Source organism: Aurantibacter sp. (assembly GCF_042094015.1).
Classification (GTDB): Bacteria; Bacteroidota; Bacteroidia; order Flavobacteriales; family Flavobacteriaceae; genus Aurantibacter.
On record NZ_JBELDZ010000011.1, the window covers coordinates 1 to 44086 of the forward strand.

The following is a 44086-nucleotide window of genomic DNA, read 5'->3' on the forward strand; positions in this document are numbered from 1 at the left end:
AAAATATTATGATTTTCAACTTGATCTAATTGATATTTAGAAAAAGTTAAACCAGATATTGTTAATGCAACTAAACCAATTGCTGCATATTTTAAATAAGTTTTGTAACCATTAGTTTTTTTAAGTATTGGTATAACAGGACTTTCAACAATAGTTGTTTCTTTATTAGAAACAACAACTCTATTTACGTTTGTTGATGTAAATTGAGACAATCCAAAAGATTCTGTTAAGTAATTTATACTATAATTAGGTGTAAAATCTATTTTAGATAAAGTATTAAGAGTTAACTCTCCTATATTCTCAAAGTAAAGTACATCACCTTCAATTAAAGCAGATTTAAACCGTTGTACTTGCTTGCTAATTTTTTGGTTAGCAGCCTCAAATGGAATTTGCTCTACATCAGCAATATATCGAGCTAATAAACCATCATTGTTTTTTATTTGCTCGTTGAATAATAACGCCTTTTTAGGCGCAAAGAATGTGTTGTTGGTTGTATTAATTTCCGCTGAAACTCGTTGTGTTATAAAAGCACCAAATTCTGGTACTATTACGCAGTCGTATCTATATAATAAATCAGCTATGTAGTTCTGTAATTGCATCTATACAAAGTTAGACTTTTTTAAAAAAGATTAAAATTTCTTGTATATTAGTTATCAACACAAGGCCTTATTTTTTGCTTTGCGCTTCAAAATCAATCACCTATCTATGAAAAAAAATGAGCTTTTACATGCTTTAGCCTTACAACACGTATCTAAAATAGGAGATATTACCTCTAAAAAACTCATTTCACATTGTGGTTCTGCTGAAGCTGTGTTTAAAGAAAAGACTTCAAATCTTTTAAAAATTGATGGTATAGGTTCTGTCACTATAAGTGATTTGCATAAATCAAACCATATAGAAGCTGCTGAAAAAGAACTGCGTTTTATTGAAGAAAATAGTATTGCAGCTTTTTATTTTACAGATGAAGCTTATCCAGATAAGTTAAAGCATTGTATTGATGCACCATTAGTGTTATTTCAAAGAGGAAATGTAAACCTAAAACAACAACGCATTATCAGTATTGTTGGCGCAAGAAAAATTACCACAGCAGGAATAGCTTTTTGTGAGCGTTTAGTTGAAGAATTAGCGATTTACAATCCTGTAATTATTTCTGGTTTTGCTTATGGAACGGATATTACAGCACATAAGTCTGCTATAAAACATAACCTACAGACTGTAGGTTGCTTAGCGCATGGTTTAAATCAAATCTATCCTAAAGTACATAAAAAGTATATGGTAGATGTTGAGAAAAATGGTGGATTCTTAACCGATTTTTGGAGTAGTGCTACTTTTGATAGAAATAATTTTTTAAAACGAAATCGAATTATTGCAGGTATAAGCGAAACAACTATTGTTATAGAATCTGCAGAAAAAGGCGGAAGCCTTGTAACTGCAGATATTGCTAATTCTTATAATATAGATGTATTTGCAGTTCCTGGACGCGTTACAGATTCCCAAAGTGTAGGTTGTAATAATTTAATAAAACAGAATAAAGCGCATTTATTATCTACACCATTAGATGTGCCTTATATTTTGAATTGGCAGTTAGAGGAGCTACAAAAGCCCGTAATACAAAAACAACTTTTTGTAGAATTAACTAAAGAAGAGCAAGTCGTTTACAACTTTTTAAAAACGAAGAACAAAGAATTATTAGATGTAATTGCTATAGAATGCAAAATGCTAACCTATAAATTAGCTGGCATTTTAATTACTATGGAACTAAAAGGTGTGGTTAGACCTTTACCCGGTAAATTGTTTGAGGTGATTTAATAACCTAATTTCTTTCTAACACGTTTAATTACACCATTACACACTAAACTTGCTTTGTTAGCTCCAATACTTAAAGCATCGTCAATTTCATTAAGATTATCCATATAATGATTATAGCGTTCGCGTTGAGTTTCAAACTTAGTTAAAATTAGCTCATATAAAGCTTGTTTTGCATGTCCGTACCCGTAATTTCCATTTTCGTAATTGGCTTTCATACCTGTAACTTCTGCTTCAGAAGCTAATAAACTATATAAAGCAAAACAGTTACATGTTTTCCATTCTTTCGGATCTTCTAATGGTGTGCTATCTGTAGCAATACCCATTATTTGTTTACGTAATTTTTTCTCCGGTAAAAATATGTCAATAAAATTATTTTTACTCTTACTCATTTTAGAACCATCGGTTCCAGGAATTAATTTTGTTTCTTCTTGTATTTTAGCATCTGGCAACACAAAAGTATCGCCTAATTTTGCGTGAAAACGAGAAGCCACATCACGTGTCATCTCTATATGCTGTAATTGATCTTTACCTACAGGAATAATTTCAGCATCGTAAGCTAAAATATCTGCCGCCATAAGCATTGGATAAGAAAATAAACCACAATTTACATCTTCTAACCTATCTGCTTTATCTTTAAAACTATGTGCTAATGTTAAACGCTGGTATGGGAAGAAACAGCTTAAATACCAAGTTAATTCTGTTACTTGGGGAATATCACTTTGCCTATAAAAAACAGTTTTATCAATATCTAAACCAAAAGCAAGCCAAACTGCAGCCGTAGAATACGTGTTTTGTCTTAACGTTTCCGCATCTTTTATCTGAGTTAAAGAATGCATATCTGCAATAAACAAGAACGATTCGTTTGCTGGATTATTTGCCATATCTATGGCTGGAATTAATGCACCTAAAATGTTTCCTAAATGTGGTGTTCCTGTACTTTGTATTCCGGTAAGTATTCTTGACATAATATTTATTTATACCTAGCAAAGGTAAATGAAAACAATAAAAAGATTAAAATTAATTGTCGATAAAATTAATTAGATTTGAAACTTATGAAAGTACTTAAATATCCGTTTTGGCTTCTTTATCGTATTTGGTTTTATGTGGTTATGGCAATTCCAATTTTAGTAATGTTTCCTTTGCTATTTATCTCTATACTTAAAGAAGCTTGGTATCCATTCTTTTTTAAATTAGCACAAATTTGGGCGCGATTTATCCTGGTTTTTATGGGCTTTAAAACTAAAATAACTAAAGAGGAAACTACAGATATTTCTAAGAGTTATATGTTTATTGCAAACCATACTTCTATGACGGATATTATGCTAATGCTAATAGCTGTTAAAAACCCTTTTGTATTTGTTGGTAAAGCTGAGTTGGCTAAAATTCCGCTTTTTGGTTTTTTCTATAAAAGAACGTGTATTTTAGTAGATCGGAATAATTCTAAAAGCCGACAAGCTGTTTTTTCTAGAGCACAAGAACGTTTAAAACAAGGCTTAAGTATTTGTATTTTCCCAGAAGGTTTAGTTCCTGAAGAACATATAGATTTAGCTGAATTTAAAGATGGTGCATTTAGGTTAGCAATAAATCATCAAATACCAATTGTGCCTTTAACATTTTATGACAACAAAAAACGTTTTTCTTATACTTTTTTTAGTGGTTCACCAGGAAGAATGAAAGTAAAAATGCATAGGTTTATCTCTACAGTAAGTTTAGAGTCTAAAGAAGATATTATTACTCTTCGAGAACAATCTAGAAGCGTTATTTATAATGAATTAATTAAAAAAAAAGCCCAATAAAAAATTAGTTTTTTATTGGGCTTTTTTTAAATGATTAATCTTCTTTTTGAATTACAAAATCTTCCATAAATTTAGTAGTGTAATTTCCAGAAATATAATCAGGATGTTCCATTAATTGTCTATGGAAAGGAATAGTAGTTTTAATTCCTTCGATAACGAACTCATCTAAAGCACGTTTCATTTTACTAATAGCCTCTTCTCTAGATTGTGCTGTAGTGATTAACTTAGCAATCATAGAATCGTAATTAGGAGGAATAGAATAACCTGCATAAACATGTGTATCTAAACGAACACCATGTCCGCCTGGTGCGTGTAATGTTGTGATTTTCCCTGGTGAAGGTCTAAAATCGTTAAAAGGATCTTCAGCATTTATTCTACACTCTATAGAGTGTAATTGTGGTAAATAGTTTTTACCTGTAATTTTAACACCTGCGGCAACTAAAATCTGTTCACGGATTAAGTCAAAGTCTATAACTTGTTCTGTAATTGGATGTTCTACCTGAATACGTGTATTCATTTCCATAAAGTAGAAATTTCTATGCTTATCTACTAGAAATTCCACTGTACCAGCACCTTCATATTTAATAAATTCTGATGCTTTGACTGCAGCTTCCCCCATTCTTTTACGTAAATCATCAGTCATAAATGGTGAAGGCACCTCTTCTGTTAATTTTTGATGACGACGTTGTACTGAACAATCTCGTTCAGATAAATGACATGCTTTTCCAGATGAATCTCCGACAATTTGTATTTCTATATGTCGTGGCTCCTCAATTAGCTTTTCCATATACATATCATCATTTCCAAAAGCAGCTTTAGATTCTGCACGAGCAGATTCCCAAGCGTTTTGTAAATCTTCTTCTTTCCAAACCGCACGCATTCCTTTTCCACCACCACCAGCAGAAGCTTTTAGCATAACTGGATAACCGGTTTCTAAAGCAACTTTTTTACAATCTTCAAAAGTTTCAATAACTCCTTCACTTCCTGGTACACAAGGTACTCCGGCAGAAATCATTGTAGACTTGGCATTTGCTTTATCTCCCATGCGGTCTATCATCTCTGCTGAAGCACCAATAAATTTTATATCGTGTTCAGTACAAATTTTAGAAAACTTTGCATTTTCTGATAAAAAGCCATAGCCTGGGTGAATCGCATCCGCATTAGTAATTTCTGCTGCTGCAATAATATTAGGTATTTTTAGGTAAGATTCATTACTTGGCGCTGGTCCAATGCAAACTGCTTCATCAGCAAATTTCACATGTAAGCTTTCTGCGTCCGCTGTTGAATAAACCGCGACAGTTTTGATTCCCATTTCTTTACATGTACGAATTACACGTAAAGCAATTTCACCTCTATTTGCAATTAATATTTTTTTAAACATAGCTCTAAGTTTAAGGTTTTAAAAGTTTAAAGTGAAATTCACATCAAATTTAAGAGATTATAAATTTCAAAAAAGATTAAACTTTAACCTAAGATGGGTCTACTAAAAATAATGGTTGGTCAAATTCTACTGGAGAAGAATCATCTACTAATATTTTAACAACTTTACCTGAAACTTCAGATTCAATTTCGTTAAATAATTTCATAGCTTCAATAATACAAAGAACATCTCCTTCTGCTATAGTTTGACCAACTTCAACAAATAATGGCTTATCTGGAGATGGTTTTCTATAAAAAGTTCCAATAATTGGAGATTTTACTGTAATAAATTTTGAATCTTCATTTTCTTCAGTTTTTACACCATCAGTTGCTGGTGGTGCAGCTGCAGGCATTGCTGCAGGAACTCCTGTTTGCGGCATTGCCATTTGTGGCATACTCATTGGCATTTGCTGCACAAAAGTAGTTTCAGTTTCTGAACCAGTTTTAATGGTTATTTTAACATCGTCTGTTTCAAGTTTAACTTCACTTGCACCAGATTTTGCAACGAATTTAATTAAGTTTTGAATGTCTTTTAAATCCATAATATTTATTTGTTAGTTTTTTGTTAGTTAGAATTATAAGCCCACTTTAAATAAATTGAGCCCCATGTGAAACCGCCTCCAAAAGCAGCAAATATTAAGTTGTCTCCTTTTTTAAGGTTTTTTTCAAAATCAAATAATAGCAAAGGTAAGGTAGCTGAAGTTGTATTTCCATATCTATGTATGTTTTTTAACACTTTTTCTTCAGGTAATTTCATTCTGTTGGATGCAGCATCTATAATCCTTAGATTTGCTTGGTGAGGAACTAGCCAGTCAACATCTTCACCGGTAAGGTTGTTTCTTTCTAATATTTTAGAGCAAGCATCTGACATTTTTGACACGGCATATTTAAATACTGTTTTGCCCTCTTGATGAACGAAATGTTTTCCTTCATCTATAGTTTTATGAGAAGCTGGTAATATTGATCCTCCAGCATCAATCTTTAAGAATTCTCTTCCAACTCCATCACTTCTTAAGTATTCATCTTGTAATCCTAAACCTTCTTGATTGGGTTCCAATAATACAGCTCCTGCTCCATCGCCAAAAATAATACAAGTAGCTCTATCTGTATAGTCTATAATAGAAGACATTTTATCTGCACCGATAACTAGAATTTTTTTATAACGCTTCGATTCTATAAAACTTGCTGCGGTTGATAACGCATATAAAAAACTTGAGCAAGCAGCTTGTAAATCATAAGAAAAAGCATTTACTGCACCTATTTTGGTTGCTGTATATGCAGCTGTTGAAGCTACTGGAATATCAGGAGTGGTTGTAGCTACAATTACTAATTCTATCTCTTTTGGATTAATATTTTTTTTCGCTATTAAATCTTCTGCAGCTTTAATAGCCATATAAGAAGTTCCTTCGTTTTCGTTTTTAAGAATACGTCGTTCTTTAATACCAGTTCTGGATGTAATCCATTCATCATTAGTATCAACCATACCTTCTAACACTTTATTAGAAAGTATAAAATCTGGAACATAACCGCCAACAGCAGTAATTGCTGCGCTAATTTTACTCATAATTAAGGTTGTTTAATCTTATAAAGATTGTAATTTGTTTTAGATTGTAAAACAATGCAAAATAAGGTGTTTTTAACGTACATAAAAATTAATAACAAAAAAAACGCTCACAATGGAGCGTTTTTGTATGCGCGCATAATAGTTATGCTACGTTTTCTTCTGTAACAGAGTTGTCAATTAAAACTTGACCTCTGTGGTATAATTTACCTTCGAACCAGTGAGCTCTGTGATAAAGGTGAGCTTCTCCTGTTGTTGGGCAAGTTGCAACTTGTGGCGCTGTTGCTTTGTAATGTGTTCTTCTTTTATCTCTTCTTGTTCTTGAGATTTTTCTTTTAGGATGTGCCATTTTATATTTTTATTTATCCGTTAATAGTTTTTTTAAAGAGTCCCATCTTGGGTCTGTACTTTCTTCTTCTTCCTTAATGTCTTTTAATTTAGGGCTAAGTTCTTCTAATTTAATTAATATTTCTGATTTTAAACTTCCATCTTCTATTCCTGGGTGTACTCGCTTTGTTGGTAATGCTAAAACAATTAATTCGTAAACATATTGTTTTATATCAATTTCGTATTCTCCATGTGGTAGAATTAAAATATCGATATTTTCGTCATTAAATTCTTCACCAAAGTTAACCACTAAATCAAATTCGTTTTCAATTTCTTGATTAAATGGTTCGTTTGTAACGTCACAATTCAAATTTACAAGACCTTGAGCTTTAAAATTTAATTCTAAAAAAGTGGATTTCTTTTCTAAAAGTAAATCTACTTTTACTCTAGCGTTATTAAAATCATCATATTCAAAAAAATGTAAGAACGTATTGTCTATTTCAAAATCAAAAAGATGCTTTCCAGCTTTTAATCCCACAAATGGAATAGTAAATTCTTTTAAATGCTTCATTATCACATCTATTTTGAGCCTGCAAATATATACTTATTATCTTTTAATAAAAAGATTTATAAACAATTTTTTGTTTATATCTTTCTCTTGTTACTTTTTAAAGGGTTTTGACTAAGCTCTGAATATAATTTTCTGTTTTTAAATAACTTAATACCTTCAAAAATGGCTTCATTAAACGAATTTATGTTTGCTATACCTTTTCCAGCTATTTCATATGCTGTTCCATGGTCTGGAGATGTTCTTATTTTACTTAAACCTGCTGTAAAATTAACGCCTTCACCAAATGAAAGTGTTTTAAATGGAATTAAACCTTGATCATGGTAAGTTGCAATTATTGCATCGAAAGTTTTATATGTGTCTGAACCAAAAAAACTGTCTGCAGAATAAGGCCCATAAACTAATTTCCCACTATCTTTAATTTTAATTAAGGTTGGCCTAAGAATTACATCATCTTCTTCTCCAATCACACCGTTGTCACCTGTATGAGGGTTTAATCCTAATACAGCAATTTTAGGTTTTGAAATTCCAAAATCTTGAACTAAAGTTTTATGAATGGTATCTATTTTTGAAATAATTAAATCAGGAGTGATTTTTGTTGCTACATTTTTAATTGCTACGTGATCAGTTAAAAGCCCTACTCTTAAATTTCCTGCCGTTAAAAGCATTAAACTATCTCCTTCTAGCTCTTGGTTTAAATAATCTGTATGACCTGGAAAATTAAATTCTTCAGATTGAATATTATGTTTGTTTATTGGAGCTGTAACTAAAACATCTATTAAGTCATCCTTCAAGGCTTTAGTGGCTTTTGTGAATGATTCAATCGCTATTTTACCAATTTTAGGGTTTTCTTCTCCAAAACTGATAGTAAAATCGTTGGAGTAGGTTTCGAATACATTAACCTTGTTTGGTGCTAATTTCTCTAAATCTTTTGTAAAATTAAAATGGGTATTTAAGTTTAAATGGTTTTTTACATAATTTACTGATTTTTGAGAGCCAAAAATCACAGGAGTACAAAAATCAAACATTCTTGCGTCTTGAAAAATACGTAAAATAATTTCTAACCCGATCCCATTTAAATCCCCAACAGATAATCCTAAAACAACTTTTTTTATGTTATTCATTCCTCTTCTAACTAATGTTTGTAAATTTACCAAAGCAAATTTAACGAATTAAAATAGCAAAATAGATGTTTACAGGTATAATTGAAACTCTTGGGGAAGTAACAGCTTTAAATGTTGAAGAATCTAACTTGCATATTGATGTAAAATCTAACATTACCAGCCAATTAAAAATTGACCAAAGTGTTTCTCATAATGGAGTTTGTTTGACAGTTGTGGCTATTAATGAAGATGTTTATACCGTTACAGCAATTAATGAGACTTTACAAAAAACAAACATTAGTAGTTTAAAAGTAGGTGATATTGTTAATTTAGAACGCGCTATGAAATTAGGCGCAAGATTAGATGGACATATTGTTCAAGGTCACGTGGATCAAACAGCTATTTGTGAAGAAATATTAAAGCAGAATGGTAGTTGGATTTACACATTTAAATATAATGAAGATTTAAAGAACTTAACTATAGAAAAAGGATCTATTACAGTAAACGGAACAAGTTTAACGGTAGTAAACTCTTTAAAAAATAAATTTAGTGTAGCAATAATTCCTTATACTTATCAAAACACAGTTTTTAAAACTCTTAAAACCGGAACAATAGTAAATTTGGAATTTGATGTTATTGGGAAATATGTAAAAAGATTAACGGAAGTATATTAAGAATTACTTTTTTTAATCTTTTTATAGATAAAATGACTTCCAAAGGCCAATCCAACAGCTAATAGTATTAAAATATTATTATCAATTGGAACTCCTGGCAACACAATAGGTAATGGCGGCGGCGGTGGTGTAACTTGCGCCATTGCTGTACTACTTATAAAAATAAGTAGGATAAAAGTAATGTATTTTAATCTTCCCATAGTTCGGACTAATTGAAACGTAAAATTAAAAAAAAATACCTAGTATCAAAGTAATACAACAAAAAATATAATTTTTTCTTAAAAAAGAGATAAATAATACCATAAAGTCACTAAAAACCATTCTTGTGACTTTATGGTGTTATTAACTTAATTTAAACGTGTTTTCCAACTTCAAAACCATGTTTGCCTAAGAATTGATTACCACTTTCTATTGCGTCATCTTCTAAAGTTGTCCCCATAGAGTCATTCCAACGGTTTAAATAACCAAATAAAGAAATTACCCCTAACATTTCTACAATTTCACCTTCAGTCCAATGTTCGTGTAAACGTTTTTGAATATTTGTATCTACTGCATTAGGAACCTGGCTTGCTGCCAAGCTAAAATCTAAGGCGGCACGTTCTGCTTCATTAAAAGCAGAATGCGTTCTGTATTCCCAAATATTATCTAATTGTTCTTGTTCAGCGCCATAACGTTCTGCAGCTCTAATTGCATGAGCTTGACAATACCTACAACCTGTTGCGTTACTGCTAACCCAAGCAATCATTCTTTTTAAAGCAGAAGTTACTTTGCCTTCATTTACCATTACCGCTTTATTTAAGTTTATAAAGGCTTTACTAATAGCTGGTCTACGTTGCATTGTTAAAACCGAATTTGGACAAAACCCTAAAGTCTCATTAAAAAAGTCCGCTAATTCTTTAGTTTCTGGATCATGTTCTGCGCTTAATGGTGTTACTAATGGCATTTTGTTATATTTTTAAAGTTATAAATAGTATTTTTGATATGATAAGTCGAAACTATTTAAGTTTCCTTAACGTTTCAACTAAATAATACGCACAAGTAACAAAATATTTTATAAAATATGACAAATAAAATTACAACAACCTGGTTAGGTAATATGAAATTTGAAAGTACTAATCCATCTGGACAAAATCTTTTTATTGATGCAGGCGAAGAAAATGGAGGAAATAACGAAGGTTATAGACCTAAGGCTTTAATGCTTTCTGGTTTAGCTGGTTGTGCAGGTTTAGATGTGGCGTCATTAATTAAGAAAATGAAATTAGATGTAAATTCTTTTAAAATTGAAATTGAAGCGGATTTAACAGAAGAACATCCAAAATATTACGATAAAGTTTCTATGGATTTTCATTTTTATGGAGATAATTTAGATGAAAAGAAGCTACAAAAAACAGTTGATTTATCTGCTGAAAAATACTGTGGTGTTTTAGAAATGTTTCGTCAGTTTGCAGAAGTTAGTATTAATTCGTTTCTTCATAAGAAATAATTTTAATTTACTTAATTAGATATAATGCGTTGGACGCTAAGACCTAAACCTGAACAAAAAAAAATTAATCATTTAAAAGATACCTTAAATGTAGACAGTACTATTGCATCGCTTTTAATACAAAGAGGTATTGAAGATTTTGATACTGCTAAAGATTTTTTTAGACCAAGTTTAGATCATCTACATAATCCTTTTTTAATGAAGGATATGCAAAAAGCAGTAGATAGAATAGGAACTGCTTTAAAAAACAACGAACGGATTTTAGTGTTTGGAGATTACGATGTAGATGGAACCACATCTGTGGCGTTAATGTCAAGTTATTTAAAAACGCATTCCGAAAATATTTCAAGCTATATTCCAGATCGTTACTTAGAAGGCTATGGCGTTTCTTACAAAGGAATTGATTTTGCTCATGATAACGATTTCTCCTTGATTATAGCTTTAGATTGTGGTGTAAAAGCAGTAGATAAAGTATTGTATGCTAAAGAAAAAGGTGTAGATTTTATTATATGTGATCATCATAGACCTGGAAATATAATTCCAAATGCAGTTGCTGTTTTAGACCCAAAACAAGAAGACTGTAATTACCCTTATAATGAGCTTTGTGGTTGTGGTGTTGGTTTTAAATTAATCCAAGCTATAGCATCTACTAAAGGAGAAACAATAGAAGATTTAACTCCATATTTAGATTTAGTTGCCACAGCAATAGGTGCAGATATTGTTCCTATTACAGGGGAAAATAGAGTTTTGGCTTATTTTGGAATGCAGGTTATTAATCAGAATCCCAGAGCTGGTTTTAAAGCTATAATAAATCAGATTAAAAAAGAAGCTTTAACAATTACAGATGTAGTTTTTGTTATTGCTCCAAGAATTAATGCAGCAGGTAGAATGAAACACGGCATTTATGCTGTGGATTTATTAACACAAACCAATGTAGAATTAGCAGAGCAATACGCGCAAGAAATAGAAACTTTTAATACAGATAGACGTGAGGCAGACAAACAAATTACTATTGAAGCTTTACAGCAAATTGAAGAACAAAAAGAACAGAAACATTTTACTTCTGTTGTTTATAACCAAAACTGGCATAAAGGTGTTATTGGCATTGTCGCTTCTAGATTAATAGAAACCTATTATAGACCAACTTTAGTTTTTACTAAAAGTGGCGATTATTTAGCGGCATCAGCGCGATCGGTTTCTGGGTTCGATGTTTATAATGCTCTGGAAGCTTGTAGTGAATATATTGAACAGTTTGGAGGACATAAATATGCTGCAGGTTTGACCTTGAAAGAAGAAAATTATCAAGTATTTAAAGATGCTTTTGAAGCCGAAGTTGGAAAAACAATTCCGAAAAATTTATTGTTACCAGAAATTAAAGTCGATGCTAATTTACAGTTAGACCAAGTCAACGATAAATTAATGCGCATCTTAAAACAATTTTCGCCATTTGGACCAGGAAATATGTCGCCAATATTTATGAGCGAAAATTTACAGGATACTGGTTATGGAAAATGCGTTGGCGAAGATGACAAACATCTTAGAATTACCGTGAAACAGCAAAACAACAATAACAAGTTGGTTTGTATAGGTTTTGGTTTAGGCGACAAATTACCATTAATTAAAAATAAAAATACATTTAAAAGTGTTTTTTCAGTCGATGAAAACGAATGGAAAGGAAATATAAGTTTACAATTAAAACTTAGAGACATTAAAGAATAAATCAATCTTTTAAGCTTTACTATATTTTATATGAAATATTTATTAGTCATTATTTTATTATTTATTAATCTAGTTAGTGCTCAAAACTTAGTAAAAAATGGAAGTTTTGAATCTAGTAAAAAAGGACCTTGGACCTATGGAGATTTTCATAATAATGTTCTTTTTTGGAACAGTCCAAGTTTAGGTACTCCTGATTTATTTAGTTCGGATAGTAAAAAAATGAATACTGTAAATTACCGTGGTAAACAAAAACCAAAAAATGGAAGTATGTATGCTGGAATTTATACATATACAATTAAAGATAATAGTGATTATAGAGAATATATTCAAAATGAATTAAAACAAACACTTAAAGAAAAGCATATCTATAAAATTTCGTTTTACTTAAGCTTAGCCGAAACATCAACACATATTTCCAAAGATATTCAGCTTGTTTTTTCGAATAAAAAAGTTGGAAATACAGTAAAAGCATCTGCCATATTTACGCAACCTACAACACCTAAAAAAATGACTCACGGTTGTATTAATTTAAAAGACGAAGAAGAAACTCAAACCATTTTAATACCATTTTTTGAACAAACATTACTAAGTTACGATTGGATAAAAGTAGAACTAGAATACGAAGCACTGGGTTTTGAATCCTTTTTTACCATTGGTAATTTTAAAACTAATGTAAATACTACTATAAAACCATTAAAAACTGTAGATGTAAATCCATTTACTTATTTTTATTTAGACGATTTTTCAATAACTGAAATTGGAGTTGTACCAGAAAATATTTTTCAACCCGAAAAAACCTACACTTTTAGTAATGTGCTGTTCGATTTTGATAAAGCCATTTTATTAGATTCTTCTATTGAGGAATTGGACAAATTAGCATTTCATTTAAAAACAAATAACAATCTTAATATAGAAATTTACGGACATACAGATAATGATGGTTTGGAAACTAGAAATAAACAATTATCCTTACAACGCGCAAAAGCAGTATCAGATTACTTAATTTATAAAGGCTTAGATAAAACTAGAATAAAATGGTTTGGATTTGGAGCAGAGCAACCTGTGGTAGAAAATAACACAGAAGAAAACAAAGCTATTAATAGACGTGTGAATTTTAAACTAATTAATAATTAATACTTTAGTATTGTGTAGTTTAATGTAGTCGAAATCTAATTAGTTTAATGAAAGTAACTACAGTTTTAAAAGAATTCTATAAGTTAAAACCATTATTTTTGTAGGAAAGTAAATTTTTAAATGCAAAAAAACGATCCATATCAAGCGCTTCGGTTTAAAGAATTTAATACGTTTTTAATTGTTAGGTTTGCTTTAGTTTTAGCTTGGTCTATGCAGTTTGTAGCTATAGAATGGCAAGTGTATAGTTTAACCAAAAACCCGTGGTCTTTAGGTTTAATTGGTTTAATGGAAGTTATTCCAGCAGTTTGTTTAGCTTTATTTGCAGGACATATTGTAGATCAAAAAGAAAAACGTAATCTTCTAATTAAATGTATTCTGGCTTTTTTTGTAATAAGTACAGGTTTGTTTTTAGTAACATTACCACAATACGCTAATAAAAGTAGTTTATATGTTATTTACATTTTAGTGTTTTGTGGCGGTTTGGTTAGAGCATTTATTAGTCCAACTATTTTTTCTTTATTGGCATTAGTAATCCCTAAAAAAGCGTATAGCAATGGTGCTACTTGGAGTAGTTCTACATGGCAAATGGCTTCGGTTTTAGGTCCGGCAATTGCTGGGTTTTCAATTTATAAAATTGGCGTGCATTGGTCTTTATGTTTAGTTGTTGGATTTTCAGTTTTAGCATTAATCGCTTTATTAAATATTAAAAAGAAACCTATACATAATCCTAAAATTGGTGAACCAATTTTTAAGAGTTTAAAAGAAGGTATTCGTTTTGTTAAAAATGAAAAAATTATTTTAGGTGCCATTACTTTAGATATGATTGCGGTACTTTTTGGTGGTGCAGTTGCGTTGCTACCAGTTTTTGCACAAGATATTTTAAAAGTAGGACCAGAAGGTTTTGGTGTTTTAAGAGCTGCTCCTGCAGTAGGCGCTTTTTTAACTATGATCTTTTCTGCCTATTTCCCTTTAAATAAAAACGCAGGTTATAAATTATTATCAGCTATTTTTGGATTTGGTGTTTGTATTATAGTTTTTGGAATGTCAAATATCTATTGGATTTCGGTATTAGCCTTATTTTTTAGTGGAGTAACCGATGGTGTTTCTATGGTAATAAGACAAACTATTATGCAATTAAAAACACCAGATGCTATGCGTGGTCGTGTTTCTTCTGTAGAAAGTATATTTACAGGTTCTTCTAACGAGCTTGGTGCTTTTGAAAGTGGTTTAACAGCTAAATTAATGGGAACAGTTTCTGCAGTAATTTTTGGAGGTTGTATGACTTTAGCTACTGTAGTAACAACTGGAATTGCTTTTCCAACATTAAGAAAGTTAGATTTAACGGATGAAGAATAACCTCTTCTTTTGAATTAAGACATAAAAAAACTCAAAACTTATGTTTTGAGTTTTTTAATTTTTATAAAAACAACTAATTATTTAGTTGCTTCAGCGTAGCGTCTTTCAACTTCATTCCAGTTAATTACATTAAAGAAAGCTTCAATATAATCTGGTCTTCTGTTTTGGTAGTTTAAATAATAAGCATGTTCCCAAACATCTAATCCTAAAATTGGAGTTCCTTCACAAGCAACACCTGGCATTAATGGATTATCTTGATTTGGTGTAGAGCAAACAGAAACAGATCCATCTTTGTGTGCGCACAACCAAGCCCATCCAGAACCAAATTGTGTAGCTGCAGCTTTACTAAAGTCATCTTTAAAAGCATCAAAAGTTTTAAATTTAGATTCAATAGCATCTTTTAAAGCTCCAGATAAACGTCCTTTACCTTCAGGATTCATTACTGTCCAAAATAATGAATGGTTATAAAAACCACCACCATTATTTCTAACCGCTTTATTATTCATATCTAAGTTTCCTAAAATATCTTCAATAGGTTTTCCATCTAAATCTGTACCTTCAATAGCACCATTTAATTTAGTTGTATATCCATTATGATGCTTAGAATGGTGTATTTCCATTGTTTTTGCATCAATATTTGGTTCTAATGCGTTGTATGCGTATCCTAATTCTGGTAATTTAAAAGCCATAATTATATATTTTTTAGTTTAAAATCTAAAAACAAAATTAACTATTATTAATTGGATTAAAATAATTTTTTAATATTCTTTAACAAGTTAAATAGAGTTAAGGTCTATTTTAAGTACTTTTATAGTTGAAAATTAAGCCCTAAATGGAAACCAAAACGCCTTCAAGCTTTAAAATATATGATGCATCTGCAGGAAGCGGAAAAACATTTACTTTAGTAAAAGCATATTTAGGTCTTTTGTTAGCATCGAATAGTGATTTTACATATCAAAACATTTTAGCAATAACCTTTACCAATAAGGCAGTTGGAGAGATGAAAAAACGAATTATTGATACTTTAAAAAAGTTTTCTAATAACGTTATTTTAAATTCTGAAGATGTTATGTTTCTCTCACTTTGTAAAGAGTTAGAGCTGCCTAAAGAGCAAATCCAGAATCGGTCTAAAAGAATTCTAAATACTATTTTGCATAATTATGCTAGCTTTAATATTTCTACTATAGATGGTTTCAACCATAATTTAATTAGAACATTTGCACACGATTTAAAATTACCAGTCAATTTTCAGGTAGAATTGGATACTAAATTATTACTTCAAAAGGCAGTAGATGAGGTGATTTCTAAAGCAGGAATTAATCAAAGTTTAACCAAAACATTAATAGAATTTGCCTTAGAAAAAACCGACGATGATAAAAGCTGGGACATTTCTAAGGATTTATATGCTGTTGCAGATTTATTAACTAAAGAAAACCATTTAGAGCATTTAAAATCTTTAAAAGAAACTACTTTAGAAGATTTTTCTGCCTTTAAAAAAGAAACATTCACTAAAATAAAAGCTTATAAAACCACTATTGAAAACGAAGCTAAAACTGTTTTAAGTTTATTTAAATCTAAAGGGTTAACTGTTACAGATTTTACAAGAGGAACTGTTTTTAATCATTTTGTTAATGCTTTAGAACTAAAACAAGGAAGTGCTTATAGTGTAAAATCTAAATTAGAAGAGAATTTAATAGAAAGAAAAAATATTTATAAAGTTACAACTGCTCAAGATAAAAAAGATGTAATAGAACAAATTTTACCAAAACTATATGCATCGTTTTTAACGATTAAAACCAATTATTTTCAATATAAATTTCACAAAGCTATTTATAAAAATATAACACCATTATCGTTATTAAACGAGATTAATTTGGCATTAAATCTTATAAAATCGGAAGATAATAAAATGTTGATTTCGGAATTTAACACCATTATAAGTAACGAAATTAAGCATCAGCCAACACCATATATTTATGAGCGAATAGGTGAGAAATTCAAGCATTATTTTATAGACGAATTTCAAGATACATCTGAGTTGCAATGGGAAAACATTAAGCCTTTAATGGAAAACACATTAAGTGGCGAGAATCTTAACCAGGAAAAAGGAACCGCAATGATTGTTGGCGATGCTAAACAAGCCATTTACCGTTGGCGTGGTGGAAGAGCAGAGCAATTTTTAGGTTTAATTAACGAAGAGGAACCTTTTACAACACCAAAAGAAGTAATTAGGTTGGAGTCTAATTATAGAAGTCACGAAGCAATTATTAACTTTAATAATAATCTGTTTCAGTTTTTAGCCTCGCAAAGTGTCAATTTTAAAACATATTCTGATTTATATCAAAATGCTGCTCAGAAAATTATCTCTAAGCAAAAAGGTTCCGTTTCCGTGTCCTTTTTAGAATATAAGAATAAAGAAGAATCAAATACACTATATCCACTAGCTATTTTGGACTGTATAAAACAGAGTTTGTCTTTAAATTACAAGCTTCAGGATATTTGTATTTTAGTTAGAAAAAAGGATCAAGCAAAAACGATTGCTTCTTTCTTAGGCGAAAATGGAGTGAGGTTTACATCTTCGGACTCTTTATTGTTGACTAATGCAGATGAGGTTAATTTTATAAACGAATTACTTTGTTTTATCATTAAGCCAGACGACAGAAAAAACCTTTTAAAAGCGCTTCATTTTTTGGCCGAAAAATGGAATATAACAGATAAGCACGATTTTTTTGCAAGTTTTATTCATTTAGATGTTGAAGCATTTTTTAGCGCTCTTGTAGAATTTGGGATTCATTTCAACATTAAAAAAGAATTACAATTACCACTTTTCGATTTAGCAGAAAGTATAGTGAGACACTTTAAATTGGTAGATAAGAGTAATGCTTATATTCAATTTTATTTAGAATCTATTTTAGATTTCACTCAGAAAAAATCAAGTTCTATTTTAGAATATTTAGAATGGTTTGAGTTGAATAAAAAAAGCTTAAAAGTATCAACATCTGAAGATGCTGATGCGGTAAAAATAATGACGATTCATTCTTCTAAAGGTTTAGAGTTTCCAATTGTAATTTATCCCTATGTAGAAATGGATGTGTATAAGGACATAAAACCTCAAGAATGGGTAAATATGCCTCAAAATGAAGTAAATATTTCAGAATCGCTTTTAGATTACTCTAAAGATTTTGAAAATTATAACGGAGAAACTGCCCGTATTTATTCAGAACACAGAGCAAAACAAGAATTAGATCAGTTTAATGTGTTTTACGTAGCTTTAACAAGACCTGTAGAAAAGTTATTTATACTAACAAAAAAGAAAAAACCTACTAAATCTGATACATTTGAAGGTGTGCTGGCTCTGTATTTAGAATCCATTGGAGAAAACATAACAACTCAAGATGAATTTGTATTTGGAGATATTAATCAAGTTAATAAAGAAGTAGCAAAGTCAAAAACAGAAGAAGAACTCAATTTTGCAAGTAGTCCAAAAGAAGATCATCAAATCAATATAGTAACTAAGTCAGGTCAACTTTGGGACTCTACCCAAGAAGAAGCTATAGAAAAAGGGAATATTGTACATTTAATTTTGTCCAAAATAAATGTACCAGAAGATATTGATTCAGCTTTAAAATATTTTGTTCTTAAAAACGAAATTACTCTAGAGCAAGTAACAGAATTAAAACCTAATTTAATAAACGTTGTAAATCATCCAGAATTAAAACATTATTTTTCAAAAGATGTAAAAGGTTATAATGAAACAGATATTTTAATAAAAGGGAAATCAATTTTAAGACCTGACCGTTTTGTTGTTGAAAATGATAATGTAACAATATTGGATTATAAATCAGGTTTAAAGAATCCAAAATATAAAGAGCAGTTGTACGATTATAAAGACGCATTAGAAGAGTTAAATTACAAGGTCATTAAAATGCTACTTATTTATATAAACGAAACAATAACGATTGAAGAAGTCTAACAAAACACTTATTTTTACAAAAAATAAAACCTATGTATTCAAATATAAAAGAACACCTACAGAAAGAAATAGCCGAAATTAAAGACAGTGGTTTATTTAAAGAAGAACGTATTATTATATCGCCACAAGGTGCGGAAATAACGTTAAACACAGGAGAAACTGTTTTAAATTTTTGTGCAAATAACTATTTAGGACTGTCTTCTCATCCAGAAGTTGTTCAGGCAGCTAAAGATGCTATGGATACGCACGGTTTTGGAATGTCGTCAGTACGTTTTATATGCGGAACACAAGATATTCATAAAGATTTAGAAGCCAAAATTGCAGAATTTTATAGTACTGAAGACACTATTTTATATGCAGCAGCTTTTGATGCTAATGGAGGTGTTTTTGAACCACTTTTAGGAAAAGAAGATGCAATTATTTCAGACTCTTTAAATCATGCATCTATTATAGATGGTGTTCGTTTATGTAAAGCAGCTCGTTATAGATATCAAAATAATGACATGGCAGATTTAGAGCAACAATTAATTGATGCAAACAAAAAAGGAGCTCGTTTTAAAATTATAGTTACAGATGGTGTGTTTTCTATGGATGGCGTAGTTGCTAAGCTAGATGAGATTTGTGATTTAGCAGATAAATATGATGCAATGGTAATGATAGATGAGTGTCATGCTGCTGGTTTTATTGGTAAAACCGGACGTGGAACACTTGAAGAGAAAGGTGTTTTAGATCGTATAGATATTATCACAGGAACATTAGGTAAAGCGCTTGGTGGGGCTATGGGCGGATATACAACTGGTAAAAAAGAAATTATCGAGATGTTGCGACAACGTTCTCGACCTTACTTGTTCTCTAACTCCTTAGCGCCAGCAATTGTAGGTGCTTCTATAAAAGTTTTTGACTTATTATCTAACGATACTAGCTTAAGAGATAAAGTAGAATGGAATTCAAAATATTTCAAAAAACAAATGCAAGAAGCTGGTTTCGATATTGTTGGAGATGACTCTGCAATTATTCCAGTTATGCTTTATGATGCTAAATTGGCTCAAAATATGGCAAACCAATTATTAAAAGAAGGGATCTATGTAATAGGCTTTTTCTATCCGGTAGTTCCTAAAGAGAAAGCAAGAATACGAGTGCAGCTGTCTGCAGCACATACAAAAGAGCATCTTGATAAAGCTATAAATGCATTTATAAAAGTAGGTAAATCGTTGAATGTTATTAAGTAATAAATTTTAATTAACGTTAAATATGTAATATTTTTAACATTATGTTTTGTTAATAATAATTAACCACTTACTTTTGTTACCGATTAACACTTAAAATTAAAATTAATTGAATATGAGAAATCTTAACAGATTAGTATTAGCATTGTTGCTTATGGTAAGCTTTAGCAATGTTAACGCACAAGACGAAAACAATCCTTGGGCAATTTCATTTGGAGTTAACGCTGTAGATGTATTTCCTGTAGGTGAAGACGCTCCACAAGGAGATTACTTCCAAGAATTTTACAATGTAGAAGATCATTGGAGTATTTTACCTTCACTATCAACAATTTCTGTTTCAAAATACATAAAAAACAATTTTTCTGTAGAAGCAAGAGGATCTATTAACCAGATTACAAAGTGGGGTCAGTCTGAAGATAATACAACTGAGCCTAGTATTAAAGTTGGTGACTTAATGTATTATGCGTTAGATGGAAACGTAAGATACCATTTCTCTAAACTATTATCTAAACTAACTAAGTGTAATACTTTTGATCCTACATTAGGAATTGGTGGTGGTTATACTTGGATTGAAGAAGGAACTTACAATACATTTTCAACTGATGAAACTGCTAGTGATTTAGTTGGTGCAGGAACTGTAAATGCTTCAGTTGGATTAAACATTAACTTTACTGATCATTTAGGCTTATCTTTAGAGTCTAAATATAAGCACTCATTTGAAGATTATTTAACTTCTCATTTTCAACACACAGCAGCTGTAACTGTTAAATTTGGTGGTGCTGATGCAGATGGAGATGGAATTTATGACAAAGATGATGCGTGTCCAGAAGTTGCTGGTTTAGCTGAGTTTAATGGATGTCCTGATACTGATGGTGATGGAATCGAAGATAGTAAAGATACTTGTCCAAACGAAGCTGGTTTAGCTGAGTTTAATGGATGTCCTGATACTGATTCAGATGGTGTTTCTGATAATAATGATGCTTGCCCTACAATTGCAGGTTTAAAAGAATTAGCAGGTTGTCCAGATGCAGATGCAGATGGTGTTGCTGATAAAGATGATAAGTGTGTTGATGTAGCTGGACCAGCTGAAAATGGTGGTTGTCCTTGGCCTGATGCTGATGGAGATAGTGTTTTAGATAAAGATGATAAGTGTCCTACTGTTGCAGGAACTGTTGCAAACAACGGATGTCCTGAGCCAGTATTACCTTCAACAGAAGTAATTGAAAAGTTAAATAGCTATGCTAAAACAATTTTATTTACTTCAGGTAAAGCTAATTTTCAAAAAGCAACATTACCTGTTTTACAATCTATAACTGCTATTTTAAAAGAATATCCAGATGCTAACTTCACAATTGAAGGTCATACTGATTCTGTTGGTAGTGAAACTTTAAATCAGAGATTATCTGATACTAGAGCAAGTGCTGTAATGGGTTATTTAGTTGAAAACGGTATTGCTGCTGCTAGATTAAAAGCTGTTGGTTTTGGTGAGTCTAATCCAATTGATTCTAACAAGACTAGAGCTGGTAGAAAAAACAACAGACGTGTAGAGGTTAAGCTTGTAAAGTAAGTTTATACTAATATATTATATAGTTTAAAAAACGCTTCGGGTAACCGAAGCGTTTTTTGTTTATATTCTTATTAGCTTTTTCTTATAAGTTAAGTAGAATTGTTCAGAATAAAGAATAACTCATGTAGATGTACAAAAAAAGCCAACGCAAGTGCGTTGGCTTTTTTCTAGATTAATTATTTATTATTAGTCTTTAGAATCTTCTTTCTTTTCGTTATTTTCTTCTTTGCTTGCGTCTTTAAATTCTTTAATACCACTACCTAAACCTCTCATTAATTCAGGGATTTTTTTACCACCAAATAACAATAATACCAAAACAACAATAATTGCTATTTGCCAAGGTCCTATCATTCCTAAAAATATACTTGTTGAAATCATAATTATTAATTTAAGTTACAAAGTTAATAATTAAACTTTAATATTAACGTTTAAAAGTTAACTTTGGTATTAATAATAGTTTTTATAAAACAAATAAACAATTACTTTTGTATTCTAATGGTCAAAAAGCAATCGTCTCGAAAAATATTATCTAAAAAATTACTTCATAAGTATCGATTGGTAATACTTAATGAAGATACTTTTGAGGAGCGCCTATCTTTTAAATTAACGAGGCTTAATGTTTTTATTTTAGGGGTGTTTTCTTCAGTTATTCTTATTAGTTTAACCACTTTTTTAATTGCATTTACACCTTTAAAAGAGTATATACCTGGATATTCTTCTTCTGCACTAAAACATAAGGCAGTAATGCTTAGTTTTAAAGCTGACTCGTTGCAAAATGTAATTAATATAAATAATAAATATTTCAACTCCATTAAAAAAGTACTTTCGGGTGATGTTAAGGCGGAAGAATTAGATAAAGATTCAATTGCAAGTATAGTTCAAATTGAGGCTACAGATCTTGATTTTAAGCCAAGCAAGCAAGATTCTGTTTTAAGAAGTTTAGTTGAGAGAGAAGATAAGTATAGTGTATTTGAAAACGCCGAAACAACAACTAATTTTGTTTTATTTCCTCCAGTAAATGGAGGTGTAATTAGCGAAGATTTTGATGTTAAAAAGAAACATTATGCTGTAGACTTAGTTGTAGCCAAAAACACTCCGGTTAAAGCTACTGCCGATGGTATAGTGGTTTTTTCAGATTTCACAACACAAGCGGGAAATGTTATTATCTTAGAGCATAGCGATGGCTTAATATCTGTTTATAAACACAATAGTAGATTGTCTAAATCTCAAGGAGATTTAATTAAGGCTGGAGAAGTTATTGCAACCGCTGGAAATACCGGAGAAATCTCTACAGGACCTCATGTTCATTTTGAGTTGTGGAGTAATGGTTATCCAGTTAATCCAAATAATTTTATAGATTTTAAATAATGTCATTAAAATCCTTTTTAGCTATACCATTTGCAAAACTAATAAAAAAGCAAGTTTATAGGTGGGCAAATAAACCTATTGAAACTCAAGAAGTAGTTTTTAAAGAATTAATATTTAATGCTTCAAAAACTTTATTTGGACAAGATCATGATTTTGCAAATATTAAGTCACATTCAGACTTTGTTAAAAGAGTTCCTATAAGAGATTATGAAGGATTAAGGTATTATGTAGATAGAATGGTTGCTGGAGAAGAAGATATTTTATGGAAGGGAAAGCCATTATATTTTGCAAAAACATCTGGAACTACTTCTGGAGCTAAGTACATTCCTTTAACCAAAGAAAGTATGCCAAATCACATTGCGGCAGCTAAAAATGCGATTTTACTTTACATTGCAGAAACTGGTAATAGTAATATCGTAGATGGAAAAATGATTTTTCTTCAAGGTAGTCCTATTTTAACAGAGATAAACGGGATTCAATTAGGACGTTTGTCAGGAATTGTAGCTCATTTTGTTCCTAAATATCTTCAAAAAAACAGAATGCCAAGTTGGGATACCAATTGTATTGAAGATTGGGAAACTAAAGTAAATGCAGTTGTAGAAGAAACAATTTCTGAGGACATGAGTATTATATCAGGAATACCATCTTGGGTACAAATGTATTTTGAAAAACTTAACAATAAAACTGGAAAAAAAGTAGGACAACTTTTTAAAAATTTTAATCTATTTATTTATGGAGGCGTAAATTTTGAACCGTATAGAGCTAAATTTGAAAATCTAATTGGAAGAAAAGTTGATGGTATAGAGTTGTACCCTGCTAGCGAAGGTTTTTTTGCGTTTCAAGATAAACAATCTGAAAATGGAATGCTATTACAATTAAATTCAGGTATGTTTTATGAGTTTGTAAAAACAGATCAATTTTTTAACAAAAACCCTAAGCGTATTACTATTAAAGATGTAGAGCTAGGCGTTAATTACGTTATGATAATTTCAACAAATGCTGGTTTGTGGGCCTATAATATTGGAGACACAGTTATTTTCACATGTTTAAAGCCGTATCGTATTATTGTTTCAGGAAGAATAAAACATTTTATTTCAGCTTTTGGAGAACATGTTATTGGAAAAGAGGTAGAACACGCCTTAAAAATAGCTTTAGAGACTGATTTAGGCGTTAGAGTTTCAGAATTTACTGTTGCACCACAAATAAATCCAAATAAAGGATTACCATATCACGAGTGGTTTATAGAGTTTGAAAATGAGCCAGCTAATATGTTAAGTTTTGCTTCTAAAATAGATGAGGCATTACAAAATCAAAACAGTTATTATTTAGATCTTTTAGAAGGTAAGGTTTTACAAACACTTCAAATTTCAAGAGTTAAAAAAAATGGATTTCAATCCTATATGAAATCAGTTGGAAAATTAGGTGGACAAAATAAAATTCCGCGATTAACTAATGATAGGAAAATAGCAGGCGTACTTCAAAAATATTTATTGTAAATTGTCGCTTTAGTAAAAATATATGAAACCGAATATAAATAAACACGAAAGAAATAGAGCTCAAGAAAGTAGTAATGCTATAGAAAGATTGTATATAACTATGCGTCATCTTTTTAATAGAGGTTTTTATAAGCCTATGGGAGTTTCTGGCGAATCTCTTAGAGAAGCATTACTTACTTTAAGACCAGAAATTTACGGATTTATTGCCGAAGATAAGACAGAGCTTACAGGATTACATTATGTAATAGATAGATTGCCAATTGGCATAGAACAATGCAGGTATATAAACCTTACTAGTGATGAAGGATATAAAAACTCTCATTTTACACCAATAATTCCAGAAAAACGTCGTCGAAACTGTTATAGAATAGATAACGAGCAAATGAATATTGAAATTACACGAGGAAGAAGTGAAATTTATGATATTTTAACTCATTTAACTTTTCTGTTTATAGAGTCTCAAAAAATTTCTAAGCGAGTTTTAATCGATGAAAGCGGAACAACAAGCAGAGATTGGCAAAAACTAGAATCTGCTGTTTTAAGTAAAAAGAAATTAAGCCTTAAAGATCGAGAAATTGCTATAACCCATACAGCAAATATTCTAAATCACACTTTTAAAGATGTTTTAGAAATTTATAAAAATTTTGCTACAGATAAAAAACCAGAACGTTTCTTGGAAATTATATATTGGTTAGGGCAACTTTCTATTAATGAAGAATTAAAGAACGAAAAACGAATAGTTACCTTTAGTAAGGTTCTTAGAGAACGATTAGGTCATCATATTCACGGTGAAATTTGGGCAGATAATATAAAAGAAATTCTTTCTAAAAACAATTATTTAGATAGGCCAATACATATTATAAGTGCAAATCTTCATAGTGTAATGAATACATTATATGCGCCAAAAGCATTAAAAGGTAAAGTAAAGAAAAGTGCTTTTCAATTATATGAAGATTTAAGTTTAAAAGAAAACTCTAAACTCCGAGAAAAAGTAGAAATTTTAGCAAAAAAAGAAGGTTGTATATTCATAAAAGATCAGTCTGGAACCAATATAGATGTACAAATAATTGACTCTTCGGTAATTGACATTAAAGATTTAGATTTTAATGTTACATTAAATTCTACAAAAGAAAAAAATCCTATTATATTTGTTATGGATTATGCTTTTGGAGAACAAGCTTATGAAACAATAGATGAGTTGCTTAAGCCATATAAAAAAGGAGACAAGAATATTCATTTAAATATAGAGTCGCTTTCAATTATGGGTAAAGCTGGTATTTTGGAAGGTGGTAAAGGCGATATTATGATTCCTTCTGCGCATATTTTTGAAGGAACAGCAGATAACTATCCATTTAAAAATGAGCTATCTACATCAGATTTTGATTTAGATGGAATTTCGGTTTTTGAAGGTTCAATGATTACAGTTTTAGGAACATCACTTCAAAATAAGGATATTTTAAAATTCTTTTTTAATTCAACATGGAATGTTATTGGATTAGAAATGGAAGGAGCGCATTACCAGAAAGCTATTCAATCAGCTTCAAAAGTCAGAAAAAGTATTAATCCAAATGTAAAAGTAAGATATGCATATTATGCTAGTGATAACCCTTTGAAAACTGGTAGTACACTGGCATCAGGAGGTTTAGGAACCACTGGTGTAAAGCCAACATATGTTATAACACGTAAAATTATAGAGCAAATATTTAACAGTTAATATGAATAAAGAGCAGCAACCAAGTCAAGACAAAAAAGAAGAAGTAGACTTAATTATCTTTTTTAATTATATAGGAGAAAAACTAGAAAAACTATTCGGGCATATTTTAGCTTTTTTTAAAGCAATTTTTTCTGGTACAATTTATCTTTTAAAAACTTTTTTTAAAAATTGGAAAATAGTCTTAGGTGTTATTGTAATAGCTTATGGTATTGGTTATTATATGGAAAGAAACAAACAGCCACGCTACACAACAAGTATGCTTGTTGAGCCTTATTTTGATTCTAAATACCAATTAATAACTAATATTAAATATTTTAATGCACTAATAGCTAGTCAAGATACTGGTGCTATTCAAAAAATATTTAATATTACAGAAAAAGAAGTTAAGGATTTAAAAGGATTTAAAATAGAACCAGGTCCTGAAACAGAAAATGAACGTTTAATTCAGTATGAAGAATTTAAATCTAGATTAGATAGTTTAAGTTCTCAAGATTTACCTTACGATGAATTTTTGGCAAATAGAAGTGTTTACTCGGGAAAATATTACTTAATCACTGCAACTTCTACAAAAAAAGATATTTTTAAGAAGTTAGAAAATGGAATTTATTCTTCTTTTGAAAATTCTTATTCTAAAAAAATAATGGGTAGAGATTCTTTAATTATTGATATTCAAAGAAGAACATTGTTACAACAATTACAAAGAATAGACTCTTTAAAAAACATTTACATAGATGTTCTTAAACTTGAGTCTCAAAAGTATAACCCAGTAAGTTTTGGAGAAGCCGTTTTTAAAGCAGATAAGCAACAAACAAAAGAGTTTGACCTTTTAAATAAAGAATTAGCTTTAAGAGATCAGTTAAAAGATTTAGAAGAAAGATTGATTAAAAAAGATGATTTTTTTGATGTAATTACTGGTTTTCAAAAAGTAGGAAATATGTCGTATCATTGGTCTCAGAGATATAAATTAATACTTCCTGTTTTAGCGCTATTGATTCTTTGTGGATTATTTATAATTAAAAAAATTATAGAATATATTTTCAATTATGAAAAGTAAATCGCTTTTAGTTTCAGGTGGAGCAGGTTTTATTGGCGCTAATTTTATTGAATACTTTATAGAAAAACATAAAGAGATAAAACTGGTTAATGTAGACAAACTAACATACGCTGGAGATTTAAATAATTTAAACGGAATTCATAATTCAAACTATACATTTATTGAAGGAGATATTTGTAATAGGAAATTGCTTCATGATTTATTTACCGAACATCAATTTGATGGCGTTATTCATTTTGCCGCAGAATCTCATGTGGATAATTCTATAAAAAGCCCAGGAGCATTTATAGAAACAAACATAACAGGAACTTTTAACCTTATAGATGTAGCCAGAAATTTTTGGATGGATGCTCCAAATCAATATAAAAATGGTTTTGAACACGCGCGTTTTCATCATATTTCTACAGATGAAGTGTATGGAACTTTAGGAGAAACAGGATTGTTTACTGAAAAAACACCATATGCTCCAAATAGTCCATATAGTGCATCCAAGGCGTCTAGCGATTTTATAGTTAGAAGCTATTTTCACACTTACGGGATGAATGTTGTTACAACTAATTGCTCAAATAATTATGGTCCAAAACAACATAACGAGAAATTAATTCCAACTATAATTAAAAAAGCAATTTCTGGAGAACAAATCCCAATCTATGGTAATGGTTTAAATGTTAGAGATTGGTTATATGTTTTAGATCACTGTAAAGGTATAGAAACAGTTTTTAGTAAAGGTAAAACAGGAGAGACATACAATATAGGTGGGAAAAACGAGAGAAATAATTTATATATTGTAAATACAATTTGTTCAATACTAGATAATGTTTTACCTGGAAAAGAACCATACAATAAACAGATATCGTTTGTTGATGATAGAGCTGGACACGATTTTAGATATGCCATAGATGCTTCAAAAATAGAAACAGAATTAGGCTGGAAAGCTGATGAAAATTTTGAAACAGGAATTAAAAAAACAGTAACTTGGTATCTTAATAAATATAAAAAACAGTAAAATGAAAGGTATTATACTTGCAGGTGGCTCTGGAACAAGACTACATCCTTTAACAAAAGTATTAAGTAAGCAGCTTATGCCTGTTTATGATAAACCAATGATATATTATCCGCTTTCAACATTAATGGAAGCAGGAATAAAGGAAATATTAATAATATCTACTCCAGATCATTTACCATTATTTAAACAATTATTAGGAGACGGATCTCAACTAGGTTGTTCTTTTCAGTATACAGTACAAGAAAAACCTAATGGTTTGGCTGAAGCATTTATTATTGGAGCTGATTTTATAGGGAAAGACAAAGTAGCTTTAGTATTAGGAGACAATATTTTTTATGGAACTGGATTATCTGATTTGTTACAAGGAAACAATAATCCAGATGGAGGTATAGTTTATGCTTACCATGTAACAGATCCAGAACGCTATGGTGTTGTAAATTTTGATGAAGAAGGTAAAGCACTATCTATTGAAGAAAAACCTGAAAAACCAAAATCTAATTATGCAGTTCCAGGGATTTATTTCTATGATAATAATGTTGTTGATATAGCAAAGTCAATTAAACCTAGCGATAGAGGAGAGCTAGAGATTACAGATATAAATAAAGTTTATTTAGACAAAGGAAAGTTGAAGGTTAGTGTTTTAGACAAAGGTACTGCGTGGTTAGACACGGGAACATTTAATTCTTTAATGCAAGCAGCTCAATTTGTGCAAGTTATTGAAGAACGTCAAGGTTTAAAAATTGGTGCAATAGAAGAAGTTGCATATAGAATGGGATATATTACTAAAGAACAATTAAAAAATTTAGCCTTACCACTACTAAAAAGTGGCTATGGAAAGCACTTATTAAATCTTACAAAACAGTAATGAAAGTTAGTTCAACAGGCTTAAATGGATGCTATATTATAGAACCAAAAATTCACGGAGACGAAAGAGGCTATTTTTTTGAAGCTTATAACGAGTCTTTATTTAATGAGGCTTTGGGCTTTAAAGTTAGTTTTGTTCAAGATAACGAAGCATTCTCGTCAAAAGGAGTTCTTAGAGGATTACATTTTCAAAAAGATAAATTTGCACAAGCAAAATTAGTTAGAGTAACTCAAGGATCTGTTTTAGACGTAGTGGTAGATTTACAGCCAGAATCGTCTACTTTTTTAAAAACATTTACTATTAAATTATCTTCAGAAAACAAGAAACAATTATTTGTTCCAAGAGGTTTTGCTCATGGCTATATTGTTTTAAGTGATACAGCTATATTTAATTATAAATGTGATAATGTTTATAATCAAGCATCAGAAAGTGGAATAATATACAATGATGAAACATTAAATATTGATTGGATTTTAGAATCTTCAGAATTTATTATTTCAGAAAAAGATAAAATATTACCAACTATTAAAACTATGTTTTAATTATGCGAGTTCTTGTAATAGGCTCAAAAGGGCAATTAGGACAAAGTTTAAAATCTATAGCTTTAAATTATGCTATAGATTTTATATTTTCTGATAGAAGTGTTTTAGATATAACAAATCAAAAAAACATTAAATTATACTTTAAAAATAATGAGTTTGATTATTGTGTTAATTGCTCAGCATATACAGCCGTAGATAAAGCTGAAGAAGAATTAGAATTAGCAACAAAAATAAACGTACTAGGCGTTTCCTATCTTGCAGAGGCTTGTAAAAATAGCAAAACTGAACTTATACATATATCAACAGATTTTGTTTTTCAAGGTAATTCTTTCAAACCATATAAAGAAAGTGATGTAACAAAACCAATTTCAGTTTACGGCAAAACAAAATTAGAAGGAGAAAAAATAATTAAAAAAACACTAGAAAATCATTATATTATTAGAACATCATGGTTATATTCTGAATTTGGAAATAATTTCATGAAAAGTATGCTTAATTTATCTAAAACACGTAAAGAATTAAGTATAATAAATGATCAAATAGGAACACCAACATATGCATTAGACTTAGCTGAAGTTATAATTAAAATAATAGAAATTAAACCTCTTTACGGGATATACAACTATAGTAATGAAGGTGTAGCAACTTGGTATGATTTTGCCAAAACAATATTTGAATATGCTGAGCAAACAGTAAAAACAAACCCGATTCCAACAACAGAATACCCAACACCAGCCATGAGACCAGTGTTTAGTGTGCTAGATAAAAGTAAAATAAAAAATAATCTTCAGATAGAAATACCTTATTGGAGAGATAGTTTAAAAAACGCCATAAAAAACTACAATGAATAAAAATTTAGAAATAGCTATTAAAGCTAGTTTAGAAGCGGGAAAAGTTATTATGAAAGTTTATGATACTGCATTTAATGTAGAAATAAAAGACGATAAATCTCCTTTAACTGAGGCAGATAAACGAGCGAATGATATTATAAACTCTTATTTAGTAAATACAGAATTTCCAATAATAAGTGAAGAAAATAGACAAACAGATTATTCAACTCGAAAAAACTGGAATACTTGTTGGGTTGTAGATCCTGTAGATGGTACTAAAGAGTTTATAAAGCGTAATGGAGAGTTCACGGTTAATATTGCATTGGTTACTAACGGAAAGCCCGAATTAGGTGTAATATATGTACCAGCTACAAAAACAATTTATGTAGCCGATGTAAAAACAAAAGATGCGTTTAAAGCAGAATTAAATAGTCATGAGGTTTCATTAGAAAATGTGTTAAATTTGTCAACAAAATTACAGCCTAAAGCTATAGACTCTAATCCGGTACAAGTAGTAGGAAGTAGATCTCATATGAGTCAAGAAACACTAGATTTTGTAGAGACAATTAAAAAAGAAGGTAAAGATGTAGAGGTAGTGTCAAAAGGAAGTTCTTTAAAGTTTTGTCTAATTGCAGAAGGAAACGCAGATGTATACCCTAGATTTGCGCCAACTATGGAATGGGATACAGCAGCGGGACAGGCAATTTGTAATGCGGTTGGCGTAGATGTGATATCTCATGAAACTAATCAACCACTTCTATATAATAAGGAAAACTTGTTGAACCCTTGGTTTTTAGTAGCAAAAAAATAATATGGCAATTTTAAAAAAATCGTCACATATACGTAGCATTCTTAAAGGGGTTTCATGGCGTGTTATAGCAACAGTAGATACCGTTTTTGTTGTTCTATTTATTACTTGTTTGTTAGAAGAATGTAGTATAGAGAATGCTATAAAAATTGGTGCTTCAGAGTTTTTAATAAAATTAGCTATATTTTATTTTCACGAGAGAATATGGTTAAATATACTATCTAAGCAAGCAACGACAAACAAGGAAATTTTATACAAATCTTTGTCATGGCGATTCGTTGCAACAACAACAACATTTATAATTTCAGGTGTAATTTTAGATGGTTTTGATGAAATTGCACTTTTCATAGCATTAACAGAACTGTTTACTAAATTTGCACTATTCTATATACACGAAAAAATATGGTTAAAATTGCCATTGGGTAGAATTAGAAGATTTTTATTTGGTCCTAGAAGAAACTAAATTCAATAATATCTATGAAAGAAAATATAATTAAACATGATTATCAGGTTTCTAAAAAAGACAGGCAAAATGATAATAAACATAAATCTTTCTTAATTTGGTTTACAGGTTTATCTGGATCAGGAAAATCCACAATAGCTAACTTGGTTGAACAAGAATTATATAACCTAGGTGTCAAAACGTATAGTTTAGATGGAGATAATATTAGAAAAGGAATAAACAAAGACTTAAGCTTTTCTCCAGAAGACAGAACAGAAAACGTAAGAAGAATAGCAGAAGTCTCTAATTTAATGGTAGATGCTGGATTAGTTGTTTTAGGAGCTTTTGTATCACCTTATAAAAAAGATAGAGAGGATATTAAAAGTATCGTTAAAGTTGTTAACTTTGTCGAGGTTTTCATAAACACTAGTGTGGAAGAATGTGAGCGTAGAGATGTTAAAGGTCTTTACAAAAAAGCTAGAGCAGGTGAAATAAAAAATATGACAGGAATTTCTGCACCTTATGAAGAACCAGAAAACCCTGATATTAAAATTAATACAGAACAAAAATCGGTTCAAGAAGCTGTTAGTGAAATAATTAGCTATATAAAACCAAAATTAAAACTGGAATAATGAGTAAATATTATTTAAATTATTTAGATGAATTAGAAAGTGAAGCAATCTTTATTTTACGTGAGGTTTGGGCGCAGTTTGAAAATCCAGTAATTTTATTTTCAGGAGGAAAAGACTCTATTTTAGTTACACATTTAGCTAAAAAAGCATTTCATCCTGCAAAAATTCCATTCCCATTAATGCATGTAGATACAGGGCACAATTTCCCTGAAACTATTCAATTTAGAGATGACATTATTAAAGAATTAGGAGTAAAACTAATTGTTGGTTCTGTACAAGAATCTATAGATGATGGTAGAGTTGCTGAAGAAAAAGGTAAAAACGCAACTAGAAATGCACTACAAATAACAACACTACTTGATGCTATAGAATCTAATAAGATTGATTGCGCCATTGGTGGAGGAAGACGTGATGAAGAAAAAGCGAGAGCTAAAGAACGCTTTTTTTCTCATAGAGATGATTTTGGACAATGGGATCCAAAAAATCAAAGACCAGAATTATGGAATATTTTTAATGGTAAACATTTTGAAGGTGAGCATTTTAGAGCTTTTCCAATAAGTAACTGGACAGAAATGGATGTTTGGAACTACATAAAACGTGAAAACATTGCAATTCCATCTTTATACTATGCACATGAACGTGAGGTTGTATGGAGACAAGACACATGGATTCCAAACTCTGAGTTTTTAGTTTTGGAACATCACGAAGAAGTTGTTACAAAGAAAATACGTTTTAGAACTTTAGGAGATATAACAATTACTGGAGGAGATGAATCTGAAGCAGATACGTTAGAGAAAATTGCAGCAGAAGTTGCGGGTATGAGAAATACCGAAAGAGGAAATAGAAGTGATGATAAGCGTTCTGAATCTGCAATGGAAGATAGAAAACGTCAAGGATATTTTTAATTACCTATGTAGTTATATTTTTTAGTTTTGAGAGATTGACAATTTCTTATTTTGGTTATGCTAATGTTATAGCAAATTTAAAAAACAAAACATAAAATATTTCATTTAATAAAAAGGACGGAAACTTTACATATAGGGTAAAAAAATTAGCATTAATATAAAATAGTAATGGAAATAGATAACAATCAATTATTACGATTTACAACAGCAGGAAGTGTAGATGACGGTAAGTCTACTTTAATAGGGAGATTACTATACGATTCTAAATCTATCTTTGAAGACCAGTTAGAAGCAATTACAAATACTAGTAAGAAAAAAGGTCATGAAGGCGTAGACTTGGCATTGTTTACAGATGGATTAAGAGATGAACGTGAGCAAGGTATTACAATAGATGTTGCGTATAGATATTTTACAACTCCAAAACGTAAGTTTATAATTGCAGACACACCAGGACATATTCAATATACACGCAACATGGTAACAGGAGCTTCTACAGCAAATGTTGCTACTATTTTAATTGATGCAAGACATGGTGTTATTGAGCAAACAAAGAGACATGCGTTTATTGCTTCTTTATTACAAATTCCACACATTATTGTATGTGTTAATAAAATGGATTTAGTAGATTATTCAGAAGAAGTTTATAACAATATTATAAGACAATTTGAAGACATCTCTTCAAAGATGTTAGTAACGGATGTTCGTTTTATTCCAATGAGTGCATTAAATGGAGATAATGTTGTAAATAAATCTACAAATATGCCTTGGTTTCAAGGAGCTCCAATGTTACACACACTAGAGACAATGCATATTAGTAGTGATATTAACAAAGTAGATGCTCGTTTTCCAGTTCAGACAGTTTTAAGACCACAACGAGAAGGTTTTATTGATTATAGAGGTTATGCCGGTAGAGTTTCTAGTGGTATTTTTAGAAAAGGAGATGAGGTTACAGTAATGCCTTCTGGATTTAATTCTAAAATTAAAAGCATTGATACCTTAGAAAAAGAACTAGAAGAAGCTTATGCACCAATGTCTGTAGCAATTACTTTAGAAGATGATATAGATATTAGTCGTGGAGATATGATTGTAAAATCTAATAATAAACCAGAAGCAGTTCAAGATATAGATGTTATGCTATGTTGGTTAAATAACGCACCAGCAAAACCAAGAGCAAAATATACAATTAAACATACCTCAAACGATCAAAAAGCAATGATAAAAGAGGTTGTTTACAAGTATAATATTAATACTTTAGAACGAATTAATGATGATAAAGATCTTAAGATGAATGATATCTGTAAGGTTAAAATCCGTACAACAAAACCTTTAATGGTTGATTCTTATAGAGAGAATAGGGTGACGGGAAGTGTGATTTTAGTAGATGATGCAACAAATGAAACTGTTGCAGCAGGAATGATAGTTTAAATTTTTATAAAAATGAAAAAAATTCCTTTAATACTTACTTTGTTTATTGCATTTTCGTGCAATAATACTCCTAAGCAAGAGCAACAGGTTGAACCAACCAAAACACTTAATCAAAACGATGAGCCTGAAAAAGAGTTTATTGTTAAGTTAAATTATAAATCAGATCAAGCGGATCAATTTGTATTTACACTAAAAAACATAAAAGTTGATGAGTTCCAAACTAAAAAAATAATTATTGAAGAGAAGGTTTCAATAACAACAAGTATGGATGAAATAGTAGCTAATTTTGGCGATAATATTTCAAACTCTATGTTTATAGATCTAGGAAGGAAAAAAACTAAAAATGTTCTTTTGGAATCCGTTATGCTATCATATGGGAAATACAAATTAATAATTCAACCTTCGGATTTGGAAAAGTATTTTAAATTTAATAATTATGTGTCGTTAAATTTAGAAACTAATACCTTAACTACAAAAAAAATAGAGGGTAGAAGTATTCCAATAATTAGATTGAAACAAAATGCTTTTAAGCTCTTAAAAAAAGAGAATAAATAAGTTCTGAATTTTAAAAGAGGTATATGAATGAAGCAAGTTAAAAAAATTGCAATTATTGGTTTAGGCTATGTAGGCCTGCCTTTAGCTGTGGAGTTTGGTAAAAAATTTAAAACCGTTGGATTTGATATTCAAGAATCTAGAATAGCTGAATTAATGCAGTTTAAGGATAGTACGTTAGAGGTTGATAATGAATCACTAGAACAGACCATAAAAACCAAAGAGGCATTAATAGATAATGGGTTATATTGTACTAATAAAGTAGAAGAAATTTCAGATTGCAATGTGTTTATAGTAACGGTTCCAACACCAACAGACAAACACAATAGACCTATTTTAACACCTTTAATTAAAGCTAGTGAAAGTATAGGGCAAGTTCTTAAAAATGGAGATATTGTTGTTTATGAATCTACAGTTTATCCTGGAGTTACAGAAGACGAATGTGTTCCGGTATTAGAGCAAATTTCTGGTTTAAAATTTAATGTAGATTTTTATGCTGGATATTCGCCTGAGAGAATTAATCCAGGAGACAAAAAGCATACAGTTACTAAAATTAGAAAAGTAACGAGTGGTTCTACACCAGAAATTGCAGAAGTAGTTGATCAACTGTATGGTTCTATTATAACAGCTGGGACTTTTAAAGCAGCAAGTATAAAAGTTGCTGAAGCTGCCAAAGTTATAGAAAATTCTCAAAGAGATATAAACATAGCCTTTGTAAATGAATTAAGTAAAATATTTAATCGTTTAGATATTGATACTCAAGATGTGTTGGAAGCAGCTAGAACAAAATGGAATTTTTTGCCTTTTACACCAGGATTAGTTGGTGGACATTGTATAGGCGTAGATCCATATTATTTAGCACAAAAAGCACAAGAGGTTGGGTATTTTCCAGAAATTATTTTAGCAGGAAGACGCTTAAATGATACTATGGGAGTTTATATTACTTCAGAGATTGTAAAGCATATGATTAATAAAAACATTAAAGTAAAAAATGCAAATGTGCTTTTATTAGGAATTACCTTTAAAGAAAATTGTCCTGACATTAGAAACTCTAAGGTAATAGATGTTTACAGAGAATTACTTTCATATAATTTAAATATCGATGTTTTTGATCCTTGGGCAGATAAAGAAGAGGTGAAAAAAGAATATAATTTAGATTTAATTTCAAAAAAAGAGTTAGGAAATAAAGAGCCATATGATACGGTTATATTGGCTGTTGCTCACAATCAATTTTTAGAATTAGATTTAAATAAATTAAAAAAGAATATTAGCGTTGTTTACGATGTTAAAAGTGTTTTGCCAAAAGAAAATGTAGACGCAAGATTATAAAATTAATTTATGTTCGATACAAAATATCATAATAATCAAGATCTAAATAAGTATAAATTTCTAGTTACAGGAGGCGCTGGTTTTATAGGCTCTAATTTAGTAGAATATTTATTAAAATATAATGCAGGTCATATAGTTATTTTAGATAATTTTTCTAATGGCTATAGAAAAAACATAGCAGAATTTATTAAAGAACCTAACGTTACTTTAATAGAAGGAGATATTCAAGATTTTGAGACTTGTAAAAAAGCAGTTAACGGTGTTGATTATGTTTTACATCAAGCAGCACTAGGATCTGTACCTAGATCATTAGCAGATCCAGTAACAACAAATAATGTTAATATTTCTGGTTATCTAAATATGCTTCAAGCCTCTAAAGATGCAAACGTTAAACGTATGGTTTATGCAGCATCTTCTAGTACTTACGGAGACAGTAAATCTTTACCAAAAATAGAAGATGTTATTGGAAAACCATTATCGCCATACGCTATTACAAAATATGTTAATGAGCTTTATGCAGATATTTTTTCAGCTAGCTATGGATTTAATGCGATAGGATTAAGGTATTTTAATGTTTTTGGACCTAAACAAGATCCAAATGGAGCTTATGCAGCTGTAATTCCTTTATTTTTTGATGCAGCCGTAAATAATACAGCTGTAAAAATTAACGGAGATGGAGAGCAAACTAGAGACTTTACATTTATTGAAAATGTAGTACAAGCTAATTTAAAGTCTTTATTTGCAACAATAGATAAGCATGAGGTCTTTAATGTTGCTGTAGGAGAACGTATTTCTGTAAATAACCTATGGAATAAAATAGCAAACTTAACAGGAACAACAACTCAGGCAAATTATGGTGTAACAAGACCTGGAGATGTAAGAGATTCTTTAGCCAATATAGATAAAGGAAGGCAAATTCTAGGATACAATCCTTTGTTTAATTATAATGAAGGTTTAGAGATTACGCACAAATGGTTTAAGGCTAATAAAGCATTTTTAAATGAAGAGTCTTAATGTATTAAAAAAAGAAAGTTCTTATATCTTTTTAATTATTCTTTGTTTTTATCCGTTAATGTCTTTTCCATTAATGTCTAAAACAATTATATGTTTTTTGTTGTTATCTATTTTAACTTACTACAAAAATTTTACAAAAAACTTAAAAAAACTTACAATAAAACCATTATTAATAAACAGTGGGTTCTATGTGTTAATGATTTTAACATTATTATATTCTAATAACACTAATACTGGGTTAAAAGAGCTACAGCAAACAATACCTTTTTTATTATTCCCAATAGTGTTTTTCTATTTTCAACCTAAATTTTCAAAGAAAAGATTTAATTATGTTATTCTTTCTTTTGTAATTTCTAATTTTATTTTTTTATTAAGAGCATATAATTTCTTCATTTTTAGGCTTTCAGAACTTAAAACGTTTAGCTTTAAAGATAAATCATATATAGAGAAAGTTTTTTTAATTTGTAAAACATCATTTGTAAAAATAACCTCAAATGCAATAAATGTAAAGAATAATCCGCCTGATTTTTTTTTTCATAAGGCTTATATTTCAATGATATTTTTATTAGCTATTTGTATGGCTATTTATTTGCTTTTCTATACGAAATGGAATTATTGGGTTAAATCAGTTTTAGTTTTTATCGCACTATTATTGTCATTTTCTATCTTTCACTTCTTTTCAATTCCTAATTTATTGGCTTTTATATTGGTAATTCCGTTGCTGCTTTACTTTAATATTAAATCTAAATTAAAAAATTACGTATCACTTTTTCTAATAGTTATAATTCCATTAACTATTTATAACTCAGATTTTATTACAAATAAATTGATTGCTAATAAAAACATTGCACAATTAAAACGATTTGTAAAAGACCCAATTTCTTTTAGTCCAGAGCTTGGAGAACAAAAATCTAGAAGTATGATAAATTTTTGCAGTCTTGAACTTATTAAAACCGCTCCATTTATCGGTTATGGTATTGGAGACGCAAAGGATGAGTTGATAACTTGCTATGAAGATTCTGATTTTATTGAAGGTGTTTTATATGAGTATAATTCGCATAATTATTATTTGAAATTAATAATTTCCGGAGGTATAATTTTATTTCTTAGCTTTTTATATTTATTAATCAGTAATTTTGTTATTGCTATAAAATTAGAAAAATGGCTATATATTTCATTTATAGTTATCATTGGTGTTAATTTACTGTCTGAGAATATTTTAGGTAGGGCTCACGGTATTTTGTTTTTCGCATTATTTAATAGCTTGTTTTATAAAAAACACTTATTATATACCTCTAAAAAGTAAGTTATGGCTGCATTTATAGACATTGTTTATATACTCTTTAATCTTGTATTTAAGTTATTTCTGCTTGCTACTGTTGTTTTTTATTGTTTTAAAGTAAGTAAGCAGAATAATTTTAAGCTTTATAATATTCTATTGTTATTTGGAATTCACTATGCTTTTACTTTTTTTTATTGGTACTCAAGTAAAATAAATGTGGCAGACTCTACTAAGTATTACCTAGATGCATCTGAAGCGACAAGCTGGTTTAGTTTAATAGGTATATCCACAGACTTTATTAAATTTTTAACTTACCCACTAGTCCATTATTTACAATTAGACTATCTAGCTGTATTTTTGGTTTATTCTACGTTATCGTTTGTTGGTTTTATAAAATTATATAAACTTATTTTAAGCTTTGAATATTCTACAACACTAAAAATACTTGGTATTCCAATTTTTCCTTTAGTGTTATTTCTTCCTGGTTTGCATTACTGGACCTGTGCTCTTGGGAAAGATAGCTTAGCCTTTTTTGTTGTAGTCTTTTTTATAGAACATTTGGTTAATAACAAGAGTAAATCAGGTATGTTGTTAATAATAACAGTGTTACTGCTAATTAGACCTTATTTAGTGATTTTCATGTTTATTGCTTTTATTTTAAATATAACTTTATTTAAAAGCAATTTCACATTTAAAAAAGGATTCCTGGTTTTTTTCAGTTTAATTATTGGTTTCATTTCAATTAAAGTGCTTTTCAACTACTTAAATGTAGATATGATGTCTTACGTGTTTGATAGAGCAAGTAAATTAAGTAGGATAGCAAGTAGGAGATTAGAAGCGGTTGGAGGAAGTTATATTGTACCAGATAATTATAATATTTTTCATAAAATGTACCTCTATCTTTTTACACCCTTATTTATTGGAGCAAAAAGTATTATGCAGATAATTGCTTCTTTTGAGAATTTATTTTTATTAATTCTAGTCATTAAATATGTTTTTAGTTTTTCTTTAAAATTTTATAAGAAGCATACTCATTTTAGATTTATATTAATGTACTGCTTAATCTTTTTAATTATAAAGGCATACATGCTTTTTAATATTGGAATAGCAGTTAGACAGAAATTTATGATTGTCCCTTTTATTATTTACTTATTATTTGCTCAATATTCATACAACCAAATACAGAAGCAATATGAAGGGTGAGATATTAAAATTAGTTAAAAAAGTTAAGAGTGATGAGATTTTGAGTAAAAGTAGCTCTTCATTTGTACTCCGAGTTTTTGGATTTTTGTCAAGTTATCTTTTCACTTACATCGTTACGCAATATTTTGGTGCGGAAACCCAAGGGATGTTTGCATTGTGTATGGCAACTGCAGCAATTTTTGCTGTATTCCCTAGCTTAGGATTTAATATTAATCTTGTGAAAACAATTTCATCAGGTAGTGAAAATGAAAACTTTAAAGACCTTTATTTAAAAATTATTTCTTTAGTAACTATTTTATCTGTTATTTTAGGAATTTCACTATTTTATTTTTCGGAATTTATTTCTGAACAAATATTTTTTAATAGTAAAATGACGTCACTATTAAAAACAACATCTTTTTTAATATTACCAACAGTTTTTATTGCTATAAATGGAGGCGTTTATAGAGGCTTGAAAAGAATAAATATATTTACTTTTATCTCTGGAAGTTTAGGTAAATTCCTGCTTTCTAGTTTGTTTTTATTTAGTGTTGTCTTATTTTTTAATGTAGAAAATCAACAATTCCCTTTGTACTGTTATTTAACAACTATGTGGATTTTAGCACTATACTCTTTATTTGATATTAGCCTTACATTATTTAAATTAAAAGGAAAGAATAAATATAATATTAAAAATTATATTATGGAGTCTTTGCCGATGCTATTTTCTTCTTCGTTATTTATTTTCTTAGGGTTTATAGATACTTTTATGTTGGGGTATTTCGAGTCAGAAAAGATTGTAGGTTATTATTCAGTTGCTTTAAAGTTATCTGTTCTTTCTAGCTTCTTCTTGGCTTCTATAAATGCTATATTGTCGCCAGTTTTATCCAAGTTGTATAAAGAGAAAAAAATGGATGTCTTTCAAGAAAAAGTTCAGCTTACTGCTAAAATTAATTTTTTCTTATCTGGAGGGATAACTTTTGTTATTATGCTTTTTGCACCATTTTTTTTAAATATTTATGGTGAGGACTTTAAAACTGCATCTACTGTTTTAATTATTTTATGTTTTGGTCAATTAGTGAACTCTATATCTGGTTCTGTAGGTAATATATTAAATATGACCAATAATCAAACAGTTTTTAAAAATATAATATTATTTTCGTTCATATTAAACGTACTATTAAACCTATTGTTAGTTATTAAATATGGTATGGTTGGAGTTGCAACGGCTAGTGTTATAACTATTATATCTTGGAATTTACTGTCTGTTTATTATGTAAAAAAGAAGTTAGGAGTAATTTCTTTTTATAATCCATTTTTTAAAAAAACAAAATGAAAGTAAACAAACCTGATTTCTTAATTGTTGGAGCACCTAAAGCAGGAACTACTTCGTTACATTATTATCTATCTAATCACCCAGAAGTTTATATGAGTACACCTAAAGATACTGGTGTTTTTTTAAACTTGGCAAAAATAAAAGAGTATAGAGGGGAAGAGGATATTAGACCACCTAAAGGAAATTTTCCGACAATTGAATCTTTCTTTAAGATTTTTGAAAATAAAAAAGAGAATCAAATTGCTGGAGAAGCAAGTATAGGAAACCTATATTTCCATAAAGAAGTAATTCCACTAATTAAAGAACACTTAGGAGATGTAAAAATAATTATATCTTTAAGAGATCCAATTGCAAGAGCATTTTCAGCATATGCAATGCAGGTAAGAGATTCTAGAGAACATTTATCTTTCTCAGATAGTTTGGAGAAAGAAGAAGAACGTAAAAAACGTAATTTTGAATATATTTGGTACTTTAGATCTTGTAGTATGTATTACGACCAAGTTAAAGCATATAAGGATAATTTTTCAGATGTTAAAGTTGTAATCTCTGAAGATTTTTATATCGATAAAGACAAATACATAAATGATATTTTTGAATTTTTAAATGTAAGTAAAAACTTACAACTTGATTTAGAAACTAATTTGAATCAATCAGGAGTTCCTAAAAACCGCCAACTTCATAAATGGTTAGTGATGAAGAATAAATTTAGAGCCGTAAGGTTAATTCTTCCAAGAAACTTAAGAATTTATATATATAAAAATTTCCTAAGAGACTTTATAGGTTACGATAAGTTAAAATATAACAACGAAAAATTGGAATATTTATTAAGTTTTATACAAGATGATGTTGTTAAGTTGTCCGAGCTTTTGGACAGAGATTTAAATTCGTTTTGGTTAGATAAATATAAAAAATAATGACTATAAGTATTGTTTTTATAGGAAAAAATGCAGCACATTTAATAGAGGAAAACTATATAAATAGACCATTTCCAGAGTTAGATTTTGCAACAGAAATTATTTATGTAGATTCAGACTCTTCAGATAACAGTGTTGCTTTAGTTAAACAATTAGGCTGGAATTGTATTGAGCTTTCCAGTAAAGGAAGGTTATCTGCAGCAGCTGGAAGACACATAGGAACTCTACAAGCAAAAGGAGATTATATTCTCTACTTGGACTCTGATATGGTTCTTAACTTGGTAAATAACAAAACAATCCCAGATTTAATTGCCAAACACACAGATAAACTAAACGTCTCTGGTTTTGGCGGAATAACAATTGATGTTATAAATAGCAAAAAACGAAAAAGAATAAAGAGAGAAAAAGACGGACAAAATGCTAGTACTTATGGTGGTTTTGTGTTACTTAACAGAAAAGATGTTTTAGAAGCTGGTAATTGGAATGGAAATGTAATTGCAAATGAAGAAAATGAACTCTATGCTAGGTTAATAAAAAACAATAAGAAAGTGTTAATATCTAGAGATATGGAGTGTTTTCATTACACAGATAGACCATCTTCAAGAATAAATATATTACTTAATACTTATTATCCCTTCACAGCAAAAAGTAAGTTTGTTTATGGAGCACCTGGATTGGGATTAAAATCAGCAATAAAGAATAAGTCTTGGAAAATATACCTAAAAAAATTTAATCGAGAAGCTTTATTTTTTGCATTAGTCTTTTTTGTAATAATTTTATTAGAGTTGTTTAGACCATTTAACTTTATCTATCGATTTGCTGCTTACGTAATATTATTTATACTATTCTTATACATTGTAAGCCTAAAAAGATCAATTTTTTTTGCGGTAATTTGTCCCGCTTTGTTTATTCAATTAGTTTACGGTTACTTTATATATAATGAAAAAGCAATAGTAGTAAAAAAAGCACATGAATAAAGAGTTAATCTATAAAAAAAGTCCTGTTTGGGTACAAAATCTAATAATATCTCTGTATGGATTAATACTTTACAAAAAGAGATATGGTAAAGACTATTTTAATAAATTTAATTATTTTATCAATAAAGATTATTCTAATTATGAAAATGAAGTAAAACTTCAAGAAGAAAAATTTTTAAAATTTTTAAAATTTGTAGCTAAGAATAGTAGTTATTATAAGGAGTTATATAAAAATATAGATTTAACAACTATTAAGTCTCTAAAAGATATAACTAAACTACCTATTTTAACAAAAGATAATTTAAGGGCTAACGTAGAAGATATTTATACCATTTCCGAAAAGGAAGGATTTGCTTCCTTTACAGGTGGAACAACTGGTAAATCATTAAAAGTTTTATTTACAGGAGAAGATATTAAGACTAGAATGGCTTATCTAGATGCCTTTAAATATAGGTTAGGAATAAAAAACCCATTAAAAAACAGAAAAGCTACATTTAGTGGTAAATCAATAATTTATGGGCAGCCAAAATCTGTTTTTTGGAGAAATAATTATATATATAATCAAAGATTATACTCTACATTTCATTTAAGTGAAGAAAACCTTCCTAATTATGTTAAAAATTTTAATAGCTTTAAGCCCGAGGTTTTAAATGGCTTTGTTTCTGCTATTTATGAGTTTGCTTTATATATAAAAAGAA

General features: G+C 29.7%; 42 protein-coding genes and 2 pseudogenes. 32 read left to right on the plus strand and 12 right to left on the minus strand.

All coding sequences use genetic code 11. From position 1 onward, the window contains the following. Positions 1-599: pseudogene (locus ACFDSN_RS02930) on the minus strand (SPOR domain-containing protein); the annotation flags it as partial. A 106-nt stretch (positions 600-705) separates the two neighbouring features. Here ACFDSN_RS02930 and dprA point away from each other — a divergent pair. Next, complete coding sequence (dprA, locus tag ACFDSN_RS02935; RefSeq protein WP_375238331.1) at positions 706-1809, plus strand: DNA-processing protein DprA; 1104 nt, start codon at positions 706-708, stop codon at positions 1807-1809. On the opposite strand, the gene trpS is transcribed toward dprA, so the two are convergent. Beyond that, complete coding sequence (trpS, locus tag ACFDSN_RS02940; RefSeq protein ID WP_375238332.1) at positions 1806-2774, minus strand: tryptophan--tRNA ligase; 969 nt, start codon at positions 2772-2774, stop codon at positions 1806-1808. The two genes, dprA and trpS, sit on opposite strands and share 4 nt — an antisense overlap. 87 nt (positions 2775-2861) lie before the next feature. Here trpS and ACFDSN_RS02945 point away from each other — a divergent pair, with 87 nt between their 5' ends. Then, positions 2862-3605, plus strand: a complete 744-nt coding sequence (locus ACFDSN_RS02945; protein ID WP_375238333.1) for a lysophospholipid acyltransferase family protein — start codon at positions 2862-2864, stop codon at positions 3603-3605. A 34-nt stretch (positions 3606-3639) separates the two neighbouring features. On the opposite strand, the gene accC is transcribed toward ACFDSN_RS02945, so the two are convergent. From accC to pdxA, 6 genes are all read right to left on the minus strand, one after another. Continuing rightward, positions 3640-4986 (minus strand): acetyl-CoA carboxylase biotin carboxylase subunit, encoded by a 1347-nt coding sequence (accC, locus tag ACFDSN_RS02950; protein ID WP_375238334.1) that lies wholly within the window; start codon positions 4984-4986, stop codon positions 3640-3642. Positions 4987-5074: 88 nt separating this feature from the next. Continuing rightward, a complete protein-coding gene (accB, locus tag ACFDSN_RS02955) occupies positions 5075-5566 on the minus strand; it encodes an acetyl-CoA carboxylase biotin carboxyl carrier protein (RefSeq protein ID WP_375238335.1) in 492 nt (163 codons plus the stop codon). A gap of 23 nt (positions 5567-5589) precedes the next feature. Next, a complete protein-coding gene (locus ACFDSN_RS02960) occupies positions 5590-6588 on the minus strand; it encodes a beta-ketoacyl-ACP synthase III (RefSeq protein WP_375238336.1) in 999 nt (332 codons plus the stop codon). Between the two features lie 142 nt (positions 6589-6730). Beyond that, a complete protein-coding gene (gene rpmF / locus ACFDSN_RS02965; RefSeq protein ID WP_375238337.1) occupies positions 6731-6934 on the minus strand; it encodes a 50S ribosomal protein L32 in 204 nt (67 codons plus the stop codon). A 9-nt stretch (positions 6935-6943) separates the two neighbouring features. Further along, positions 6944-7483, minus strand: a complete 540-nt coding sequence (locus tag ACFDSN_RS02970) for a DUF177 domain-containing protein (RefSeq protein ID WP_375238338.1) — start codon at positions 7481-7483, stop codon at positions 6944-6946. A gap of 74 nt (positions 7484-7557) precedes the next feature. Beyond that, the gene (gene pdxA / locus ACFDSN_RS02975) at positions 7558-8604 is read right to left on the minus strand and encodes a 4-hydroxythreonine-4-phosphate dehydrogenase PdxA (RefSeq protein WP_375238339.1); all 1047 of its coding nucleotides are present in this window, start codon (positions 8602-8604) and stop codon (positions 7558-7560) included. Positions 8605-8669: 65 nt separating this feature from the next. On the opposite strand from pdxA, the gene ACFDSN_RS02980 reads away from it, so the two are divergent. Then, positions 8670-9257 (plus strand): riboflavin synthase, encoded by a 588-nt coding sequence (locus ACFDSN_RS02980; RefSeq protein ID WP_375238340.1) that lies wholly within the window; start codon positions 8670-8672, stop codon positions 9255-9257. On the opposite strand, the gene ACFDSN_RS02985 is transcribed toward ACFDSN_RS02980, so the two are convergent. Together ACFDSN_RS02985 and ACFDSN_RS02990 are read right to left on the minus strand one after the other, a co-directional pair. After that, positions 9254-9457 (minus strand): hypothetical protein, encoded by a 204-nt coding sequence (locus tag ACFDSN_RS02985; protein ID WP_375238341.1) that lies wholly within the window; start codon positions 9455-9457, stop codon positions 9254-9256. The genes ACFDSN_RS02980 and ACFDSN_RS02985 overlap by 4 nt on opposite strands. 152 nt (positions 9458-9609) lie before the next feature. Beyond that, complete coding sequence (locus tag ACFDSN_RS02990; RefSeq protein ID WP_375238342.1) at positions 9610-10200, minus strand: carboxymuconolactone decarboxylase family protein; 591 nt, start codon at positions 10198-10200, stop codon at positions 9610-9612. Positions 10201-10317: 117 nt separating this feature from the next. Between ACFDSN_RS02990 and ACFDSN_RS02995 the strand changes: the two genes are divergently transcribed. The 4 genes from ACFDSN_RS02995 to ACFDSN_RS03010 all read left to right on the plus strand — a co-directional run bounded on the left by ACFDSN_RS02995 (position 10318) and on the right by ACFDSN_RS03010 (position 14949). Further along, the gene (locus ACFDSN_RS02995; RefSeq protein ID WP_375238343.1) at positions 10318-10740 is read left to right on the plus strand and encodes an OsmC family protein; all 423 of its coding nucleotides are present in this window, start codon (positions 10318-10320) and stop codon (positions 10738-10740) included. A 24-nt stretch (positions 10741-10764) separates the two neighbouring features. After that, positions 10765-12459 (plus strand): single-stranded-DNA-specific exonuclease RecJ, encoded by a 1695-nt coding sequence (gene recJ / locus ACFDSN_RS03000; RefSeq protein WP_375238344.1) that lies wholly within the window; start codon positions 10765-10767, stop codon positions 12457-12459. Between the two features lie 30 nt (positions 12460-12489). Then, on the plus strand, positions 12490-13593 hold the full coding sequence (locus tag ACFDSN_RS03005; RefSeq protein WP_375238345.1) for an OmpA family protein: 1104 nt from the start codon (positions 12490-12492) through the stop codon (positions 13591-13593). A gap of 120 nt (positions 13594-13713) precedes the next feature. Next, entirely contained in the window at positions 13714-14949 is a 1236-nt protein-coding gene (locus ACFDSN_RS03010) for an MFS transporter (RefSeq protein WP_375238346.1), read from the plus strand. A 77-nt stretch (positions 14950-15026) separates the two neighbouring features. Here the strand turns inward: ACFDSN_RS03010 and ACFDSN_RS03015 are convergent, their stop codons facing one another. Continuing rightward, on the minus strand, positions 15027-15638 hold the full coding sequence (locus tag ACFDSN_RS03015) for a superoxide dismutase (RefSeq protein ID WP_375238347.1): 612 nt from the start codon (positions 15636-15638) through the stop codon (positions 15027-15029). 143 nt (positions 15639-15781) lie between these two features. On the opposite strand from ACFDSN_RS03015, the gene ACFDSN_RS03020 reads away from it, so the two are divergent. From ACFDSN_RS03020 to ACFDSN_RS03030, 3 genes are all read left to right on the plus strand, one after another. Continuing rightward, a complete protein-coding gene (locus ACFDSN_RS03020) occupies positions 15782-18922 on the plus strand; it encodes a UvrD-helicase domain-containing protein (RefSeq protein ID WP_375238348.1) in 3141 nt (1046 codons plus the stop codon). Between the two features lie 32 nt (positions 18923-18954). After that, positions 18955-20151, plus strand: coding sequence for a glycine C-acetyltransferase (gene kbl, locus ACFDSN_RS03025; protein ID WP_375238349.1), 1197 nt, complete (start codon positions 18955-18957; stop codon positions 20149-20151). A gap of 112 nt (positions 20152-20263) precedes the next feature. After that, positions 20264-21715: an OmpA family protein gene (locus ACFDSN_RS03030; RefSeq protein ID WP_375238350.1), complete on the plus strand. Its 1452-nt coding sequence runs from the start codon at positions 20264-20266 to the stop codon at positions 21713-21715. 186 nt (positions 21716-21901) lie between these two features. On the opposite strand, the gene ACFDSN_RS03035 is transcribed toward ACFDSN_RS03030, so the two are convergent. After that, a complete protein-coding gene (locus tag ACFDSN_RS03035; RefSeq protein ID WP_375238351.1) occupies positions 21902-22093 on the minus strand; it encodes a twin-arginine translocase TatA/TatE family subunit in 192 nt (63 codons plus the stop codon). Positions 22094-22210: 117 nt separating this feature from the next. On the opposite strand from ACFDSN_RS03035, the gene ACFDSN_RS03040 reads away from it, so the two are divergent. From ACFDSN_RS03040 to ACFDSN_RS03145, 22 genes and pseudogenes are all read left to right on the plus strand, one after another. Beyond that, positions 22211-23083, plus strand: coding sequence for a M23 family metallopeptidase (locus tag ACFDSN_RS03040; protein WP_375238352.1), 873 nt, complete (start codon positions 22211-22213; stop codon positions 23081-23083). Next, a complete protein-coding gene (locus ACFDSN_RS03045) occupies positions 23083-24579 on the plus strand; it encodes a GH3 auxin-responsive promoter family protein (RefSeq protein ID WP_375238353.1) in 1497 nt (498 codons plus the stop codon). Before ACFDSN_RS03040 ends, ACFDSN_RS03045 begins: the two co-directional genes overlap by 1 nt. Before the next feature lie 22 nt (positions 24580-24601). Then, entirely contained in the window at positions 24602-26293 is a 1692-nt protein-coding gene (locus ACFDSN_RS03050) for a hypothetical protein (protein WP_375238354.1), read from the plus strand. A 1-nt stretch (position 26294) separates the two neighbouring features. After that, the gene (locus ACFDSN_RS03055) at positions 26295-27347 is read left to right on the plus strand and encodes a hypothetical protein (protein ID WP_375238355.1); all 1053 of its coding nucleotides are present in this window, start codon (positions 26295-26297) and stop codon (positions 27345-27347) included. Further along, positions 27337-28353, plus strand: coding sequence for a dTDP-glucose 4,6-dehydratase (gene rfbB, locus ACFDSN_RS03060; RefSeq protein WP_375238356.1), 1017 nt, complete (start codon positions 27337-27339; stop codon positions 28351-28353). The genes ACFDSN_RS03055 and rfbB overlap by 11 nt, the downstream gene beginning before the upstream one ends. Before the next feature lies 1 nt (position 28354). Further along, a complete protein-coding gene (rfbA, locus tag ACFDSN_RS03065) occupies positions 28355-29218 on the plus strand; it encodes a glucose-1-phosphate thymidylyltransferase RfbA (protein WP_375238357.1) in 864 nt (287 codons plus the stop codon). Then, positions 29218-29760, plus strand: a complete 543-nt coding sequence (rfbC, locus tag ACFDSN_RS03070) for a dTDP-4-dehydrorhamnose 3,5-epimerase (protein WP_375238358.1) — start codon at positions 29218-29220, stop codon at positions 29758-29760. The genes rfbA and rfbC overlap by 1 nt, the downstream gene beginning before the upstream one ends. A 2-nt stretch (positions 29761-29762) precedes the next feature. Beyond that, complete coding sequence (rfbD, locus tag ACFDSN_RS03075) at positions 29763-30611, plus strand: dTDP-4-dehydrorhamnose reductase (RefSeq protein WP_375238359.1); 849 nt, start codon at positions 29763-29765, stop codon at positions 30609-30611. After that, complete coding sequence (cysQ, locus tag ACFDSN_RS03080; protein ID WP_375238360.1) at positions 30604-31401, plus strand: 3'(2'),5'-bisphosphate nucleotidase CysQ; 798 nt, start codon at positions 30604-30606, stop codon at positions 31399-31401. Before rfbD ends, cysQ begins: the two co-directional genes overlap by 8 nt. Before the next feature lies 1 nt (position 31402). Continuing rightward, complete coding sequence (locus ACFDSN_RS03085) at positions 31403-31861, plus strand: DUF2061 domain-containing protein (protein WP_375238361.1); 459 nt, start codon at positions 31403-31405, stop codon at positions 31859-31861. 14 nt (positions 31862-31875) lie between these two features. Beyond that, positions 31876-32472: an adenylyl-sulfate kinase gene (gene cysC, locus ACFDSN_RS03090; RefSeq protein WP_375238362.1), complete on the plus strand. Its 597-nt coding sequence runs from the start codon at positions 31876-31878 to the stop codon at positions 32470-32472. After that, entirely contained in the window at positions 32472-33377 is a 906-nt protein-coding gene (cysD, locus tag ACFDSN_RS03095) for a sulfate adenylyltransferase subunit CysD (RefSeq protein WP_375238363.1), read from the plus strand. Before cysC ends, cysD begins: the two co-directional genes overlap by 1 nt. Before the next feature lie 168 nt (positions 33378-33545). Then, on the plus strand, positions 33546-34802 hold the full coding sequence (locus tag ACFDSN_RS03100; protein WP_375238364.1) for a sulfate adenylyltransferase subunit 1: 1257 nt from the start codon (positions 33546-33548) through the stop codon (positions 34800-34802). A gap of 12 nt (positions 34803-34814) precedes the next feature. Beyond that, a complete protein-coding gene (locus tag ACFDSN_RS03105) occupies positions 34815-35357 on the plus strand; it encodes a hypothetical protein (RefSeq protein ID WP_375238365.1) in 543 nt (180 codons plus the stop codon). 27 nt (positions 35358-35384) lie between these two features. Then, positions 35385-36683, plus strand: a complete 1299-nt coding sequence (locus ACFDSN_RS03110) for a nucleotide sugar dehydrogenase (protein ID WP_375238366.1) — start codon at positions 35385-35387, stop codon at positions 36681-36683. A 9-nt stretch (positions 36684-36692) separates the two neighbouring features. After that, positions 36693-37697 (plus strand): SDR family oxidoreductase, encoded by a 1005-nt coding sequence (locus ACFDSN_RS03115; RefSeq protein WP_375238367.1) that lies wholly within the window; start codon positions 36693-36695, stop codon positions 37695-37697. Positions 37698-38274: 577 nt separating this feature from the next. Next, positions 38275-39003, plus strand: a complete 729-nt coding sequence (locus tag ACFDSN_RS03120) for an O-antigen ligase family protein (protein WP_375238372.1) — start codon at positions 38275-38277, stop codon at positions 39001-39003. A gap of 3 nt (positions 39004-39006) precedes the next feature. Further along, a complete protein-coding gene (locus ACFDSN_RS03125; protein ID WP_375238368.1) occupies positions 39007-40182 on the plus strand; it encodes a hypothetical protein in 1176 nt (391 codons plus the stop codon). Next, positions 40172-41497 carry an MATE family efflux transporter gene (locus ACFDSN_RS03130; protein WP_375238369.1) on the plus strand — a complete coding sequence of 442 codons (1326 nt, stop codon included), beginning with the start codon at positions 40172-40174 and terminating at the stop codon, positions 41495-41497. The genes ACFDSN_RS03125 and ACFDSN_RS03130 overlap by 11 nt, the downstream gene beginning before the upstream one ends. After that, a complete protein-coding gene (locus ACFDSN_RS03135; RefSeq protein WP_375238370.1) occupies positions 41494-42411 on the plus strand; it encodes a sulfotransferase in 918 nt (305 codons plus the stop codon). Before ACFDSN_RS03130 ends, ACFDSN_RS03135 begins: the two co-directional genes overlap by 4 nt. Continuing rightward, positions 42411-43388 carry a glycosyltransferase gene (locus tag ACFDSN_RS03140; protein WP_375238371.1) on the plus strand — a complete coding sequence of 326 codons (978 nt, stop codon included), beginning with the start codon at positions 42411-42413 and terminating at the stop codon, positions 43386-43388. The genes ACFDSN_RS03135 and ACFDSN_RS03140 overlap by 1 nt, the downstream gene beginning before the upstream one ends. Continuing rightward, a pseudogene (locus ACFDSN_RS03145) lies at positions 43381-44086 on the plus strand (hypothetical protein); the annotation flags it as partial. The gene ACFDSN_RS03140 and the pseudogene ACFDSN_RS03145, both read left to right, overlap by 8 nt.

Coding starts and splice junctions, on each gene's coding strand:
- dprA (WP_375238331.1), top strand. CDS start 706: ATGAAAAAAAATGAGCTTTTACATGCTTTAGCCTTACAACACGTATCT.
- trpS (WP_375238332.1), bottom strand. CDS start 2,774: ATGTCAAGAATACTTACCGGAATACAAAGTACAGGAACACCACATTTA.
- ACFDSN_RS02945 (WP_375238333.1), top strand. CDS start 2,862: ATGAAAGTACTTAAATATCCGTTTTGGCTTCTTTATCGTATTTGGTTT.
- accC (WP_375238334.1), bottom strand. CDS start 4,986: ATGTTTAAAAAAATATTAATTGCAAATAGAGGTGAAATTGCTTTACGT.
- accB (WP_375238335.1), bottom strand. CDS start 5,566: ATGGATTTAAAAGACATTCAAAACTTAATTAAATTCGTTGCAAAATCT.
- ACFDSN_RS02960 (WP_375238336.1), bottom strand. CDS start 6,588: ATGAGTAAAATTAGCGCAGCAATTACTGCTGTTGGCGGTTATGTTCCA.
- rpmF (WP_375238337.1), bottom strand. CDS start 6,934: ATGGCACATCCTAAAAGAAAAATCTCAAGAACAAGAAGAGATAAAAGA.
- ACFDSN_RS02970 (WP_375238338.1), bottom strand. CDS start 7,483: ATGAAGCATTTAAAAGAATTTACTATTCCATTTGTGGGATTAAAAGCT.
- pdxA (WP_375238339.1), bottom strand. CDS start 8,604: ATGAATAACATAAAAAAAGTTGTTTTAGGATTATCTGTTGGGGATTTA.
- ACFDSN_RS02980 (WP_375238340.1), top strand. CDS start 8,670: ATGTTTACAGGTATAATTGAAACTCTTGGGGAAGTAACAGCTTTAAAT.
- ACFDSN_RS02985 (WP_375238341.1), bottom strand. CDS start 9,457: ATGGGAAGATTAAAATACATTACTTTTATCCTACTTATTTTTATAAGT.
- ACFDSN_RS02990 (WP_375238342.1), bottom strand. CDS start 10,200: ATGCCATTAGTAACACCATTAAGCGCAGAACATGATCCAGAAACTAAA.
- ACFDSN_RS02995 (WP_375238343.1), top strand. CDS start 10,318: ATGACAAATAAAATTACAACAACCTGGTTAGGTAATATGAAATTTGAA.
- recJ (WP_375238344.1), top strand. CDS start 10,765: ATGCGTTGGACGCTAAGACCTAAACCTGAACAAAAAAAAATTAATCAT.
- ACFDSN_RS03005 (WP_375238345.1), top strand. CDS start 12,490: ATGAAATATTTATTAGTCATTATTTTATTATTTATTAATCTAGTTAGT.
- ACFDSN_RS03010 (WP_375238346.1), top strand. CDS start 13,714: ATGCAAAAAAACGATCCATATCAAGCGCTTCGGTTTAAAGAATTTAAT.
- ACFDSN_RS03015 (WP_375238347.1), bottom strand. CDS start 15,638: ATGGCTTTTAAATTACCAGAATTAGGATACGCATACAACGCATTAGAA.
- ACFDSN_RS03020 (WP_375238348.1), top strand. CDS start 15,782: ATGGAAACCAAAACGCCTTCAAGCTTTAAAATATATGATGCATCTGCA.
- kbl (WP_375238349.1), top strand. CDS start 18,955: ATGTATTCAAATATAAAAGAACACCTACAGAAAGAAATAGCCGAAATT.
- ACFDSN_RS03030 (WP_375238350.1), top strand. CDS start 20,264: ATGAGAAATCTTAACAGATTAGTATTAGCATTGTTGCTTATGGTAAGC.
- ACFDSN_RS03035 (WP_375238351.1), bottom strand. CDS start 22,093: ATGATTTCAACAAGTATATTTTTAGGAATGATAGGACCTTGGCAAATA.
- ACFDSN_RS03040 (WP_375238352.1), top strand. CDS start 22,211: ATGGTCAAAAAGCAATCGTCTCGAAAAATATTATCTAAAAAATTACTT.
- ACFDSN_RS03045 (WP_375238353.1), top strand. CDS start 23,083: ATGTCATTAAAATCCTTTTTAGCTATACCATTTGCAAAACTAATAAAA.
- ACFDSN_RS03050 (WP_375238354.1), top strand. CDS start 24,602: ATGAAACCGAATATAAATAAACACGAAAGAAATAGAGCTCAAGAAAGT.
- ACFDSN_RS03055 (WP_375238355.1), top strand. CDS start 26,295: ATGAATAAAGAGCAGCAACCAAGTCAAGACAAAAAAGAAGAAGTAGAC.
- rfbB (WP_375238356.1), top strand. CDS start 27,337: ATGAAAAGTAAATCGCTTTTAGTTTCAGGTGGAGCAGGTTTTATTGGC.
- rfbA (WP_375238357.1), top strand. CDS start 28,355: ATGAAAGGTATTATACTTGCAGGTGGCTCTGGAACAAGACTACATCCT.
- rfbC (WP_375238358.1), top strand. CDS start 29,218: ATGAAAGTTAGTTCAACAGGCTTAAATGGATGCTATATTATAGAACCA.
- rfbD (WP_375238359.1), top strand. CDS start 29,763: ATGCGAGTTCTTGTAATAGGCTCAAAAGGGCAATTAGGACAAAGTTTA.
- cysQ (WP_375238360.1), top strand. CDS start 30,604: ATGAATAAAAATTTAGAAATAGCTATTAAAGCTAGTTTAGAAGCGGGA.
- ACFDSN_RS03085 (WP_375238361.1), top strand. CDS start 31,403: ATGGCAATTTTAAAAAAATCGTCACATATACGTAGCATTCTTAAAGGG.
- cysC (WP_375238362.1), top strand. CDS start 31,876: ATGAAAGAAAATATAATTAAACATGATTATCAGGTTTCTAAAAAAGAC.
- cysD (WP_375238363.1), top strand. CDS start 32,472: ATGAGTAAATATTATTTAAATTATTTAGATGAATTAGAAAGTGAAGCA.
- ACFDSN_RS03100 (WP_375238364.1), top strand. CDS start 33,546: ATGGAAATAGATAACAATCAATTATTACGATTTACAACAGCAGGAAGT.
- ACFDSN_RS03105 (WP_375238365.1), top strand. CDS start 34,815: ATGAAAAAAATTCCTTTAATACTTACTTTGTTTATTGCATTTTCGTGC.
- ACFDSN_RS03110 (WP_375238366.1), top strand. CDS start 35,385: ATGAAGCAAGTTAAAAAAATTGCAATTATTGGTTTAGGCTATGTAGGC.
- ACFDSN_RS03115 (WP_375238367.1), top strand. CDS start 36,693: ATGTTCGATACAAAATATCATAATAATCAAGATCTAAATAAGTATAAA.
- ACFDSN_RS03120 (WP_375238372.1), top strand. CDS start 38,275: ATGGCTATTTATTTGCTTTTCTATACGAAATGGAATTATTGGGTTAAA.
- ACFDSN_RS03125 (WP_375238368.1), top strand. CDS start 39,007: ATGGCTGCATTTATAGACATTGTTTATATACTCTTTAATCTTGTATTT.
- ACFDSN_RS03130 (WP_375238369.1), top strand. CDS start 40,172: ATGAAGGGTGAGATATTAAAATTAGTTAAAAAAGTTAAGAGTGATGAG.
- ACFDSN_RS03135 (WP_375238370.1), top strand. CDS start 41,494: ATGAAAGTAAACAAACCTGATTTCTTAATTGTTGGAGCACCTAAAGCA.
- ACFDSN_RS03140 (WP_375238371.1), top strand. CDS start 42,411: ATGACTATAAGTATTGTTTTTATAGGAAAAAATGCAGCACATTTAATA.